This window comes from Fischerella thermalis PCC 7521, from assembly GCF_000317225.1.
Taxonomy (GTDB): domain Bacteria; phylum Cyanobacteriota; class Cyanobacteriia; order Cyanobacteriales; family Nostocaceae; genus Fischerella; species Fischerella thermalis.
This window is the reverse complement of sequence record NZ_AJLL01000077.1, coordinates 1-57671: the sequence shown is the minus strand read 5'-3', so window position 1 is coordinate 57671 and position 57671 is coordinate 1. Positions and strand designations below refer to the sequence as shown.

Annotated in this window: 49 protein-coding genes and 1 tRNA gene (1 of these 50 running past the window's edge); 30 read left to right on the top strand and 20 right to left on the bottom strand. The window is 41.3% G+C overall.

Annotated elements, in window-relative coordinates:
• The 5 genes from UYK_RS0116335 to UYK_RS0116315 all read right to left on the bottom strand — a co-directional run.
• On the bottom strand, positions 1-811 hold the 5' portion of the coding sequence (locus UYK_RS0116335; protein WP_016871777.1) for a metallophosphoesterase. Its footprint begins 26 nt before the window's first position; the window shows 811 of its 837 coding nt (coding positions 1-811); it begins with the start codon at positions 809-811; the stop codon falls past the left edge of the window.
• 120 nt (positions 812-931) lie between these two features.
• Positions 932-1069 carry a hypothetical protein gene (locus UYK_RS26830; protein ID WP_016871776.1) on the bottom strand — a complete coding sequence of 46 codons (138 nt, stop codon included), beginning with the start codon at positions 1067-1069 and terminating at the stop codon, positions 932-934.
• Positions 1070-1157: 88 nt separating this feature from the next.
• The gene (locus UYK_RS0116325; RefSeq protein WP_009455032.1) at positions 1158-2849 is read right to left on the bottom strand and encodes a potassium channel family protein; all 1692 of its coding nucleotides are present in this window, start codon (positions 2847-2849) and stop codon (positions 1158-1160) included.
• Between the two features lie 232 nt (positions 2850-3081).
• Positions 3082-5658 carry a sigma 54-interacting transcriptional regulator gene (locus tag UYK_RS0116320; RefSeq protein ID WP_009455027.1) on the bottom strand — a complete coding sequence of 859 codons (2577 nt, stop codon included), beginning with the start codon at positions 5656-5658 and terminating at the stop codon, positions 3082-3084.
• 158 nt (positions 5659-5816) lie between these two features.
• Complete coding sequence (locus UYK_RS0116315; protein ID WP_009455025.1) at positions 5817-6908, bottom strand: glycosyltransferase family 4 protein; 1092 nt, start codon at positions 6906-6908, stop codon at positions 5817-5819.
• Between the two features lie 692 nt (positions 6909-7600).
• Between UYK_RS0116315 and mnmA the strand changes: the two genes are divergently transcribed.
• Positions 7601-8662: a tRNA 2-thiouridine(34) synthase MnmA gene (gene mnmA / locus UYK_RS0116310; protein ID WP_009455024.1), complete on the top strand. Its 1062-nt coding sequence runs from the start codon at positions 7601-7603 to the stop codon at positions 8660-8662.
• 180 nt (positions 8663-8842) lie between these two features.
• Here mnmA and UYK_RS0116305 read toward each other — a convergent pair whose 3' ends face one another.
• The 8 genes from UYK_RS0116305 to folK form a co-directional block, all read right to left on the bottom strand.
• Positions 8843-9544 (bottom strand): J domain-containing protein, encoded by a 702-nt coding sequence (locus UYK_RS0116305; RefSeq protein ID WP_009455023.1) that lies wholly within the window; start codon positions 9542-9544, stop codon positions 8843-8845.
• Between the two features lie 110 nt (positions 9545-9654).
• Positions 9655-10614 (bottom strand): cysteine synthase A, encoded by a 960-nt coding sequence (gene cysK, locus UYK_RS0116300; RefSeq protein ID WP_009455022.1) that lies wholly within the window; start codon positions 10612-10614, stop codon positions 9655-9657.
• Between the two features lie 117 nt (positions 10615-10731).
• Positions 10732-11169, bottom strand: coding sequence for an RrF2 family transcriptional regulator (locus UYK_RS0116295; RefSeq protein ID WP_009455021.1), 438 nt, complete (start codon positions 11167-11169; stop codon positions 10732-10734).
• A gap of 196 nt (positions 11170-11365) precedes the next feature.
• Positions 11366-13177 (bottom strand): iron uptake porin, encoded by a 1812-nt coding sequence (locus UYK_RS0116290; protein ID WP_016871773.1) that lies wholly within the window; start codon positions 13175-13177, stop codon positions 11366-11368.
• A gap of 418 nt (positions 13178-13595) precedes the next feature.
• Complete coding sequence (locus UYK_RS0116285) at positions 13596-13877, bottom strand: 4a-hydroxytetrahydrobiopterin dehydratase (protein WP_009455019.1); 282 nt, start codon at positions 13875-13877, stop codon at positions 13596-13598.
• A gap of 950 nt (positions 13878-14827) precedes the next feature.
• Positions 14828-15004 carry a hypothetical protein gene (locus UYK_RS26825; protein WP_009455017.1) on the bottom strand — a complete coding sequence of 59 codons (177 nt, stop codon included), beginning with the start codon at positions 15002-15004 and terminating at the stop codon, positions 14828-14830.
• A gap of 2 nt (positions 15005-15006) precedes the next feature.
• A complete protein-coding gene (locus tag UYK_RS0116275; RefSeq protein ID WP_009455015.1) occupies positions 15007-15573 on the bottom strand; it encodes an NUDIX hydrolase in 567 nt (188 codons plus the stop codon).
• Positions 15574-15635: 62 nt separating this feature from the next.
• The gene (folK, locus tag UYK_RS0116270) at positions 15636-16184 is read right to left on the bottom strand and encodes a 2-amino-4-hydroxy-6-hydroxymethyldihydropteridine diphosphokinase (protein ID WP_009455013.1); all 549 of its coding nucleotides are present in this window, start codon (positions 16182-16184) and stop codon (positions 15636-15638) included.
• 200 nt (positions 16185-16384) lie between these two features.
• On the opposite strand from folK, the gene UYK_RS0116265 reads away from it, so the two are divergent.
• Together UYK_RS0116265 and psb35 are read left to right on the top strand one after the other, a co-directional pair.
• A complete protein-coding gene (locus UYK_RS0116265) occupies positions 16385-18856 on the top strand; it encodes a transglycosylase domain-containing protein (protein WP_009455012.1) in 2472 nt (823 codons plus the stop codon).
• A gap of 162 nt (positions 18857-19018) precedes the next feature.
• Positions 19019-19240, top strand: coding sequence for a photosystem II assembly protein Psb35 (gene psb35, locus UYK_RS0116260; RefSeq protein ID WP_009455011.1), 222 nt, complete (start codon positions 19019-19021; stop codon positions 19238-19240).
• A gap of 83 nt (positions 19241-19323) precedes the next feature.
• Here the strand turns inward: psb35 and UYK_RS0116255 are convergent, their stop codons facing one another.
• Together UYK_RS0116255 and UYK_RS0116250 are read right to left on the bottom strand one after the other, a co-directional pair.
• Positions 19324-19749 carry a tellurite resistance TerB family protein gene (locus tag UYK_RS0116255; RefSeq protein ID WP_009455010.1) on the bottom strand — a complete coding sequence of 142 codons (426 nt, stop codon included), beginning with the start codon at positions 19747-19749 and terminating at the stop codon, positions 19324-19326.
• Between the two features lie 57 nt (positions 19750-19806).
• Positions 19807-21282 (bottom strand): 16S rRNA (cytosine(967)-C(5))-methyltransferase, encoded by a 1476-nt coding sequence (locus UYK_RS0116250; protein ID WP_016871772.1) that lies wholly within the window; start codon positions 21280-21282, stop codon positions 19807-19809.
• A gap of 620 nt (positions 21283-21902) precedes the next feature.
• On the opposite strand from UYK_RS0116250, the gene UYK_RS0116245 reads away from it, so the two are divergent.
• Positions 21903-24497: a M1 family metallopeptidase gene (locus UYK_RS0116245; protein WP_009455005.1), complete on the top strand. Its 2595-nt coding sequence runs from the start codon at positions 21903-21905 to the stop codon at positions 24495-24497.
• Between the two features lie 64 nt (positions 24498-24561).
• Here UYK_RS0116245 and UYK_RS0116240 read toward each other — a convergent pair whose 3' ends face one another.
• A complete protein-coding gene (locus UYK_RS0116240) occupies positions 24562-25626 on the bottom strand; it encodes a mannose-1-phosphate guanylyltransferase (RefSeq protein WP_009455002.1) in 1065 nt (354 codons plus the stop codon).
• Positions 25627-25744: 118 nt separating this feature from the next.
• Here UYK_RS0116240 and UYK_RS0116235 point away from each other — a divergent pair, with 118 nt between their 5' ends.
• The 5 genes from UYK_RS0116235 to UYK_RS0116210 all read left to right on the top strand — a co-directional run bounded on the left by UYK_RS0116235 (position 25745) and on the right by UYK_RS0116210 (position 31068).
• Entirely contained in the window at positions 25745-27184 is a 1440-nt protein-coding gene (locus UYK_RS0116235) for an LCP family protein (protein ID WP_009455001.1), read from the top strand.
• A gap of 523 nt (positions 27185-27707) precedes the next feature.
• Positions 27708-29324 carry a murein biosynthesis integral membrane protein MurJ gene (gene murJ / locus UYK_RS0116225; protein ID WP_009455000.1) on the top strand — a complete coding sequence of 539 codons (1617 nt, stop codon included), beginning with the start codon at positions 27708-27710 and terminating at the stop codon, positions 29322-29324.
• A 407-nt stretch (positions 29325-29731) separates the two neighbouring features.
• Positions 29732-30094: a Lin0512 family protein gene (locus tag UYK_RS0116220; protein ID WP_009454999.1), complete on the top strand. Its 363-nt coding sequence runs from the start codon at positions 29732-29734 to the stop codon at positions 30092-30094.
• Between the two features lie 136 nt (positions 30095-30230).
• Entirely contained in the window at positions 30231-30620 is a 390-nt protein-coding gene (locus UYK_RS0116215; RefSeq protein WP_172451435.1) for a nuclear transport factor 2 family protein, read from the top strand.
• Between the two features lie 109 nt (positions 30621-30729).
• Complete coding sequence (locus UYK_RS0116210) at positions 30730-31068, top strand: hypothetical protein (RefSeq protein WP_009454996.1); 339 nt, start codon at positions 30730-30732, stop codon at positions 31066-31068.
• A 310-nt stretch (positions 31069-31378) separates the two neighbouring features.
• Here the strand turns inward: UYK_RS0116210 and UYK_RS0116200 are convergent.
• Positions 31379-31451: transfer RNA gene (locus UYK_RS0116200), tRNA-His, on the bottom strand.
• Between the two features lie 111 nt (positions 31452-31562).
• On the opposite strand from UYK_RS0116200, the gene UYK_RS0116195 reads away from it, so the two are divergent.
• The 4 genes from UYK_RS0116195 (at position 31563) to cobA (ending at position 34902) form a co-directional block, all read left to right on the top strand.
• Positions 31563-31979 (top strand): DUF4359 domain-containing protein, encoded by a 417-nt coding sequence (locus UYK_RS0116195; RefSeq protein ID WP_009454994.1) that lies wholly within the window; start codon positions 31563-31565, stop codon positions 31977-31979.
• A 525-nt stretch (positions 31980-32504) separates the two neighbouring features.
• The gene (locus tag UYK_RS0116190; protein ID WP_009454989.1) at positions 32505-33194 is read left to right on the top strand and encodes a manganese catalase family protein; all 690 of its coding nucleotides are present in this window, start codon (positions 32505-32507) and stop codon (positions 33192-33194) included.
• 200 nt (positions 33195-33394) lie between these two features.
• Positions 33395-34114: a sirohydrochlorin chelatase gene (locus UYK_RS0116185; RefSeq protein WP_009454988.1), complete on the top strand. Its 720-nt coding sequence runs from the start codon at positions 33395-33397 to the stop codon at positions 34112-34114.
• Positions 34111-34902, top strand: coding sequence for a uroporphyrinogen-III C-methyltransferase (cobA, locus tag UYK_RS0116180; protein ID WP_009454987.1), 792 nt, complete (start codon positions 34111-34113; stop codon positions 34900-34902). Before UYK_RS0116185 ends, cobA begins: the two co-directional genes overlap by 4 nt.
• 80 nt (positions 34903-34982) lie before the next feature.
• Here the strand turns inward: cobA and UYK_RS0116175 are convergent, their stop codons facing one another.
• From UYK_RS0116175 to UYK_RS0116165, 3 genes are all read right to left on the bottom strand, one after another.
• Positions 34983-36242: a chemotaxis protein CheW gene (locus UYK_RS0116175; RefSeq protein ID WP_009454986.1), complete on the bottom strand. Its 1260-nt coding sequence runs from the start codon at positions 36240-36242 to the stop codon at positions 34983-34985.
• Positions 36243-36637: 395 nt separating this feature from the next.
• On the bottom strand, positions 36638-39901 hold the full coding sequence (locus UYK_RS0116170; RefSeq protein WP_009454984.1) for a GAF domain-containing protein: 3264 nt from the start codon (positions 39899-39901) through the stop codon (positions 36638-36640).
• Positions 39902-40225: 324 nt separating this feature from the next.
• On the bottom strand, positions 40226-41431 hold the full coding sequence (locus UYK_RS0116165) for a response regulator (protein ID WP_009454983.1): 1206 nt from the start codon (positions 41429-41431) through the stop codon (positions 40226-40228).
• Between the two features lie 1729 nt (positions 41432-43160).
• Between UYK_RS0116165 and UYK_RS26820 the strand changes: the two genes are divergently transcribed.
• From UYK_RS26820 to UYK_RS0116080, 17 genes are all read left to right on the top strand, one after another.
• Entirely contained in the window at positions 43161-43331 is a 171-nt protein-coding gene (locus UYK_RS26820) for a hypothetical protein (RefSeq protein ID WP_009454981.1), read from the top strand.
• Positions 43332-43338: 7 nt separating this feature from the next.
• Entirely contained in the window at positions 43339-44286 is a 948-nt protein-coding gene (locus UYK_RS0116155) for an RluA family pseudouridine synthase (RefSeq protein WP_009454980.1), read from the top strand.
• Between the two features lie 657 nt (positions 44287-44943).
• Positions 44944-45462 (top strand): phycocyanin/phycoerythrocyanin subunit beta, encoded by a 519-nt coding sequence (locus UYK_RS0116150; protein ID WP_009454979.1) that lies wholly within the window; start codon positions 44944-44946, stop codon positions 45460-45462.
• A 170-nt stretch (positions 45463-45632) separates the two neighbouring features.
• Entirely contained in the window at positions 45633-46124 is a 492-nt protein-coding gene (locus UYK_RS0116145) for a phycocyanin alpha subunit (protein WP_197672419.1), read from the top strand.
• Positions 46125-46356: 232 nt separating this feature from the next.
• Positions 46357-47196, top strand: coding sequence for a phycobilisome linker polypeptide (locus tag UYK_RS0116140; RefSeq protein WP_009454970.1), 840 nt, complete (start codon positions 46357-46359; stop codon positions 47194-47196).
• Between the two features lie 151 nt (positions 47197-47347).
• Positions 47348-48121, top strand: a complete 774-nt coding sequence (locus tag UYK_RS0116135; protein ID WP_009454968.1) for a HEAT repeat domain-containing protein — start codon at positions 47348-47350, stop codon at positions 48119-48121.
• An 89-nt stretch (positions 48122-48210) separates the two neighbouring features.
• Entirely contained in the window at positions 48211-48840 is a 630-nt protein-coding gene (locus tag UYK_RS0116130) for a HEAT repeat domain-containing protein (protein WP_009454966.1), read from the top strand.
• 679 nt (positions 48841-49519) lie between these two features.
• Complete coding sequence (locus UYK_RS0116125; protein ID WP_009454964.1) at positions 49520-50038, top strand: phycocyanin subunit beta; 519 nt, start codon at positions 49520-49522, stop codon at positions 50036-50038.
• A gap of 75 nt (positions 50039-50113) precedes the next feature.
• Positions 50114-50605: a phycocyanin subunit alpha gene (gene cpcA / locus UYK_RS0116120; RefSeq protein WP_172451495.1), complete on the top strand. Its 492-nt coding sequence runs from the start codon at positions 50114-50116 to the stop codon at positions 50603-50605.
• Positions 50606-50755: 150 nt separating this feature from the next.
• The gene (locus tag UYK_RS0116115; RefSeq protein ID WP_009454961.1) at positions 50756-51622 is read left to right on the top strand and encodes a phycobilisome linker polypeptide; all 867 of its coding nucleotides are present in this window, start codon (positions 50756-50758) and stop codon (positions 51620-51622) included.
• 263 nt (positions 51623-51885) lie between these two features.
• The gene (locus UYK_RS0116110; RefSeq protein ID WP_009454960.1) at positions 51886-52125 is read left to right on the top strand and encodes a phycobilisome linker polypeptide; all 240 of its coding nucleotides are present in this window, start codon (positions 51886-51888) and stop codon (positions 52123-52125) included.
• A gap of 16 nt (positions 52126-52141) precedes the next feature.
• Entirely contained in the window at positions 52142-52972 is an 831-nt protein-coding gene (locus UYK_RS0116105) for a HEAT repeat domain-containing protein (RefSeq protein ID WP_016871768.1), read from the top strand.
• 146 nt (positions 52973-53118) lie between these two features.
• Positions 53119-53736, top strand: a complete 618-nt coding sequence (locus UYK_RS0116100; RefSeq protein ID WP_009454958.1) for a HEAT repeat domain-containing protein — start codon at positions 53119-53121, stop codon at positions 53734-53736.
• 104 nt (positions 53737-53840) lie between these two features.
• Positions 53841-54680, top strand: coding sequence for a phycobilisome rod-core linker polypeptide (locus UYK_RS0116095; protein ID WP_009454957.1), 840 nt, complete (start codon positions 53841-53843; stop codon positions 54678-54680).
• A 101-nt stretch (positions 54681-54781) separates the two neighbouring features.
• On the top strand, positions 54782-55525 hold the full coding sequence (locus UYK_RS0116090; RefSeq protein WP_016871767.1) for a phycobilisome rod-core linker polypeptide: 744 nt from the start codon (positions 54782-54784) through the stop codon (positions 55523-55525).
• Positions 55526-55734: 209 nt separating this feature from the next.
• Positions 55735-56469, top strand: a complete 735-nt coding sequence (locus UYK_RS0116085; protein ID WP_009454955.1) for a phycobilisome rod-core linker polypeptide — start codon at positions 55735-55737, stop codon at positions 56467-56469.
• A gap of 117 nt (positions 56470-56586) precedes the next feature.
• Positions 56587-57348 carry a phycobilisome rod-core linker polypeptide gene (locus tag UYK_RS0116080; protein WP_009454953.1) on the top strand — a complete coding sequence of 254 codons (762 nt, stop codon included), beginning with the start codon at positions 56587-56589 and terminating at the stop codon, positions 57346-57348.
• The last annotated feature ends 323 nt before the right edge of the window (positions 57349-57671 follow it).

Below are 57671 nucleotides of genomic sequence, written 5' to 3'. Positions count from 1 at the left end.
CTTCTGGTGGGCAAAATAAACGTCCTGGAGGGTAAGTTCCTAAGCCACGGTTGACGTATAACTGATTTTTTCCCACTCTATGAAATCCTTGCGCCCATTCCCAATGTCGCATGACTTTCGCTGGATTACCTCGTAAAAATGGTATCCATCGCCTTATTTTTCTGGGTATTTTGCAAATAAGTTTTTTATAGTAAATTACTACTGGCCCAATACCTGGTAATATGATCTGACCACCGTGACTATGACCAGATAGTTGTAAATCTACTCGCCATTTTTGTAGAATTTCGGCAGTGTCTGGATTATGAGACAAAACAATGCAAGGTTTTGTGGAATCTAATTGGTTCATCACGGATGTAGGATCAAATTCCCGTGACCAAAACTCAGCAAGTCCTACTAAAGGTAGTTCTTCCCCCAAAGGATAAGCAATTTCATTCCAAAGGACTTTGATTCCAATACCCGTTAATACTTTTGTTACTTCTGTTTTTGAATCATGGGTACGATAGCGTAGATCATGATTGCCGAGTACAGCATAAATCCCAAGGCGACTTTGTAAGTTTTTAAATCGCAATGCTAGCTGGTGAATAGGAGTTGGTTCGTCTGTGATATAGTCACCAGTTAGTACAACTAAATCTGGTTCTGCTTCATTACTAATGGCGATCGCTTTTTCTAACATCTGTTCTGACAGTCGTAGACCATCATAATGTAAATCTGACATTTGCACCAGCTTCGTACCCTTTAATGATGCTGGTAAATCTGCTATATTGACCGTTAATTGTTCTACACTCAAAGGGCCAGATAATAACCAGTGCATCTTGCTGAAACTACTCCTAAGGTGAGCGACTTCAGCTTAACAAACATTCATATTTTTGGTCTGACCCAGCGGATTAACTTCTTAAAAAATTTATATAAATCAATTTCTCTATATTTTTTGCTAAGGAAATACTAAATAAGGAATTAAGTAGCCCAACATAAATATTTTTCGTTGGTTTAAGCCATTGCGGATTTCTTCGATATACTGTCTTCCTAAATCACTGTGTAAAATTGCCACTTTTTCTATAACCAGAATCATCTATTATTACCTCTTATCCTCTACTAATTCTGGTCTAAATACACTTGTTTATGATCTTCAAAAGACGTTCCTTAATCTTTGAATCAGATCAACTCGCCATCACCTGTGAGGGTGTATAACGCCACAACTGATGCAAACGATTTGCTGGCATGGTCAGGTATAAAATATCTCCTGCACAGAGGTTGATTTCCAGTAAATCCCAGCCGTGAATTTCCTGGTTATTTGTCTCCACATACAACGGCACAAAATCCGCGTCCATGGCTGCATTTTTCACCCGTTGTCCACAAAAAGGATGGGAAGGTGTAATTAATGTTGCAAAAGCTACCCAAAGGCTATCGGCGGTGATCCCATTGCCAAGGATGCGTCCACCTAAAGCGGCGGCGGCGAAGGCTGGCGCAGCAAGTTCGGCGGGACTTAAAACAGCCTCAAAATCAAAGACCTGTTGTGCCATGCGGGCAAAATCTGGATCGGCGTAATGGACAATCACTGGTACTTTGGGTGTGATGGCTTTGGCTTTGAGAGCAATTTCCATGTTTGTAGCATCATCGTTAGTGACAGCAATCAGTGCAGATGCATTCTCTAAATTACTGACTTTGAGAATTTCGGCAAAGCTACCATCACCGTGAATGACGGGAATACCCAATCCCCGGGCTGTGTTGACAAATCTATTATTGGTATCACGTTCAATGACGATGACTTCATGGCCACTGCTGTGGAGTTGCTGAACAATTTTAATCCCAATTCCTCCCAAGCCACAGACAATATAATGATGACGATGGGGAATCCGTGCTGCATCTAAAAATTGTTTGAAGCGACTACCTAAAACAAAATCGTTCAGTAAGGCATAGAAAAGACCTATGACCGCAGCTCCTACCAGCATCATCAATACGGTAAATAATCTCACACTCGTAGGAGCTTTTTCAACAACTTGATCATTACCACCTGCCCCCGTAATCATACCCACAGCAAAGTAAAGAGCATCAATAATAGAAACACTTCTTTCAGTGGAAGTGTAGATAAGTGTAGCGATCGCAATAATCACCAGCAACACTATAGACATGACTACCACTGCTTGAGCATGTTGCTGAAATTGGCGTAGACTGGTAAACACTTTCAGCAGTTTGGCAATCATTGATCTGCGAATACAACGCATCCGGGGCTGAGTTCCCACAATTAAGCGATCGCCTACTTTTAATTTATGCCCCGTGACTACAGCAGAGACTAAATCCACCTCGCCTTCTGCCGGCATGTAGTAAATCAGCATCCGTGTCTGATCGTTCCACAACTCACTGAGTTTGCGATCGCGCCACGGGTGATGTTCATCTATATACTCTTCGTGAATCGGCCAAGTTTGCTGAAACAGCTTGATTTGTCCAATTGCTTGGCTACCCAATGCAGCAAAAGTAAATACGGGTGCTGCCAATCCCGCAACACTCATAGTCAAATGTTCTGGAACCGCGTGATCCAGCCTTTCTCCCAAACTGGTGTTAAAAAAGCGGTTGATAATCCGAATTCGCGGATTAAGTACCCGCGCTTGCATCATAATTCGCAAATTGAGTGCATCGTCACCTCCAGCGATAACTAAGGTGTGCGCCTGCTGAATGCCAGCTGCTTTCAGAGTGCTAGCTGCGTGCAGATCGCCGACAATGACATCTCCTGCTCGTTCGCCTGGAACTGGTTTATGATGAATGCCAACGACTAACGCCCCTTGTTGTCTCAGCAAACGAAAAACTTTATATCCAGTGCGTCCTAAACCACAGACAATGATTCGAGGTTTCATGAATCAGCAGCATGATGTACAGAAAAGCTGCATTAGTAAAATGAAATATTATTTAAATTTTTGCCTGATTATCAAGAATCGAACTGTAGCTGACAACACGATCACACAAAAACGCTAATTCCCAAGCACCAACAAATAACCTATCTGTGTTCATCTGTGTACATCGGTGTTCGATAAAAAAACGATATTTCTCACAACTCCAATCCCCATGACACATAATTAATTCTTACCATTACCGAGACACAATAATCTGCCACATACTTACTCCCAACGCGATCGCTGCTAAGTGTTGCCATAACATTACACGCAATGGTTGCCGAGCAATTTTTTGTGTAAGTACTATCGATAACAGTACTGAAAAAATCAGAGTTGTTCCCTGTAAAAAGGCTATTACAGCCGGATGTGCAACCACAAATGGCAACTGTCCACCATCCAAACCAAAAGTTGCAAAAAAGACTGGTAAAATTCGTCCTCCTTCACCCAAGCCTAAGGGCAGATAATGAGCTAAGTTACCTCCTAATACCAACGGTAAATAGCCATAGGCAAGTTCTGTAAATGAGCGCACCTTAATTCGGTTGGGGATTTTAACCGCAGAGGACGCAGAGGAGATATAGTTATTCAACCAGCAATAGATTTTAATCAACCCGTAGGCTAGGAAGGTGACGGCTGCTGGAATCAGCAAAGCTAGTAGGGAAAAGCCTAAGTGCGGGAAAAACTGATTTAAATCTATTTGCAATCCTAGCCAGGATTGCAACTCACTCAGGTGATGCAAATATACTCCACCCAAAAGTAAACACAACAAAGCGACTTCATATTTGCGAGGTACATGAGTTGTCCACAATTCAATCCCAGGGGGACGCAAATTAAACTCAACTGAGCGATGGGGACAGGCTTTGAGACAAGTCATGCATAGTACACAATCTCTGTTTTCTTCTAGTTGGGCGGGGTGAGAGTATAAAGGACAACCGTTGGTTTCCATGCCTTCGCCTTTTTGTGGCCCGCCTTTGTAACATTGGTAGGTGGTGCAAGTAGCAGAACAAATACCCTGTTGGGCGCGGAGTTCTGTCATTGAGAGTTTGGCGAATAAACCATTCATCCCGCCGATGGGACAAAGATAGCGACACCAAAACCGCCTCTCAAAAATGGCAGAAAAAATCATCGCGCCAGCAGTAATTAGCAGAAGTAAACAGCCGGAGAGATAAGCAGTATTTTCCAACTGCCAAAGTTCTTCCCACAAGAAAATTAGGGTAAATAAGCCAAACAAAAACCAGCCGCCCCATTTTTCGGCTTCTTCTCGTGGCCAGCGCTTGAGTTGCTTAGGAAACAAGTGTGTTGAAATTTTCTGCGTAATTTCACCGTAAATCATGAACGGACAAACAGCACACCAAATCCGCCCCAGAAAGGGAAATAAGAAGAGAAAAACAGGCCACCACCAAGCCCAGAATAAATTTAAAGCAAAATTGCGATCGCGTGTTTGCGGCCCGACAAATAATACTGCAACGATGAACGCAAAAGCAGCAACGGTAAAGCCATAATTAATCCGATCTGGCCACCACGGACTGCGAAGAAACTTTCGCAAACGGGGATAAGCGTTCAAAAGATTTAGCCGAAATCGCTTTTTCTTAGTTTCTGCTGACCAGAAAATCTCTTCTGTTAGCTCCCTTGCTTCTCCTGCTTGCATAATTGCTCGTTCTACCAAGCTTTGTAACTCTTTTAAATTGCCAGGGAAGTCATAGGACTGCAAGCGACGTAGAGCTTCTGGTGTAACATGTGGTTTGGGAATACCTCTAGCACGAGTGTAGAGACTGATATAGTATTCGAGCTGGGCATTAATATCAGCTTTGCGTATCCGTAGGGGCGGGACTTTGATAATTCGGTCAACGCAACGTTCGATTTGCGGCTGAGCTTTTTCCGCAACTATCATAATGCGAGCGCGACTGGTGCGGGGTTCAGCGTCTGGTTCGCCGGAGCGAGTTACGGGAATATACGTATTATCTTGTAATAATTGTTTAATTTTTGGGAGTAATTCTGGAGGAGTTTCTTGGATATTGTTGAGGATGAGAGTACCTTCTCCCAACCATTCTAAAAGTCCGCTTTTGCCACCAGCACGCCCAAATAACTCTGCGCCACTAGTTTGTAGGATGCCACAGTTAACTTTGATAATTGGTTCGCGGCGATACTTGGAACCAAAATGAATTAAGGCTGCAACATTATCTTTTTCTAGCCCTGGTTCGCCGAAAATCAATACAGATGTGCGATCGCTTGCAGCTTCGCGAATTTGTTCTCGTAGACGCACAGCATAGCGATTTGTCCCTACAATACCACGCCGGGCTTTGGTAACTAAATATGGGCGTAATGCTAAAGAGCGTTCCTGTTCGTAGTTAAAAGCAGAGGCTAACTGTGCTACTTCTTGAGCGAGCATCCGGGAGACAAACTGAGCAATCTCCGGATATTTGCCAATTATTTCTTTAAATACTATCGCAGGCACAACCCAAAAATGACATTCTGTCACAGTATTAATTGTGCGTTGGGCTAACTCATCTAAAAGTATTTCTTGTAAATGAATGATCGATCCAGGCAGAAAACCAACAGTTAAACTCGGGTTATTTTTGTTACTGCTCTCACTTTCGAGCTTACCTTCCAAGAGAATATAAAGCGCCTCTGGAGCAGTCGCTTCAGTAGCTATTTTATGGTTCGCTGGGAAAACTTTTTCTTCGAGGGCTTGCGCGATCGCACTCAAGGATTCAGGCGATAGAATTCCTAAAGCTGTGCGTTCTCGTAGCCAGATCACTGTTTCTGGTGATGTCATGGTGGCTGTTCCCCTCTCAGCACCGCTGTATTACAAGCATTATCGCTTTAAAAGGGGATCGGGGATTAGGGATCAGGAAATAAGATTGTCTAGTTGTCTCCCCTGTGTCCCTTGTCCTCCTTGTCCCTTTTACCTAAGAAGGGGTAAGCTAAGAAATACTAGCGAGCCCTAGATGTAATTGATTCTAAAGAGTTTCTCAGGATAGTATTGAACCAATTTCTGAAATTCCGTTCTCCAACGATTTTTTCGTAGACAGCTTCATAACCATCAACCATTTGAGCGACGCTAAATTTATTTTCTACGTGTTCTCGGCATTTTTGACGATTTAGTTCCAAAGCTTTGGGTATCATCGCCGCCATTTCTTCATAGCTTTGGCAGACATAACCAGTCTCGCCATGCGCGATTACCTCTGATACAGAACCCATATTCATGGCAATTACTGGTGTACCAGTCGCCATAGATTCAGCCATCACCAAACCAAAAGGTTCACACCAAGTAATTGGGAACAGAGTAATCGCTGCATTTCCTAATAATTCAGCTTTTTGATCGTGATTGACTTCACCCAAAAATTCGATTTGCTTACCATCAATCTGGGGAGCAATTTCTTGTTCAAAGAATTTCTGATCGACAACATCCACCTTACCAGCCATCTTTAAGTGCCAACCTGTTTGTTTGGCGATCGCAATGGCGTGTTGCGGTCCCTTTTCTGGCGATAACCGTCCTAAAAATGCCAGATAGGGTGGATCTTGGGGTTGAGCAAAAAACGGAAACTTTTCAATGCTGATACCATTATAAACTGTGGCAACGTAGTTGATATTTAACAGTCGTTGTGCATCACTAATGCTGATGTATGGTTGCGTATGGTGTTGCCTAAATACTTTATTGTTGTCGCGGGTAAAGATACCATGCAGAGTATGCACCGTTGGTGTTGACACCATACTAGCCAAAGGCAGCGCCCAAGCCCCAACGTGGGAGTGGATAATATCAAACTCCGCAGCATGTTGATAAACTTTGCTAACATGCATGAGTTCGTACATTACGGGTTCTTTAATGCTTTTATCCAGGCGCAATGCACGTGGACTACCCGCTTCTAAACGAGCTAGAGTTTGGGAATCACCGGAAGCGAATAAAGTGACTTCGTGACCTCTGCGTACCAATTCATCGGTCAAACGACTCACGACTAATTCAGTTCCACCGTAGGTAATAGGCGGAACTTGTTCCCATAATGGAGCTATTTGTGCGATTTTCATAATATTTAGAGTTCAGTTGTCAGAAGCCTTGTTACTGAGACTTCATCTTGAGATATCGAATGTAGATAATTTCTCCTGATATCTGCAATTGACTTCACGTCGTTGGCTGCGAATTATGCAACTTTGGCGAACTGAACTGAAAACTCATCTCCAGTGAGTGTGTAGATGGATTTACATTTTTTACGGTAAAAGTAAAATCACATGGCTGACATCTATCTAAAGATAGGTATTTATATCTATAGATAGGCATATTCATATATTGAAATTGAGCTATCTGTAGAAATTACGCCAATAAATCAACTTTTGACTTGATGTTGAAGTGCCGCAACAAAAAGACTTTCGTCAGAATCAAAAAGTTCCTCGCTTGAAGTGATAAAATTTCGCAAAAATCTTGATACAAATCCTCCTGCTTGTTTGGTAGCCAAATTTCTCAGACTCACCTATGCCTTTGGTGGTGTAATATATCTTTCTTGGTGTCTTAGTGTCTTTGTGGTAAAAATTTTCACTTTTGAACCACCAAGGCTCTAAGACACAAAGGTAAAAAAACCAAAATTCAGAAAATTTTTTGAGGATTGTTACGCAGCGACAAACTATCTCGCATAGTAAACTCTGGCATTTCTAAAGATTCTAAAGAAAATCGCTATAATTTTTGAAGGGTTTAGAAAGAACAACCTAGCAATATATTTACGGATATGAAAAAAGTCGTAGTAGGACTTTCTGGCGGTGTTGATAGTTCTACCGCAGCCGCCATTTTGCACAATCAGGGCTATGAAGTGATTGGTTTGACCCTTTGGCTGATGAAAGGAAAGGGTCAATGTTGCTCTGAGGGTATGATTGATGCGGCTTCTATCTGTGAACAGCTGGGTGTTCCCCATCACGTTGTTGATATGCGGGACGTTTTTCAGACAAACATTGTCGATTACCTTGTAGCTGGTTACAGTAGTGGTATTACGCCTCTGCCTTGTTCCCAGTGCAATAAAACAGTGAAATTCGGCCCGATGTTGCAGTATGCCCGCGAAACTTTGGGATGCGATCGCATTGCTACAGGTCATTATGCCCGGATTCGCTATAACGAAGCAACTGGACGTTACGAACTCCTACGGGCGATTGATCGCAACAAAGATCAGAGTTATTTTCTTTATGATTTGTCTCAGGATTTACTGGCAGGTACGGTATTTCCTCTAGGTGAAATGCAAAAGAGCGATACTCGTCGGATTGCGAGTGAATACAATCTCAAAACAGCTGACAAACCGGAAAGCCAAGACTTATGTTTAGTGGAAGCCAATGGTTCTATGCGGGCATTCTTGGATAAGTATCTTGCTCCCAAGCAAGGTGATATTGTTGACATGGATGGCAAGGTGCTAGGTCAGCACGATGGTGTCCATCATTACACGATTGGGCAGCGCAAAGGTTTGGGAATCGCTGCTGCTGAACCACTATATGTGATTGCTTTAGATGCAGTTAACAATAAAGTGATTGTAGGCGATCGCACTAAGGCTACTCAACCAGAATGTAATGTAAATCGGGTGAATTGGCTTGCGATCGCCGAACCTGCAAGTCCGATTCGTGCAGAAGTGCAAATCCGCTATCGTTCTCACCCCGTACCAGTTACGGTCATTCCCTTGGAAAACTCCCGTGTACGGCTCGTTTTCGATGAACCTCAATTCAGCATTACGCCTGGACAAGCGGCGGTTTGGTACGAAGGAGAAAAGGTTTTGGGTGGGGGAATTATTGAGCAGTTTAGTGACTCTTGAGTTGGGTGTCTACTAAAAGTAGACTAAATTTCTTGTAAAAATTAGGATATTTCTGAATTGCGAACACAGATGCATACAGATGAACACAGATTTTATCGGTGTTTGTCGGTGTTTATCTGTGTTTGTTTTTTTTGCAAGAAGTTTGCTGAATGCAACACATGAATATACGGGATTTTCAACCTACCCCTTATAAACTGCTACCGACTCTTGCGCCTCGCGGTACAATCCCTTGGCAATACGAAACATTTCTTGACCTGTGTGCAAATAACTTTCGTCGTAGTTCAAGGGAAAATATTCCAATTCATCTAGTCCATCACTAATTTGATTGAGGCAGTAATAAAGATGAGCCGCCACTCTTGCTAAACTAGGGGGATTGGGTAAGGAACTAAAAGAGGTTTGTGCCTGTTTCAGGTCTTCTCGGCAATTTTTTAAGTATTTCTGAAAATCTTCTAAAAGATCATTATCAAAGGGATCTGCTGCTAGTTTTTCAATTTGTGTTTTCAAAGAATAAAGAATCACATATGCTAAGCGACTAACTGGTTGATAAACTTGACGTAGCCATTCTTCAATCTGTTCATCAATGTCTCGTCCTGTTTGTCTTTTTGTTTGGTATTGCTGCCCAGCAGCAGTGCTGCGCTGTTGTCTGCTGCTGGATTTTTGCTTTAGTTTGTGATAAATTCGTCGGTCATAACTTTTGCGATTCTCAGCATCACCTAAAACTTCATAGGCTGCATTGATACGGATAATTTGCTCACTATCCGCCGTTTTTTGATTACTATCAGGATGATATTGTTTGACCAAACGGCGATAGGCTTGCTTAATCTCTGCTTGGCTGGCGTCTGGATTTACTTTAAGAGTTTCGTAGTGGTTATTACTTACCATTGTAGAGAACATCCTGAAAGCCCCGTCACTAGAGAGCGCGGGGATGAAAGGTAGGTGAAAACTTGAGTTTACCTGCCTTCAAAATTTTAACAGTTTGGACAAGTTCTCATTTAAATGTTGCCTACTCTGGCTTCTATTAAGTCTTGAAACAAAGGTGTACTGAGATACCTTTCCCCGAAACTGGGCTGAACCATCACAATTAAGCGTCCCTCATTCTCCGGACGCTGGGCAACACGAATTGCTGCACACAAAGCAGCTCCACTGGAAATGCCAGAAAGTAATCCTTCCTCTCTTGCCAAACGCCGACCATAGGCGATCGCTTCATCATCGCTAACAGTGATGATTTCGTCAATTAATTGGACTTTCAGTACCTGAGGAATAAACCCTGCCCCAATTCCCTGAATTTTGTGTGGGCCGGGTTTTCCTCCCGATAAAACTGGACTGTTGGCTGGTTCGACTGCGATCGCCTTCATACTTGGTTTGCGTGCTTTGATTACTTCCGCAACACCCGTAATTGTGCCACCAGTCCCAACGCCTGCTACAAGTATATCTACTTTACCTTCAGTATCTTCCCAGATTTCTTCTGCTGTTGTTTCCCGGTGAATTTGCGGGTTAGCAGGATTACGAAATTGCTGCAACATATAAGCATTGGGTAGTTTGTCAACAATCTCTTGTGCTTGCCGAATCGCGCCACTCATACCTTCAATTCCTGGGGTGAGTTCGAGTTCTGCACCGTAAGCCCGCAACATCGCCCGTCGTTCAGCACTCATTGTCTCTGGCATTGTTAAAATCAACCGATAACCTTTAGCTGCTGCTACCATTGCTAAGGCTATCCCTGTATTGCCAGAAGTGGGTTCTACTAATACTGTTTTGCCAGGAGTAATCAATCCCTCCTCTTCGGCAGCATTAATCATGCTGATCCCAATACGATCTTTGACTGATGCTGCTGGATTCATACTTTCCAACTTCACGACAATCTCGGCTACACAGCCTTCTGCTTGGGGAATACGGTTGAGCTGTACTAAGGGTGTACGCCCAATCAGTTCTGTAATGTTACGAGCAATTCGCATTATTTTGTCCTTGGTCAATTCTACTGTGTTGGTGGTTAGTGGTTGATAGTTGATCGGAACAACCAACAAACAACAACCAACAATCAACAATCAACAATCAACAAATCATTAAAATCATTAAATGTAGTACATAATATCTAACTGCCGTCGGGAATCTCGTTTTTCACAAAGGTCGGCAAGTGTGTATTTTTGCAAAACTGAGTTTGCTGCTTGACGTGCTTCTTGCCAAATTTCTTCTACAACAGCACCATCTACAGTTTTAGGCTGATCTTCTTCAGACGTATGCACCCTATCTAAGCCTTCCACACATCCCAAAACTTCAAAAAGCGTGATTTTCCAAGGTTCTCGTGCCAACAAATAACCACCTTTTGATCCTCGTTGGCTCTTGATTAGACCCCCACGCCTCAAGATTGCTAACAGTTGTTCTAGATAGCGATCAGGTATATTCTGTTGTGCTGCAATTTGACGAATTTGCAGCGGTTCTCCACTTTGGTAGTGGACTGCCAATTCTAACATGGCTAAAATTGCGTATTCTGATTTACACGATAGTTCCACGGTCGAGAATGGGAAAGAAATGATCCTTTTACTTTTTTAGTATACTCCGGTTCTCCACTGGGGTTTGTTATTTTTACGATTAAAAACACAAAAAACCCCGCCCTGAGGCGGGGAAAATATTTTTGTTGTTGTTGGTTGTTTCTTCAGCATTGGAAAAAACTACCAATCAACAACCAACTACCAACAACTCACTAAATTAGAAGCTAAAGGTTGTTCTGAGTGTACCGATGATGGCATCGTCGTTATCGCTACTTTGACCAGGAGCGGTTAACCAGATGACGCCAGGAGTGATGGAAATATTATCGCTGACTTGGTATTTGTAGAAGCCTTCAATGTGGTACGGTACATCACCATCTCTAACGCCTGCAACTCTGTTGAGAGAATAGGGTTCAGCACCAGCGAAAATACCCAGTACGTTGCCTTCTTTTCCGAAGTTAGGCAAAGCAACTCCTACACCATAGCTCCAAGCTTCAAAGTCATCGTTAGATCCAAAGCCAGTGACATCATGGTAAGAAACGAAGCCACTTACAGACAATCTATCACTGGGTCTAAAAGCAGCTGATATGCCGTAGGAATTACTAGAAGATCCGTCTGTAACACTCAAGTTATTAGCTTGAGCAGTACCGACTACAGAGTTATTTACAGAACCCGCATCGAATAGAGAACTACCTGCACCATGATAGCCATGAACGTAAGTTGCTGCTATTGCTAAGCGATCGCTTAAATTAAAGTTCAGCTGTCCGAGAGCAGCATAGTTACCGTTGAATATACCTGAACCTACACCAGGATTATTCGGCTGAGATCCTAAGTAACCGACTGTGACTGAAGTTGGTAGAAGGAAACTGCGTCTTTCGCCAAAACCGAAGTTAACTGCTGCACCAGCACCACCACCAATACGGAAGATGGGGTTTTCGGAAGCAAAGGTAGACAACGCACCATTACCACCGTCGTAATCTTCAAAGTAAGGGTTAACGGTAGCAGCAACGTCGCTCCAAATACCACCAGTAGCAGCAACATAAACTCTGGCATGATCACCCAACGGGAAGTAGTATGACAACCAGTCTATAAAGACGTCGTTGCTGTTATTGGGGTCACCAGTGAGGTTAAAAGTTTGCAGACCTTCAGCACTACCGTTAGCACCAATGTCTAATCTCTGGGCATTCCCAGTTGCAAGACGGGTGTGTAAAACATCTCTACCTGTGAAGCTGGTTTGCAAATCTAGACGAACCCTGTTTTGGAAAACAGTGTTGTTGTCAGCATTATCATCATTACCAAAAGTATCAGTGAGAGCAAAGATCGCCTCACCAACTAGTTTGGTTGTAGTTGAGAACTGGTTAGCTTCCAACTCCGCTGTCCGTGCTTCTAATGCATCTACACGACCACGTAAGGTTGCTAGTTCTGCGGAAAATTCTTCTTGTAACCGCTGCAAGGTCGCCAAATCTTCTTTGGTGACTAACTCAGCTGTCGCTGTGGCAATTAATTCATTGACCCGATCCAAACAAGCATTTAAACCTGCGGCAAATTCATAACGGGTCAAAGGACGATTACCACGATAAGTACCGTTAGGATAACCTGCTATACAGCCATAGCGCTCAACTAAGGACTGAAGTGCTTGGAATGCCCAATCAGTTGGTTGTACGTCGGAGAACTGAGAAACCGATGTCACTTGCGCTTGGGAATTAGTGGTTTTCCCTTCGCTGCCATATTGGTTAACTTGATCTAGGACGTTAACTTCTGTTTGCTGCTGTAGTTGAGCTAGCTGTTGTACCTGTGTTTGTTGTTGTACCTGAGCCAGGATATCTGACTGTTGTGGTGTTTCTGTTGTACCAACAGAAGCTGTAAATCCTGTTTGTGTGGAATTACTTTGTTGTTGGTTTGTTGATAAATCTGCTTTGATGACTTCAGGGGTGGCGCTATTAGGAGCTGCGATCGCAGTTGCTGAAACCAACAGTGTGGCTCCTAGAACTGCTGGACTGACCACCAATGATTTCCACAAGATATTAGACATCGTTCCTGTTCTCCTCACACCTCGTTCTATACATTATGGTTTGCTGCAACTATTGCCGAATCGCGACTTCTTGGTGAAACCTGTGGATGAGGCATATTGCCCTATTTAAAGACAATTTTTGTTTTTGCCAAGCTAAGCAGTAAATTAAATTCTAGAAAGTTAAGTTTTATGTGATTAACTTACGCAAAAACATATCCTTATAGCTTGTCATTGTAAAACATCTGAGTCAGATGGCAACACGTGAGAGTTCGCATATACAACTGTCACATTTCCCTTGGTTAATCTTGAAATTTCAAGCATAGTTTAGTGATCTAAATCATGAGGGTGATCCCTCTTAAGAAACCATATTCACAATTTACTTGTTAAAACTTAGACAAGTATGTTGTAATTTCTGATTTCACCTACTAAGAGATATTACTTAACTTATCTGAGAAATTTCCTTGGCTAACTCAAAATCTTTCTGCGTTAAACCACCTGCATCATGGGTTGTCAGTGTAATTCTAACTTTGTTATAAGAAATCTCTATATCTGGATGATGTCCTGCTGACTCGGCGGGTTCAACAAGTTTATTTACAAACTCCATTGCCTGTAAAAAATCTTTAAAATTACGCTGACAGCACAATTTTGAACCCTCTACAGTCCAGCCTGAGAGGTTATTTGCTAAATCCTGAATTTCTGCTTCTGTAAGTAACTGCGCCATATCATCAACTCCTAATTTGATGAGTTAGTAATATTTTGTGTCTGAGGAGGTTGATCACGGGAATCACTACTCTAAATTTTACACTTTTATCTAACCAGAAAGACTCAAACATGTCCGCTTAAATACTTAAATACTATCCGTCCGTATCGCTAATGGGTAATTAGTAATTGGGCTATTACCTAATAACTGTGATTGCAGCGAGAATATAAAGTGATGATCCGGACTCCTATTTTATTTATAATGAACTAGCAAGATGAAAAATAGTAGATTTTACCTAAAGGAATTTTTGACTTTTTTGTGACCTGTGCTCAAAGTACGATATTTTGGCTTTTCCGTTAAAATATAGAGCTTTATTTACCCTATGCTAAGACGCAGTTAATTGCGTAGGGTTCCCATGATTTGATACACAATTATGGTTTTTTATAATTTTTTAAACTTAAACCAAGCAGTAGCTATGCCAATTATGGTGATGGTTTGACCATTAAAAAAGCAGCTAGCAGCAGGCAGATAAACACCAGGCACGCATACAATTTAGACGTAGTGACGCATTTATAAAGATAAAGATACGCAAGGGGAGAGTATTTTACCTTGATTCATTGTATCCCCGTGTCCAAACTGTTCCCCTTTCCTAACGTGTCCCCTTATAAAATATCTGTATAAAAAACTATCCGCTCTTACTTTAGATCAGGTGATCTAGGTAAGAGCGGTCTAGTTGGGTCTTCAGGTTACAACCTAACTGCCGGAAGGAACTCCCAATCAGCTTAGCTGCTTGAGGTAACTTAGTCTCTCAATAAGACTAAAGCTGACTTTTAGAGAACAGCCCCGGCACACAGCCGGCTTACTGCAACCTGACGACCCATGCATTTACTACTATCTGTCATGGGCATCACCTCCTTGTTGCCTAAGCGGTCGTAGTCTCAAAAAGGCAGAGTTAATTAACTCTGGGTTGTTTACAACAATAAATACAATATAGCACAAGGTTTAATGATTGCTGCAACTAAATCTAGGTTGAATTTCCACTCTGAATAACTTGGTGATGCCAGGGGTGAGCGTAGCGAAACTTGCTCAATTTGGGGAGTATCAACAAATCGGATTACTATATAGCGATCGCATCTAACATTTTGCATCACTACTTATCTTTTTTGTCACCCAAAAGGAAATTACGAGCTAGAAAAAAGCTAGAAATCGATTTAGCATCTATAGGTTCACCTTGTAGAATCGCTTTCTCCAACTCTTGTGGAGTCAGTAGAACTGTTTCTATATCCTCGTCTTCTTCTTGTGCTGGTGGTGTTTCAAGCTTTTCTAAATCTTGAGCCAAAAAAGCATAAATAACTTCATCAGAATATCCAGGAGCAATAAAAAATTCTCCCAAGGTTTGCCACTTATGAGCGCGATAACCAGTTTCTTCTTCTATTTCGCGCTTCACTGTATCCAAGGGATCTTCGTTCGCTTCCACAGTTCCTGCTGGAAACTCTAACAATCTTCCCCCAACTGCAAAACGATACTGACGTACGAGAACCAGTTTTCCCTCTGGCGTTATAGGTACAGCTAAAGCACCTCCAGGGTGACGAATGCACTCCCACTCTCCTTCTGATTTGTTAGGCAAACGCAAGCGGTTGACCTCAAAATCAAACTTACGTCCTCTGTAGAACAGACGTTGTTTTAGTAGTTGGGGTAATTCTCTACCTAATGGCATAGTTAAGTTTTTTAGTTTAATTAAAGTCGCAAGAAAAAGGTTGATGGGTTAAGGGTGTAAAATCATATATTCGTTAACAAATGCACTTCAGAACAGTCTACATCTTTCGCTAGTTCTTGAATTGAGCGTCTGGTGACTGGCTCTACCCAATTTGGAGCTATTTCTGCTAACGGTACTAAGACAAAAGCACGTTCCCGCATTCTCGGATGGGGAATTTGCAAGTTTGATGTATGCAAAATTAAGTCATCATATAACAACAAATCTAAATCTAATGTTCGAGGGGCCCAACGCTCTTTCCGGATACGTCCAAACTTGTTTTCTATTTCTAGCAAGCTTGCCAATAATAAATCTGGTGTCATATTGACTTGCATGATCACACAACCATTCAAATAATCTGGTTGTGGTGGGCCTATAGCTTTAGTTTTGTACCAATTGGATCTCGCTTCTAAGATAATACCTGGTATTTGAGCCAAATTTTTGATAGCCGTCTCTAAAATTGTATAAGAATCTCCAATGTTACTACCTAAAGCTACTGCAACAGGCTTCCACTCATCTTGGCTGGCATCGTTTGTTGTCTGTGGCTGTAGTTTGCTGTTGGCAAAAATTTTCAACTATTTTCCGACTCCAAATATTACTGAACAGCAAGTATAAATCTCGCAAATATCTTTAATCTTAGTCTTAAGAAATCTTATTTGTTATATAGTGAATTAAGTGAATAATTTATTAGGATACTGTACAAACACAAACGTTGTGTACCAATCTGAAAATTTCGTGGTGGTTAGGTTGGAACTACTGAAAGTGAGGAACTGACGTGGGGAAGTTTACCTCCTGGTTTAAAGAAAGAACTACAAAATTGAGTGATTCTCAAACAGCAAAATCGGGGTCGGCAGTAGGTGATACCCAAGCACAAGAGGAATCCACAAGTGAACAAAACCATGATGACAACCGACCACCAACAAAACTGGAGCAAGCCAAGCAGATATTCACTCAGGTAGTTGCCAAGTTCCCTGGTAGTCACAAACCGCTATACCGTCGTTATTGGTTTTGGGCTGGCTTGGGCGTCAGCGGCGGTGTCGCTGCTGTTTGTTATGGAGTTTGGTCAATAGACCAGACATTACCAAATAAAACTGAACTTACTGCTGTTGTCAGAGAGCAAACATTAACCATCAAAGCTGCCGATGGGACGATTTTGCAACAGCAGGGAGAAGCAACCAGAGAACAGTTGAAACTAGAGGAAATACCAGATAAATTCAAAAAAGCTTTTATTGCCTCAGAAGATAGAAGATTTTACAAACACGATGGTGTTGATGCCCAAGGAATTGTGAGAGCAGTTTTAAATAATTTGCGATCGCAAAACGTCGTCGAAGGTGGTAGCACCATCACCCAACAGCTAGCACGAATTCTCTTTCTCAAACAAGAGCGGACAATTTGGCGTAAGCTCAAAGAAGCTCGTCTAGCACAGAAAATCGAAGACCAATTGTCTAAAGAGCAGATTTTAGAGCGTTATCTCAATCTAGTGTATTTAGGTTCTGGAGCCTACGGAATTGCAGATGCAGCATGGGTGTATTTCAGTAAACCAGTACATGAACTCACTTTGGGGGAAATGGCAACGATAGCTGCTTTACCTCCAGCCCCAAACCGTTTTTCACCCCAAGTAAATTTAGCATCTGCCCAACAGCGGCGGAATCTGGTTTTGCAAAGGATGTATGAAGACGGGTATATCACCAAAATTGAGAAAGATATAGCAGTTAGCGAAAAATTAGTCGTGAAGCCAAGTCAACCCAAACGCTGGCAAGTTGAAGCTCCCTACTTTATTAGTTATATCCAGAAAGAATTGCCTAAATATGTTTCCCCAGAGGTTTTGAATGCAGGCGGTTTAACGGTGGAAACCTCCCTAAACTTGTCTTGGCAGAAGATGGCAGAAGAAGCGGTAGATAAAACTTTACGTAATCAAGGTCGCTGGGAAAACTTTAAGGAAGGAGCTTTGGTGGCGATCGATCCCCGTACTGGTGAAATCAAAGCAATGGTTGGGGGAAAAGATTTTAGCAAAAACCAATTTAATCGTGTTACTCAGGCACAACGGCAGCCAGGATCGACTTTTAAAGGATTTGTGTATGCAACAGCGATCGCTACTGGCAAAAATCCCTATGATGGTTATGAAGATGCACCCCTAATTGTAGATGATTACGAGCCGAAAAACTTCAGTGAGAATTTCTACGGCTGGATGAATATGAGAGATGCTCTCACCAAGTCAATAAATATTATTGCGGTGAAAGTATTGATGGATATAGGATTTGAGCCAACAATTAAGCTTGCTCATGATATGGGAATTAAATCGGAACTCAAGCCGATGTATTCTCTAGCTCTTGGCTCAAACGAAGTAAATTTACTGGAACTAACAAGTGCTTATGGTTCCTTTGCTACTCAGGGATTACACGTAGAACCCCACGGCATCACCCGTATTCTTAATCGCCAAGGGCAGGTAATTTGGAGAGATAATTTTCAGCCAAAGCGCGCTTTAGATGCAGAAAGTGCCGCAATTATGACCTGGATGTTACGTAATGTGGTCAGTGCAGGTACAGGCGCTGCTGCTCAATTAAATGATAGACCTGTTGCAGGTAAAACTGGTACTACCGATGAAGCTCGAGATTTGTGGTTTATTGGCTTCATACCCCAGTTAGTAACAGGCGTATGGTTAGGTAACGACGACAACAAACCAACTGCGGGTAGTAGCAGTACAGCTGCTTATACCTGGCGGGAATTCATGGAAAAAGCAACAGAAGGAATACCAGTCGAAAAATTTCCTGAACGACCGAAATTAGAAGGTCGCAAAGGTACCATTAAAGCACAACGCGTCAAACCTAAAAAAATTGTTAATCCTCCTGCTCCTTCTAACAAAGAGAATTCTGATGGGCAAACTCAACAGGTAGATTCCAATAATAACCAAGGGCGATCGTCCCGCAGAAGAAGATACAGAAGAACTAATTATCAACAACAAGAACAACAGCAAGAACAAACCCCAAGACAACGCAGACGCCGCTATCAACAACAGCAAGCAGTTGACGACTCCAGTTCCCAAAGAAGCTATCAGCGTCGCTATCGTAGTCACGAATCAGCTTCTGATAGTGCTTCGCCATCTCAATCACGGCGACGTAGACAATATTCAAATTCCTCTACCCCTGTAATCCCTCGAATTAGGTATACGCCATCTACTAACACTTCTTCTAGTTCCACACCCACATCTTCTTGGCGAGAAAGACTCAAGCCAAGTTCCTCACAGTGAAATGGGGTGATGGGGTGATGGGGAGTGTGAGGAGTAAGTATTAAACAACCACTGACTACTGTACCAATTTCCTCCCCTCCCCTCTGACTTGTGGGGGATGTGGGTGGTATGCTCTTTTTATAAGTTTTTAAGTAGTGTTACTTATTCTAGGAGATTATACTCATGAATTTATTAATGCAAGCAGCAGCACAAGCAGCTAATGAACCTCATTTCCCTTTGGCTTTTACTGCGGTCTATGTAATTGGCTTTATTGCTGCTGTCACAATTGGTTCAATTGCTTGGTATAATTCCAAGCGCCCCGTAGGCTGGGAAGATAAAGAACGCCCTGACTTTGTCCCCAAAGTTGACAAAGACGAAACACCTGGTTTAGGTAAACCGAAATAGTCATTTGGTCAATGGTCAATGGTCAATGGTCAATAGTGAAAAATCTTGACTATAGACACTTGACAATGGACTTTTGAAAATGATTAATTTTGAATTTCAACCCAACGACGGTAAAGCTTTTGAATTTGTTTGAGAAGGGCATTTAATCCGGCTTGGGTTGATTGCTCTTGGGTGGGTAATTGTTGTAATTTCATCAGCAGTTTTGCTTCTTCTATTGCCACTTCATCATCACTATAAATTAAACCACTGATGGCTTGAATCAGATTTTGGCAATCTTCCATACTCGGGTGTTCACCTAAATATTCCTTTACCCAGTCGTAGCATTCGATTGGCTTCACGGGAACTAATTCGTACAATAAGGGCTTAATATCTGGATCGCTGGCTACCCCCTTCTCTTGAGCTATTTGATGCAGATATTGCCTTTCTTCAGCTTGGATTCTGCCATCTATCCAAGCTGCTCCAATCAGAATTTTAACTAAGTTTTTGACGTTACTGGAGTTCACTGACATCACAGCCTCCTATAGTTGACTCTGCCCTCCTTGAAATCTTACAACTGCTAACAGTATTCACCCTGAATCATTGGTTTTTCTTAAACGGACTATAAAAAAGCCATCCATGTCATATTGATGAGGTACAATTTTCAGCCAGCCTTGTGATGTGGAATACCTATGAAAAGATACATTTCCAGAAGGAGTCTCTATTTTCCAATCAGGGTTTTCTGTGAGAAATGATTCTATGACGGTTTCATTTTCCGCTGGATGCAATGTACAGGTAGCATAAACTAGTACCCCTCCTTCCTTGACAAAAGTGCTTGTATGTGATAACAATTCTTTTTGCAGGACGGAAAGTTCTTTGACTGAGTCTGGTGTTTGTCGCCAGCGCGCATCAGCATGACGATGTAGAGTCCCCAAACCAGAACAAGGAGCATCAAGTAAAACACGGTCAGCAGAGTTACGAAATTGAGATAAATTGCGGCTGTCACCAATGCAAATTTCTATAGATTTGAGATGAAGCCGTTGCATATTTTCTTGAAGTTTCCGCATCCGGGAAGCAGTGCGATCGCACGCCCAAATTTTCCCCATATCCTGCATTAACTCGGCAATATGAGTGGTTTTACCACCGGGTGCAGCACAACTATCAATCACTACTTCTTTTATTTGGGGATCAAGGAAATGACCGACCAGTTGGGCGCTACTATCTTGGATACTCCACCAACCTTGATTAAAGCCAGGCAGATTTTGAATTTGACCAGGGTGACTCAACAACCGTAAAGCTTGTGGGAGGTGGGAAAGACGTTGACAAGAAATACCAGCCGCCTGCAATGCTGCTTCTACTGTTTCTAAATCAGCGCGAAGGGGATTCACCCGCAAATCAATTGCTGGGGTTTGGTTCATCCAGATACACAGTTTTTCTGTCTCCATCACCCCAAATTGGTCTATCCAAACTTGAATTATCCAGTCAGGAAAACTGTGTAGAATACCCAAACGTTCCACTGGGTTTTCTGGTAGCTGCAAGAAAGATGTAAGGAAAGAAAGACTTGGTGACGCAGAGAATATTTCATCTGTATTTCCAGTCACCCCACCTCCGGTTCTCCCCACCTCCTCTTCCATGACGCGAAGAAACTGCCGCAATAAACCATTCACAAAACCAGCCAGTCCTGCAAAACCATTTTCCTTAGCTAATTGCACAGTGGTATTCACAGCCGCACTAGGAGGAATTCGTTCTTGATACAGCAACTGATATAAGCCTAAATGTAGGATTGTGCGGAGGTCTTTGGGTTGCTGATGGGATTTCTTTTTGGCAAGTTGATCGACAATAGCATCGAGAGTGCGCTGTCTTCTGGTGCAGCCGTAGACTAATTCTGTGACTAAACGGCGATCGCTAACCATCTTTGCACCAACTTCACTATCTGCTATGTCTGCTTTTGCTAACACTCGGTCTAGTGCCACATCAGCATAAGCTCCCTTGTGGACTTCTCGCAAGGCAATAAAAGCTAGTTGCCGGGGTGAAATATTTTGATTTCCAGATTTTTGATGTTGCAATGTAATTCTGAGTTCTCTTATACCAATTCTAAGATTTTTAAATGATTAAATAAATTTTAAATTAATTTTCACCGATACTCTAACACCCCTATACCCATATACCCATGACTTTTTACTACAACTGCGGCTGTTAATTTATCACGAATTCAAAACATCAAGTTTTTATTTTAGGTATTTTTATTCTATTATTGTATTTTTATGAATTTGTCATCAAGACAAAGAATTTGTTTTGGGTGCTTAGTCTTATTGCTTTTATCTACCCTCTTAGTTGAATTTACTGATTGAGCAGTAAATAAAAAAACTTAAATTGTCAATGAATCTAAATCTCCCACACAATTATGAAGATAAAATTTAAGAAATTTTCTGTTCTTCATCGAAAAAAATTAATATTAACAACAGCAACAAGCTATCCTAAAGCTATATAAATGCTTTGGAGTATTTTTACTCAATGAAAACCGAATAGAGCGTAGGACACTCTCGACTAAATGACAACAGGGAGCATCAAGGGTCGATTTGGGAAAAGTGTACTATGTAGCAATTTTTCATTTTTTTTACTTCTTTTCTTTTTTGTTAACTAAATCCATTTAGAGTTATCAGGATTAAAAGGTCAGTAGGCATCAATGTCTTATTATTTTTTTGATACAGAAAATCACCGTTACAAATCTTTTGAACTGCCAGGGGCAAAACCACACTATAACCCTGATCGCTCCGGACAGGTTGAACATATTTTTCTGGATCTCGATTTAGATATTCCCAACCAAAGCCTTCAAGGTAAGTGCCGTATTACTTTATTGCCCATCCGTAACGGAATTGACCGTTTAATCTTGGATGCTGTTAACTTGAACATTGAATCTGTTTTTGTGGATGAGGTACAGCAGAAGTTTGACTACGACGGTGAAAAACTGTCGATTAAACTACATTCACCCACCGTTACTCATCAACGACTGGCGATCGCGATCGCCTACTCTGTGCAACAGCCCCAACGGGGGATCTACTTCATCCAACCAAATAAACATTATCCCCACAAACCCACTCAAGTTTGGACACAGGGTGAAGATGAAGACTCACGCTTCTGGTTTCCTTGCTTTGATTACCCAGGACAGTTGTCTACTTCCGAGATTCGTGTCCGTGTTCCCAAACCACTGATTGCCATTTCCAATGGTGAACTCATTGCTACAGAAGTAGACGGTGATTACAAAATATATCACTGGTCGCAGCAGCAAATTCATCCTACCTATTTGATGACATTGGCGGTAGGTGACTTTGCGGAAATTCGCGATGAATGGAACGGAATACCTGTTACATACTACGTAGAAAAGGGACGGGAAGCAGATGCCAAACGCAGTATGGGCAAAACTCCCCGAATGATGGAGTTTCTCAGTGAAAAATATGGCTATGTCTACGCCTACCCCAAGTATGCCCAAGTCTGCGTTGATGATTTCATCTTTGGTGGCATGGAAAACACTTCCACCACACTGTTAACAGATAGATGTTTGCTGGATGCCAGAGCAGCATTAGATAACCGCAACACAGAAAGTTTAGTAGTCCACGAACTAGCACACCAATGGTTTGGTGATTTAGTTGTCATCAAGCACTGGTCACATGCTTGGGTAAAAGAAGGCATGGCCTCTTATTCTGAGGTAATGTGGACAGAGCATGAGTATGGTGCAGATGAAGCAGCTTACTACCGCTTAGGAGAAGCCCGCAGCTATCTAGCAGAAGATAGTGGGCGCTATCGCCGCCCGATGGTGACACACGTCTACCGAGAAGCGATCGAACTTTATGACCGCCACATCTATGAAAAAGGGTCTTGTGTATATCACATGATCCGTACGGAGTTGGGCGACGAAATGTTTTGGCAAGCTATGCAGACATTTGTCCAGGATAATGCCCATAAAACCGTAGAAACAATAGATTTACTCCGGGCGATCGAAAAGGCGACAGGGCGTAATCTATTATTCCTGTTTGATCAGTATGTTTACCGAGGTGGGCACCCTGATTTCAAAGTGGCATACTCTTGGGATGGGGATGCTAACCTGGCTAAGGTGACGGTGACTCAAACCCAAGCATCATCTGATAAGAATGGTAGTAGCAGTGATTTATTTGACCTGCGAATTCCCATTGGTTTTGGTTATGCCAAAAATGGTGCTACTGCAGAATTAAAAATTTTCAAGGTACGGGTTCACGAACGTGAACAAGCTTTCTATTTTCCACTAGAAGAGAAACCGCTGTTTGTCAGCTTTGATGTGGGGAATAATTTCTTGAAAACTGTTGCTTTGGAGTACCCAGTACCAGAGTTAAAAGCACAGTTAGAATTTGATCCCAATCCAATTTCGCGCATTTATGCAGCGGAAGCCTTGGCGAAAAAAGGAGGATTAGAAGTCCTCAAAGCACTAGAAACAGCACTACAAAAAGATCCTTTTTGGGGTGTGCGCGCAGAAGTAGCTGCTCAAATCGCAGAAATCAAATTAGACCAAACCTTTGATGCTTTAGTGCTAGGGTTAAAAGATGACAACCCTAATGTACGTCGAGCTGTAATAGAAGCACTGGCAAAAATCAAAACCTACGCCAGTTATAAGGCTATCAAAGAAGTCGTTGAGAATGGAGATGCCAGCTACTATGTAGAAGCAGCCGCAGCCCGCGCAGTTGGTACAATTGCAGCCGCCAGTTTGGAGGAAAAACCCAAAGAAGAAAAAGTTTTGAAACTGCTAAAAACAGTTTTAGAAGCAAAAGCTGGTTGGAATGAAGTCGTACGCAGTGGGGCGATTGCTGGTTTAGCAAAACTCAAAACTTCCGAAGCAGCCTTAAATCTGATTTTAGAATACACCAAAATAGGCGTTCCCCAGCCTTTGCGTTTGACAGCAATTCGGGCATTAGGTACAGTCTCTGTTGGTCAAACTCCTGCCAATATAGAGCGAATCTTAGACCATTTAGCAGAACTGGCTAAAGAAAGATTCTTCTTAACTCAAGTAGCGGTAGTAACAGCCTTGGGAAATATGGAAACTCCCAAAGCCATCAGTATCTTGCAATCCCTTGGCGATCAAACAGCAGATGGGCGCGTACGTCGCTATGCGGCAGAAGAAATTGCCAAAGTGCAAAAGAATATTGGCACAGACAGTGCAGTCAAACAACTGCGCGAGGAACTTGATCAACTCAAACAACAAAATCAAGAACTGAGAAGTCGTTTGGAAAATTTAGAAGCGAAGGCGAAGTAGTCGTTTGTTGGTGGTTGATGGTTGGTAGTTCCAAACAACAACCAACTGCCAACCATCAACCCTATTACAACAATTCCGTAAATCGGGGATCACTTTGTAAAGTTTTCAGGATTTGCTTGATTTCTTGAGTACGGTCTTTTTTGACAACAAGAGTAACATTGCGATCGCGCACAATTACTACATCTTCTAGACCAATAGTGACAACTACCTCATCAGCATTGTTAGTATAAACAATAGCACCCTTAGTATCTAACCCCACATGAGTTCCTAGTTCTACATTTGGGGAATCTTCTTTTTTTAATAAACGTTCGATCGCATTCCAATCACCCAAGTCATCCCAGCCAAAATCTACTGGTAAGACATGTGTCAAATTCGTTTTTTCCATGAGCGCATAGTCTATACTCTTCTTAGGTAACTGGGGATAGATATCAGGACCGTGCTGTATCAACGGTTCAATAATTTCTGGGGCGTGGATATGCAGTTCCTTAAGAACAACACCCGCCCGGAAAATAAACATCCCGCTATTCCAGCTAAAACGTTCCGTTGCGAGAAAATTTTCTGCCGTTTGACGGTCAGGCTTTTCAGTAAAGCGGTTGACATGATAAGCTGGCAAGTCATTAAAGCAACCAATCTTTTCACCTTGTTCTATGTAACCGTAGCCAGTTGATGGAAAGGTGGGCTTGATCCCCAGTGTAACAATTGCTGCTGTGTTTGCTGCGAGTTCAATTGCTGCATTTATTGTGTGTGCAAAAACATCTTGGTCAGCAATCCAGTGGTCAGCAGGGAAAAAGCCGATAATAGCGTCATCCCCGTGACGCTTGTTGATTTCCAAGCTTGTCCAAGCAACTGCGGCGGCTGTGTCCCTTCCTTGAGACTCGACTAGCAAGTTATTTGGTGGTAGTTCGGGCAGTTGTTCCTTAACTCCTTGGGCTATCTGACTAGAAGTAATCACCAACAAGCGATCCCAACCGCCTGCTAGTGGTAGCAGCCGATCAGCCGTTGCTTGTAGAAGACTTCTAGAGCTACCATCTAGGTTTAAAAATTGTTTGGGTCGATTTTGACGACTTAGGGGCCAAAAGCGTTCACCTTTACCACCAGCAAGAATTACAGGGAACAATGCTCTAGTCATGTTGTCATAGAAACTTACTTAAGAACACTACTAAGTGTACTGTGGTCTTCTTCACTGGCAAGATTGGTTGCTTGGATTAACATTAGGTTTAGGGAGTGGATGAGTGGGGAGATAGTTTGTGGTTAAACAAGTAGCACAGATCAAAAATCAGGGTAAATCTCAACAAGCACAAAAATCTACTGATGAGGCAAACCCACAACAACAAGCGAATGTATCATCTCAGTTTGTAGAATCTGTAGGTTCCATACCCAGCCAACTTTATCAAAGGTTGGGTTTGGCAATGCCTCGGTGGCTATTTTGGCTGTTGACAATAGTTGTAGGGATCACACTTTCAGGGTTATTAGTATCGACTTTAGCGCTTTGGACTCCGCTCTGGAGCGATATAGATCGAACAGATGAAGAATTAGGCATGGGCGGACCAGACGCAGAAAAAACGCCATTACCAGGGGAGATTTGGAGCAATATTTCTCAATATAAGCTCACACGCCCAATGAATATTCTGATTATGGGTATCGAACCAGTCCGTGGTAAGGTTGATGGTTCTCCAGAAAGTTATGCTGGTAGCAGCGATACGATGTTGTTGGTAAGGCTAAACCCAGAAAACAACACCATACGGGTGCTTTCGATTCCCAGGGATACCATGATTGCGATCCCAGAATCAAAGGAATTAACTAAAGTATCCCAAGCCAACGCCCAAGGGGGGCCAGTTTTGGCGGCGCGGGTTGTCAGTCGGACTCTGAGTAATGCACCCATTGATCGCTACATCCGTATTTCTACTAGTGGGTTACGGCAGTTAGTAGATCAGTTGGGTGGCGTAGAAGTGTTCGTCCCCAAACCAATGGAATACAAAGACTCTGCTGGCAAGTTTTCAATTAATTTAGTCAGTGGTTGGCAAACTCTCAACGGTGAACAAGCTGAACAGTTTGTGCGTTACCGTGAAGCGAACACCGGAGATCTCCCAAGAGTACAGCGACAACAAGCATTGCTGATGGGGTTACGCGAACGTTTGTTTAGTCCCACGGTTTTACCCAGGTTGCCACAGTTAGTCCACATTATGGGCAAGTACTTTGACACAAACCTGAAAGTCGAAGAGATGATGGCACTGGTCAACTTCTCTTTGAACATGGAGCGGGATAATTTCCAAATGACCATGCTACCAGGTATTTTTAGTCGTTTAAGTGCAGACCCGGATAGTTATTGGTTGAATTTAACTGGAAAAGTTGACCTGCTAAATAACTATACTGGAGTAAGTATAGGTGGTTTGAAACCAGATACGCGATCGCTACCTAGTCTAAAAATTGCTATTCAAAATGCCTCCAATCAACCCCAGCTAACTGACAAGGTAATCAACTCTCTTAAAAGCAAAGGCTTCAAAAACGTTTATGCTATTTCAGATTGGCCTGACGGGCGTAGTGAAACTAAAATTATTGCCCAGAAAGGCAACCGCCAAGCCGCAGAACAACTGCAAAAAATCTTGGGTTTGGGAACTATTGAAGTCTCAGCAACGGGTGACTTAGAATCTGATCTCACTATTAGAATTGGAAAAGATTGGAAGTAGTCATTTGTTAGTTGTTAGTAGTTGATGGTTGTTTGGAATCACCACCAACTACCAACAAACAACACTGCTGTTATGTCAAAAATTTTGCTGCGCTTGTTAGGCTTAATTTTGATTTTGGCTCTTGCATTTTTATGGATAATGCTAAATGCCAAACCAGCTATTCTTGCCAAGAAGAATTGTTCTCATGTGTAAACAATAAATCGCCTGCAAGCAAAAAAGAGGTTGTTTCTAAAGTGTAAATAAAATCACTGTAGCGGCGCAATTGGCTTCAATTAGTGTATTAATCAACAGCACCAGACACAGAGAACACACCAGATAGAAGAAGATTATGCTATTTTTGCCTAGACACGCCACTAATTAAGATTTATATAACAATGTCATTCTTGTTGTAGATATTATGAGTGATGCTGGAAGAGCATAAGGTCAATTTTAGTCCCTTTGATCAAAAATACCCTGACAAAGTAGCGAATTTTCGGTTAAATGTTTTCAAGTATGGGCCATTTTTGGTTATTGGGTACTGTTTGTGACAGAAGAACAAAAAGTTTCTCGTTCCCTTGCTGGAATCGCTGGCATTGTTGCTATTGCTACAATCATCAGTAAAGTTGTTGGTTTATTGCGACAGGTGGCAATTGGTGCAGCTTTTGGTACTGGTGCTGTTGCTGATGCCTATAGCTTCGCTTACATTATTCCTGGGTTTCTGCTTATTTTGCTTGGTGGAATTAATGGGCCTTTTTACAGTGCGATCGTCAGTGTTTTAGCCAAGCGCAAGAAAGAAGAAGCCGCACCTTTGGTAGAAACGATGACTACCCTTGTTGGTTGTGTGCTGTTGATTGTGACGATTTTTTTGATCATCTTTGCCGGAAATATTATTGAGTTGACAACACCAGGGTTAGATCAACGCGCAGATGGACAGTTGGTAAAAGCGATCGCAACTCTACAACTCCAGATCATGTCACCAATGGCTATTTTAGCTGGGCTGATTGGTATTGGGTTTGGCACACTCAATGTTGCAAACCAGTACTGGCTACCCTCGATTAGTCCTCTGTTATCAAGCATTACAGTTGTAATTGCGATGGCTTTTCTGGGGTTACAACTAGGTAATAAAATCTATTCCCCAGAATATCTTATGTATGGTGGCGCAGTATTAGCGATTGGAACCCTAGCAGGTGCGTTACTGCAATGGCTGGTGCAACTGGTAGCACAAGCACGTATTGGTATGGGTTCATTCCACCTACGATTTGATTTTAATCAGCCGGGAGTCAGAGAAGTCATGAAAATCATGCTCCCAGCTACCTTTTCTTCTGGGATGCTCTACATTAACTGGCAGATAAATTCTATTTTTGCTTCTTTTATTCCTGCTGCTGCCTCTGGCTTGAATTATGCCAATTTACTAGTACAAACTCCCTTGGGAGTCATTTCTAATGTCATTTTGGTTCCGCTGCTACCAATATTTTCTCGACTTACCGATCCCAATGATTGGCCTGAGTTAAAATTACGTATTCGCCAAGGACTCATCCTTTCCGCTTTTACAATGTTGCCCTTGGGTGCTTTGATGATAGCTCTATCCGACCCAATTGTACGCGTAGTCTATGAGCGCGGAGCTTTCAATCAAGCTGCCTCGGATATGGTATCTTCCTTGTTGGTTGCTTACGGTATAGGAATGTTTGTTTACTTGGGACGTGATGTCCTAGTACGAGTATTTTATGCCTTGGGCGATGGAGATACACCTTTTCGCATCAGCCTGTTTAACATCTTTGTGAATATTTTCTTAGATTGGATTTTGATCAAATCTTTTGGTGCGCCTGGTTTGGTTTTAGCAACCGTAGGGGTGAATTTGAGTTCCACATTGATGCTTTTATGGTTACTCGATCGCAGGTTGAAAGGTTTACCTTGGGGAGAATGGAGTGTAGCAATTTTGGGTTTGACTGGTGCTAGCGTGGTCGGAGGTTTTGCTAGTTACGGTAGTCTTGTAATTTGTCAACGTTTTCTTGGTGTAAATGGTTTACTAATTCAACTGTTGCAATTAGCTGTATGTGGCTTAGTTGGTTTGGGTGTTTTTGGTGCGATCGTTGCAGCCATGAAGTTACAAGAGGTAAATCTTTTTGTTTTTCGTCTACGTCAACGGTTTTTGAAGAGATAGTATCATGTGCGCTTGAATACTTATACTATCCGTTGGGGTCGGTAATGGGTAATGGGTAATTGGTAATTGGTAATTAATATACTGACTCATCACTTTCCCACGCTCAATGCCCAACTAACTTATTTTGTTCCTTCTACCCCTTACCTTTGTATAAACAAAAAGCCTCGGTACAAAACACCGAGGCGACCATGAGGAATCCAAATGTCGATGGGAGATATTGATATTTAAAAAAGTTAATTTATGTAAATAAATATAAACTTAATTGTTACAAAAGGTCAATTAGACTTGACAAAGAATATTCAATAGCTTGTATAAGCTTTTCTTATGTTTTATCGAGTTGTGGGCTAGCATCTTTCCCGCCCAGTTGTATGAGCTTCTACAATCCAAAAACAGTATCAGAGGTAACTATGGCACGTAAACGGTTAATTATCGAAATGGGGATGGGGATAGATCAGCATGGACAAGATCCAACAGTAGCAGCAGCCAGGGCTGTGAGAAATGCGATCGCCAACAATGCTTTACCTGGTGTTTGGGAGGTAGCGGGCTTGAGTCACCCCAATGAAATGATTGTAGAAGTGCAAGTTGCAGTACCTTACCCAGAAAAAGTCCGTCAACAAGAGGTACTAGCTGTACTACCTTTTGGTCGTAAATCCTTGACAGTTGAACAAGGGGGAATGGTTGTGCAAGGTAGAGCCATCCCCGAACTCAATGATAAAAATGACGAAATGTTGATAGCTGTGGCTGCGGTTACAGTCCTAGTTAGAAATTAGTAACTAAAGCACTCAAACTAGTCGTAATTATGACAGCTATGATTTTACTAATTTTACACTAAAAACATTTATTGCCGAGAGATAAAAAGCATTAGTAATATTTAGTAAATCTTTGAACGGAAAATCTAGAAAAAACATTATAACAAAAGAAGAAATCACCAATTTAATTGCTAACTACTTTAGCAATATTGCTGCCATAAATACTGAAGATTGGATTGAAAATTTTGCAGAAGATGCTGTCAGCTATGACCCAGTTGGAGAACCAACAACAAAAATTCATGAAAATTTTCGTGCATTTATCAGTCAGTTAAAAACAGTCTTTAATCAATTAGAAGCGACAACTGAGCATATTTTTATTGCAGGTAATGAAGTAGCTGTTAAGTGGACTATGCAGGGAATTAGCAAAACTGACAAATCAGCGACATTTGAAGGAATAACAGTGTTTGAAATTAACAATTTTAGCAAGATTCAAACAACACGTGCTTATGGTAATCCGGCGCTAATGCTTGCACAGCTGCGTTCTTAGAGGTGAGCGACGCTCACATTTGTTGCTATGCGCTAAACTAGAGGCATCGGTGTAGGAGTTTCGTTAAAGTAAATCCAACAAATAGTTAATTTTCACCACTCCAGTCACGATGTCTCCCGAAAACAACGAATCAATTGAAATTCAGGAAATCAACAAATTCAAGCCAGTACACTTTGCGGACTTAATTAGAGCTGCACAATTAATTTTTGATCCTGCTAGAGGTGTGTCTGGAATATATAGAAAAGTTGATTGGCAAGAATTTGGTATCCCTGATGATGTTACAGAAAATCTCCAAGCTCTTGGTCAGGAATATCAATATGCATCTCCTCATATCTCCCCTGAAATTATTTGGAGTAAGTTAACTCCAGCAACTCGGATTTGGTTTTTTGAAAATAGAAATGAATTGTGGCAATTTGAGGAATATTTTCCTGCTCTTGATGAAGATTAAAAAGCAAGCGAGTCGTCACAAATAAAGCTAACTCGTTAGAGTCCTCATTTGTCCTTAGATTCAGCAATTATCTTTTGAGGTGAATGATCACTAATGCTAGAACGTGGATCAGGTAGAATCAATTCGGCTAAGAGTAAAAAATTAGATAATTCCAGTTCCTATTATGCCTTACAGTCAGAAAACTTTGATTTGGAAACAATTACACCAAACGCCTAGACACCAACCATAAAATCTGATAGCTTAACTAATCTCGGCTGGTAAACCATTGAGATTTACCATTACCGGGCATATACATTGGCTGAAAATTAAGGGCGAACGATGGGACTCGAACCCACGAATGGAGGAACCACAATCCTCTGCCTTAACCACTTGGCTACGCTCGCCATTGCGTTTCCTATTATAGCACTTCCCTGGGAAATTGATCCAATTTTTTTCCAAGGAACGGACTCAACTAATCTAGAGTCTAGAAACTACAGCAAATCACTGTTTAGCAAATGAAAGCCTTAACTATTATGGCATATGTGGGAGTTTTTGGTCTAGCTGCTTTGGGAGTAGCTATGGCTAAGACGAATCCCAGTCAGGTTGAATATGAAGAGTACGCAGCACGAAGGTTGACAGAATATCTGAACACGAATGTCTGCAAAAAAACCCCAAAATTTATAGAAAACGTTATACAGTTTAATTGCAGGCAAGTTGTAGATTCTGCCCAGCCGCGACTACGAGAGATTATAGCTGATAGTACCGTACGCCAAGATTTTATCGTTTTTAGTATTTACCGTACGGATTTAAATGTAAATTCGTTGATACCTGCACTCAGACTTGATTCTATTTTGCCTTCTACACCTGGTTATCAATTTGAGACACTAGGAGCTTTTAACCAGTTTTACACTTATAAAGCTGAACAGCAATAGATATCTTTCCTTGTCTGTTGTGGCTTTTTCACAAAAGTAGCTGTGAGCGATCGCGTTTTACTATCTGCTTTAAATGGAGGATAAGACTCTAATTTTAGTTAAATTTTTCTGATAAGCAAATAAAGCTTTGGTTAGAAATAATAAAACAGCAAGTCTTTCTTTAGGTGAAGGTAAAAATTTGCTGTTATGTTTAGCATTTTTAAAAAGAGTAGCGTCAATTTACATCTTGCAACATCTGCAACAGCAAGGAAGCTGAGCCTCCCAATCCTGATTACCAGGTTTAACCTGATCAAAATAACTAAAGCCTCTGGCTCTTGTTGACTTTGGTGCAAGTTATCAGATCAAAAAAACATCATTTTTCTGATGAACACTAGTAGTTAGTTGTGAATCTTTAGCAGCTAGCTATTATCTAATGTTTAGAGAAAAGTATTGTCAAAAAATGCCATAAATATTAAGTTTTTGCACAATACTTAATCCCTAATAGTTTGTGATCAAAGTAGATATCTTAAGAGAGGAAACTAACAGATGTTCTTCCACAAAAAAGAAACAATTCATGTCGTTGATGTTAAAGAAGCCAATCCACGTTTTGCTCAATTGCTTTTAGAGCAGTTTGGTGGTGCAACAGGTGAATTAACAGCAGCTTTGCAATACTGGACTCAGTCATTCCACTGTGAGCATTCTGGAATTAGGGATATGCTGCAAGATATTGCCATTGAAGAGTTTGGTCATTTAGAAATGGTGGGTAAACTAATTGAAGCGCATACCAAAAACGTCGACCAAACTGAAGCTTATAAAAGCACTTTATTCGCTGTACGGGGTATGGGACCACACTTACTAGATAGCCAAGGTGTTGCTTGGAATGCTAATTACGTCAATGAAGGTGGTGATGTCGTACGCGATTTAAGAGCAGATATTGCTGCTGAAGCTGGCGCACGTCAAACTTACGAAGAATTGATTAAATTAGCACCAGATGAAGGTACTAAAAATACTCTTGTTCATCTTCTGACAAGAGAAATATCTCACACCCAAATGTTTATGAAAGCATTAGATTCTTTGGGGAAATTAACAGATCCATTTTTTGGTAATATTCAACCTGATAGTACTGTTGATATTTACTATAACTTGTCCACAAATGGCAAAGATGAACGTGGACCTTGGAATTCAGAGCCAACTTTCCGTTACATTGCTGATCCTTTAGCAGAAAAGCAATCTTAATTTGTTAGTTACTTGTTGGTTGGAAAAACAATTTTTCTACCAACAATCAACTGTTAGTAATCTGTGTCAATTATTTCTGAGGGGTTGCGAGAGGTCAGACCCCCGATTTTTTAAAAAAGTCGGGGGTCTCACAGTCGATAAAAATAATTTTTAAAATTTGCTAAGATATTTGACTATATATTTTAAATTTTTCCTTGCTAATGGTGTCTGCATGTTTACTAGTATCCCACGGTAGCCGAGATCCACGTCCAGAAGTTGCCATGCAGGAGTTGGCAAAGCTTGTAATTGATCAAGCGCGAAGTCTTGAAGTTGAAATTAGAGTTGGTACAGCGTGTTTAGAACTTAAGCCAGAACCTCTACATGAGCAAATAATCAAGTTCGTTAACAATTGTGCTGCTTGGGAGAAGGTTGATCTCAAAGTTGTACCACTGTTTTTGCTACCAGGGGTACATGTCATGGATGATATTCCTAATGAAGTAAGGCTGGCAAGAGCGGCTCTCGGTGAAGATATTTTGATAGAGTTACAACCACATTTAGGTAGTCACTGTGGTTTGGAGAATTTTTTAGCCAAGCAATTCGCTGCGACGATGGCGACGGCGAGGATTCTTGTAGCGCATGGTAGTCGCCGCCAGGGTTCACAATTACGAGTGGAAGCTATAGCGAAAAATTTAGATGCAGTGACTGCTTACTGGTCTGTACCTCCCAGTTTAGAAGTGCAAGTCAAAGAGTTGATTAATATTGGACATAGGCAAATTGCAATTCTGCCATACTTTTTATTTGCAGGTGGAATAACTGATGCGATCGCTCAGGTAATAGAAAAGTTACAATTACAGTTTCCTGGGGTGGATTTGCAGCTGGCAGAACCTTTAGGAGCAAGTGCAGAGTTAGCTGATTTAGTTTGGGATTTGATTAAAGAATGAACCGCGAAGACACTAAGGACGCGAAGGAAGAGGGGAAGAATTGTTTGGGAAAGGTTTATTTGGTGGGTGCTGGTCCAGGAGATCCGGGGTTGATGACACTCAAGGGTAAAGGGTTGTTGGAGTGTGCAGACGTTGTGATTTATGATGCATTGGTGAGTCCAGCAATTCTAGAAATGATTAATCCCCAAGCGGAAAAAATTAATGCTGGTAAGCGGCGGGGACGTCATTCACTAGTTCAGGAAGAAACAACGCAGTTAATGATTGAAAAAGCACAGGAACACGCGGTTGTCGTTCGGTTGAAGGGGGGTGATCCGTTTGTTTTTGGTCGCGGTGGCGAAGAGATGGAAGAATTATTACAAGCGGGAGTAGATGTGGAAGTTGTGCCGGGTATTACATCGGGGATAGCGGCTCCAGCCTATGCAGGTATTCCTTTGACGCACCGATTATATAGTTCTTCAGTGACATTTGTTACAGGTCATGAGGCGGCTGGTAAGTATCGACCGACTGTGAATTGGAGTGCGATCGCTCACGGTTCGGAGACGATTGTGATATACATGGGGATTCACAATTTGCCTTATATTGTCCAGGAGTTAGTGAAGGCGGGGTTGAGTCTGGAAACTCCTATTGCTTTGGTACGTTGGGGTACAAGATCAGACCAACAAGAGTTGATTGGTGAGTTAGGGACAATTATAGAGCAGGTTGAGCAAACTGGATTTGAAGCACCTGCAATTGTGGTGATTGGGGCGGTGGTGCATATGCACAAAATTTTATCTGGTCTTCGTTTGTGATGAGCAACTTTATAAGTTGCGAGGGGTCAGATCCCCGACTTTTTTAAAGAGTCGAGGATCTAATAAATTCTATATGTAGATCAAGTAGCCTTTGATAATTGATTAGTAGTAATCCAGTTCAGCAAATCGCTAGTACTTAGCACAGGTACTATTTGCTCATTATCCAAAATTGTATAGTTACTAATGCCAGTAGGTAGAGTTGTGTTAGCTTCAACTTGATAAAGAGAAACTTCTATTTCACCCCAAAAATGATCTATTTGTACTGCAACTTGTTGATTGTTATCTCTAATGATTAATACGTTCGCAGTATCGATTTGTGGCAGAGTGTCTGAAGATGATATTGCGGGATGTAAGTTATAAGATTGTAAGTATTGCTCAAGCTTAATTAAGCGAATTGTTGAACCTTGCCAGTGCAAAAATTCACTATCAAGTTGCTCCAACAAACATGTTTCTACAATTATATTTGTTGGTAATGCCACGAGCATACTATTACATTCTACTAGCATGACTCGCTTGCTCGAGAGATGAAATGGTGCTTTGACAAAAGATTCGCTGAGATTTTGGGCAGCAATTTCCGTTGGCAAATTTGCAAGTTGCTTTGTCAGTATCAATGTTTGCGATCGCTGCCATGTCAATAATGCTAATTTAGCAATTTCTGTCACATCCACATTAGATACAGCTGCTTCTAAATTTTGCATGACTGACTGACAAAGCTGGGTAAAAGCTTTTAAATGAAGTAACTCACCCAAATCACCTAATTGAGTAGCTATCATGATAACTTCTGCTTTTAAAGTAGACTTATCTGTTTTAGCTAATAAATATTTTAGGTGTTGTAAGTATTCTTCTACTTCAGTTTGGAAAATTAATAGGATAATGTCTTCCAGTTCTTGAGTTGGTGAGTACTGTGTTGGGTTATTTGTCCCAATTTGCTGAGACAAACGCTTTTTCAGCCCGTCAAACACTGGAAAACAAAAACTTGCTAACCATTGCTCATCTATAACATAGCCAACAGAAAGTAATTTTACTATCTGGCGTAACCATTCAACGCTAGATAGAAGTAAACTGTGTAATTCGGTGTCAATTTCTAAAAAGTTTGTCTGTTTTTTAAAATCTTGTAGCGCATCTGCTAAACGGTGAGCAAAATCACTCAGTAAAGGAAAACCTATAATATCTGCACCAGCTTTGATGGAATGAATAACTTTGAGAGCTATATCAATATTTTGCAAATAGCTGTGATGGTTAGATTTGAGTTCCAAGAATATAGATTCTAGGGTATTCAAATTACCATTAGCTTCTTCCAGAAAGTTTATCTGGTTCTCTAGTTCCCTATCTTTTAACATAGTTGGAATTATTTTTGATACCAAATGAAAGGGAATAAGTAGCCCAACATAAATTTTGTCGTTGGGTTAAGGTAGAAAGCAGAAGGCAGAAGTAAGAGATTTTTGAGTGTTAATATAAGTTCAGGTACTTCTGTTTGCTTAATCAGAAATCATTCAATTATAAATTAGTAATCAATAATGAAACTGTCAAATATTGTTCAATTCTAATTATTTCTAAAATTTATTTTTCTTAATGAAGAGTTTATCTAGTTTATTTAAGTAGGAAAATAAAATTAAATACCAAAAAAATATTCAGATTCAGAAGGCAGAGAGTCCTTCTACAACGGTGATCCCTGTTCGCCCATCGGTAGCGAACCCGCGCCTCCTCTACCTCCCTCCGTACTCTGCTTTCTGAATTAAACTTTGAAACTACGAACACTTGCTTGTAACTGCTGGTAAGTCTCTAATGTTCTTTGAAGAGATGCGGATACTTTGCGATAGGAACCGCCAGTCATTTCAGACACTTTCGCAATTTCTTTCATTAAATTAATTACTTCTTTAGAAGTTTGCACTTGAGATACTGAAGCGAGAGAGATTGATTGTACTAATTCGTCAATTTGGCAACAAACATTGAGCATTTGATTTAAGCTGTGTTTGCTATCTTCAACCAGACGAGTTACTTCTATTACCTGGGCGTTTCCTAATTCTATTGTCTTGACTACTTCGCTAACTTCCAGGTTAATATTGGCGGCGATTCCTTCGATTTCACCTGTAACTGTAGCACTTTCGGTAGCCAGTGCAGCTACTTCTTCAGAAAAAGAAATTAAACTGTCACTGTCTCCACCCACACGCGCTGTTTCGATACCAGCGTTGATCGCTAATAAGTTGATTTGTAGGGAGATTTGTTTAATTAAGGAAGCTAGACGAGTAATATGTTGCGAGTAATCCCCTAGACGCTTAATTTTTATAGCTGTTTCTCCCATCGACTCCCGCAGGCTAAAGATATTTTCGACAGTGAGATCCATCGCAGCGTCACCAATTTCAGCAGTAGGGGAGGCTGTGCGCGCAACTGCTGTAGCTAATCTGGCATTTTTGGCTACGCCTTTGATGGAAAGCCGAATTTGATCAACAACATCCAGGGAACGATCTATTTCCTGTGTTTGCTTGAATGTGTCAATAGCTAGTTGGCTGATGATTCCGGAATTTTCCGCGATCGCTGTATTCAATTGGGTAGCGGCTGCTTTAACTTGTACGACAATCTCCCGCAACCTTCCAACAATGAAGTTGCAAAAGTCTGCGATCGCTCCAATTTCACCTTTGTTAACTTCGATGTGTACTGTTAAATCGCCTCTTCTAACTCCCACTACATCATCTAAGAGTCTGTTTAACTGTTGTTGCAGTTGTTCTGCTTGTTGACGTTGCTGCTGGGAAGCTCTTTCACTTTGTTCTAGGAGATTAGCTCTTTCTAAAGCCAGTCCCACCAATCTCGCAAATTGCTCAAATAACTCAATTTCTGCTTGTTGCCAGACACGAGTTCTGGTACATTGATGAGCAATCAACAAGCCTAGTAAATTACCCCCCAATAAAATTGGTGCTTGTAAGTGGGCTTTGACTGCAAAGGATTCTAGCTGTTTGACATAAACTTCTGAAAAACCTGCTTGGTAGATATTGTTAGCAGCCAGTACACCACCTTGGCGATACTTTTCTATGTAATCTTGCACAACAGCTTGATGAAATCTTGTTTCTACACCAGGTAAACCCTCAACTACCGACTCAGCTAAAATACTACCTTGGGATTTCTCATCAAATTTACAGATGACTACACGCTCCACCTTTAAGGCTTTACGGATGTCTTGAACTGCCAAGTTGTAGATTTCTTGGGAATTAAGAGTTGCAGATAAATGAATCGCAAAGTCCTTGAGTACCTGGCTGACTTCCAGTAAATGGACTCGTTCTAAAGCCAATCCAACTTGAACTGCTAACTGTCGCAAGAAATTGATTTCAAAAGGTTGCCAAACATGGGGAGCCCAGCAGTAATGGGCAATCAAAAATCCAAAAATTTGATTATCTTTGAGAATGGGTGTTGCTAATATCGCCTTGACTTGCAGCCTTTCCATCAATTTTAGATGTTCGGGAACCAAGTCTGTCTCAAAAACGTTATTGGCGATGAGAATGCCATTAGTCGTGTAGGTTTCCACTAATTGCCTAGCAATGGAAGTGTCTTCAATTGTGTCACCCAAAGTTACCGGTAATCCAGGCGCGACAGATTCGGCGATGACTTGTCCCCTACCGTGAGCATTAAAGTGATAGACAACCACTCGATGGGCTCCTAGTGCTTGTCTGGCTTCTGTAACCGTAGTATTAAATAAATCCTCACAATTGAGTGACTGACGAATCGCCGTTAAAATGTTTGTAAACATCTTGAGGCGTTCAGCCTCGATTTTTTGTTTGTTCAGCAAGTCTTGCAGTTGGTCAGCCATACGGTTAATACTGGCTCCCAAAGTAGCAAATTCATCTTCTCCCTTGACAGTAATACGTGTGTCAAAATTACCTCTCGCCAGTTTCTTCACTACCATCGTGGCAGTTTGAATCGGTAGGGTGAGACGATTGGCTAAAATAGCAGCGATCGCACCCACTAAAAACGCCGTCACAATCGTTCCAATCGCCAATGTCAACAATAATTGTCTTTGTGTACCCAAGGCGATCGCTTTGTCTGTACTCAAGACTAATTGCCAATTTAAATCCGGTAAACCTGCTGTTTTTTGCCAAGGAACAAAGGTTGTTAAATCTTCAGCTTTACCTTTTCGATCTCGCAGTATACGTGTGACTACTTTCTTTGATGTTTGTAATTCCTGCCATTTGGGAATAACTTTTTGAGCATCTCTACCCAAATGATTCTCATCTGTTGCCAAAAAAATCTTGCCCGCAGAATCTATTAACTGGTACTCATCCTTAATTCCGGAAAGCTTATTGAGTGTTTGCGCCAATGATTGTATAGGTATAACCGCTTGGATAATATAAATAGTTTTATTAGTCACACTATCTTTCACTGGTGCAGCCAAATGAATTTTCGATTGTTTTACACTTGTACCTACCAATGGCTGACCAATATATGGTTCATTTGTTCTCAGAACTGCTTGAAAAGACTCCTGATTTTTTTGGTTAGGAATTGCTTCACCTTGAGTTTGTAAAACTACATTACCACTGAGATCCACAACAGCAATACTTTCATAGACTTGATAAATATCTTGCCAGCTATTAACCCGTGCAGCTTTATCTTCAGTAACTAAAATGTCTCGAAGTTTAGCATCAGTAAGAAATTTTTGTTTAGCGAATAGCTGAACTTCTTGATACCGTTTCAGCATAAATCGCTCAACATGGTCTGCTAAATTGCGAGCGCTGCCTTGTTTAATATTACTAATCTCTTTAGTGAGAGATTGATTTACTAAGTAATATGTCATAGCTCCCACTCCCAACGTTGGTAATGTGGAAATAGCAACAGCAAAAGCGATCGCTTTGGTACGGAAACTAACTTGTTTCGCCCATGCTATAACACTATTAATCGGAGAATAGAGAGAATAATTTCTACGCTGAAGTACAGTTTCGGTTTCGGAAGTAAGTCTAAATGTGCGCCGATGATAACTACTGTTTTTTGGTTCTGAATTAATTCTATTAACCATTAAGTTATCTCTATACTCAGAGGGTGAAGCGATTTTGGATTTTGGATTTTGGATGACTTTTACAGATAAACTTGAGGGCTTAAAAAGCAATTGTGAAAGTTACTAGTCGTAGCGAATTATATGTAGAAAAACTCTGCGTTTCTCCGCGTTTACATTACCATTTCACGCAAAGCCCTATCAGTCAAGTATGACAAAAAGCAATAATATAGGCATAATTTATTTTTTATGCCTCCTATCTCCTTGTAATCATTATTGGATGTTACAGAAAATAGAAGATGACACAATAGCCTGTGCATCTACAATTCATACTTAAATTTTTTACACCTACTTAATGTGTTGAAATACTTCTTTAAGTAAGTCTGCCTGTGTAAAAGGTTTACTCAAATAGCCTGATGCCCTCACAAGTTTGGCTCTAGCTTTATCGATAAAACCTGTTCTACCTGTAATCATGATTATAGGTGTATCTTTAAAATGAGAATGTTTCCGTACCAATGAACACAATTCATAACCATCTAAGTTTGGCATTTCAATATCTAGTAAAATCAAATCTGGTTTGAGACGAATAATTTGCATTAAAGCCTTGAGTGGATCGTTAATACCCACAACAGAAAACATTTGATCATCCAAAAATTTACTGATGGCATTTACGACAGCAGGACTGTCATCAATACAAAAAACTGTGTAGAGTTTTTTATCAACATTTGGTCGAGAAATTTGTGGACGATTACTGTTATTAGTATTAACAGGATGAGGTAAGACATTATTCAACCTTGGTTTAGGCAAAGGTTGCTGGCTTGGGGGGACAACATGGAGATGCTGTTGCTGTCCAGAATTGGGTGTACTTTCCCCCTTGGATGTCCTTTGGGGAGTTTGTTGTGGGCAGTTAGCTGCAAATTCCGAAGCTGATTGATGATTGAGATGGCGTCTTTCCAAAGAAGCTGGCTGCGGTGGCGCTGCATCAGCACTGGATCTTTCTGATTTACCACTGGGGATGGATGCATAGCTAGGCGATCGCCTTTGGCAACGTTCCACCAGCAAACGCACATCTAAATGGCAGAACTTGGGCATTTCATCCAAAAAGCTTTCAGGAGCAAATTCATAACTCCCCTCTTTTAACAATAAAAACGACTCTAAAACTTCTAGCGCCAATTGTTCCACCAAGATTCCGGCTTGAGCTGGGGTGATATATTTCTGATTAACTAACCAGCAAATAGCTAGATAGTCAGGATTGGGTATTGCTTGATTCTCAATCCCGGTTTCAAAAATTGCCCGCAATTGCTCTTTGATGCCATTGTGGAGAGTAGGTATTTTTTGGCTTAAACGCTGCAAGTGCTTGTAAAGCAACTCAAACATTTTTTCTGTACAGCACGCATAAATTAATTTACCCTCCTCCACATAGATTGACCAAGAACCAGAAGCGGTAAAAACTTGTAAACAACCAGCAGTGGATTTACTAGTTATTTTCTTCAGTAGAAATAACGGCTGTAACGATTGATAAAACCTGTATCTATTAATAGGGAGTATCTTCATGGCTACGGCTCTCAAATAAACTCAAAATTGACAAATGCAAATGGCTCTACTTGTTGCCATGAAACAGCGCCTGCATATTGCACTTACTTAACATTAGCTTATGGCGTGGGTGCATATACCCACATAAAAAGATAAAAAATGCCTAAAGTAGATAATTCGTCTCAAAAAACAATAGCAAAAATTGCTAACACAGCCATATTAAGGTGATTTAGTGCTTTGTACAGACTCTGTTGTTGGTTTTTGAAGCAAAATGGAATCGCAGGTAGCATACAAGCAGGCTGTTAAAGATTTAATCCATAAATTTGATAAGTAATGTGACTTAGTAATTAACTAGCCCAAAATCGATCATTTTTGAGCAGAGTGTAGGGCATTTTGTCAATACTGAGATTTCATCGTCACTAATTTTGCGATCGCATTCACCAAAAATGGCTGAAGGCTATAGATGACACGGATAATGTAAAAAATTATGCCTTTCACCCTATCCTTTAAACGTCAGGTGTACTTAATGAGGAAACCTTTAAGGGTAAACTTGCTTACCTTTCACCCACATTTTGCATGAATTTTAATGGTGGAGTAAAAGATGGAGTAGTGATTGGCTCCCAAGAAGGCAATTTCTTCATATGTTTGAAAACACCCTCTAAAGTATTGTCTTAATGAAAAGAAAGTTTGCCCTGATGAACTGGATGAGTAGCTACCGTAGTGAATTACAACTATTAAATTTGATGATTGTGGTGTAACTCAAGTAATTTACTCCATATTTAAAAATAAAATTATCTTCCTTACTTTTAGATTACTCTAATTTCAACAAAAAAAATAAAAGAAGCATGAAAAATCCTATGAAGAAGTAAAGATATTGTGAAATAGAAGTTATTGTCATGAGTAACAAAAGATTTATCTATAAAGTTTCTCGTTGCAAGTATCGATACTTAAGTTTACAAAAATGTACAACTTAATTTAATGTTTGAGTTTGTTGTATTTATTGCATTCATGATTTTATTAGTTTCTTACCAATTAATTCTTTCTCATTTTGTTTTTGCTGATACATTTATATATTTTGGAACTTTGTTCTGCTCAGCAATTATAACCAAATAAATACTCTTGATAGTTCATGTTGAGAAACAGAGAAATACTAAGGTAATTGTAATGATGTATGCATTATAAGCCTATTGATAGGATTTTATTTAGCCAAAATGGCATTATCTTAACTGTGTTAATTTTAATTTTTTGCACAGCTATTGGTGGTTACAAAGCTACAACTGAAGTTAGTGCGTTCACAAGCATCAGTAGTAACTAAAGAAAAAGTCACAAACTCAAGCTTCCTATCCAAGCCATCAAATCAACCGAGTAAAGCTGGATAGTTGATTTAGGTATCTTTGATACAAATAGAAGGTTTGTTTTCAATCAATAAAGATAAAACTAAGAACTATCACTTAGATTTAAAAATTAAAGTTTATCCGGATAGCATCATATAAATAGTGTATTTTAATAGTATTTTTTGACTGCCCATATAGTAATAGTGCAGCGCAGTCAAAATAACGACGCAGCAAATTAAGAGCTAAATTAGCTCAAATATGGGCATGAAATATTCGCCTTTTGAAAAGCAGTTTCTTATACAAAATCTAGTCAAGAAACATGTAAGATGCGAAACTCAGTTATTCAACATTATCCACATCTAAAATAACTGCATATATTTTCTCTTGTCCAACAACAATAAACTTGAAATTAGATTATGACAATGGGTGCAATACCAGCATTGCTCTCACCCCCCACTATGAAAATTGAGCAAAGTGTCAAGCGTAAGGGAGACAAGAAGAATGATAAAGTTATCAGTCAACCACCTCACAAAACTTTCTGCTATTCTCCAGAAAAGCTAAACTACAAAAACTGGAGATTAGACTAATACAACTGTGACCGAAATTAGTTTACAAGTAGAAGAACAGGGAGAACGCCTTGACCGCTACCTGACCGAAAGATTGACAGACTTATCTCGTTCCCGCGTCCAACAATTAATTGAACAGGGTCAGGTTCAACTCAACGGCAAAATTTGCACATCGAAAAAGACTAGTGTGAAACAGGGCGATCGCATTTGCTTAGAAATTCCCCCAGCAGAACCTCTCGAACTGACAGCACAAGACATTCCCCTAGACATTCTCTACGAAGACGACCAACTATTAATTCTCAATAAACCTGCGGGCTTAGTTGTCCATCCTGCACCCGGTCATCCCGATGGCACATTGGTTAACGCCATTTTAGCTCATTGTCCCAATTTACCCGGCATAGGGGGTGTGCAGCGTCCAGGAATTGTGCATCGATTAGATAAAGATACAACAGGGGCGATCGCAATTGCTAAAACTGAATTTGCCCATCAGCATCTCCAAGCACAACTCAAAGCTAAAACTGCACAACGAGAATATCTAGGTGTTGTCTACGGTGTCCCAAAAACTGAAAACGGTACAATTGACTTACCCATCGGTCGCCATCCAGTAGATCGAAAAAAAATGGCTGTTGTCTCACCAGAAAAAGGTGGAAGACCTGCAACTACCCATTGGCGAATACTTGAACGTCTGGGCAACTATACATTAATGCACTTTCAATTGGAAACCGGACGTACCCATCAAATTCGTGTCCACAGCGCCCACATAGGTCATCCCATCGTCGGCGATCCTGTTTATAGTTCTGGCCGTTCGGTGGGTGTGAATTTACCGGGACAAGCACTCCATGCATGGCGACTCAGGTTACAGCATCCGGTCTCTGAAGAATGGATCGAAGTCACTGCACCTATTCCTCAAACCTTCAAGACTCTCTTAGAAGTTTTGAAAAGACGGGTGACCACTGCCGATAAAAATTACAAATGAGAAATCTTTACGAATCTTCTTTACTCATCTTTACATAACTTTACATATTTATCATTCATCAAAGCTTCAGTAAACTTGTGAGATGTTTACTTTTAACCACTATTTTTGAGAAAATTCCAGATTTAGATTTTAAGTATTTTGGCTGAAATAAAAAATCAATAAAATCGTTACATACAATGCAGATTTTTTAATTGCATCTTCTTCAAGAAAGATAGAAAAACTTTATTTTTTTTCAGACCAAAATAACATTCAATGTAACTTTTACTACTATTAATCCTATGGAACAAAAACATGAAGTTAGATTAACAAAAATTTCATAATGTAAAGCAAGGATTTAAGTCATAAGTATATAAGCCTGCCGATTCATAGGTTTCACTAAATAATCTAGATTTTTACACTTATTAAATAAAGTTCATAAAAAAAGGCTGCAAGCCAAATATAAAATACGAACTAGGTCAGAAAGCAATTTAAAAATATCAAGACAATAAAGATTTCTCGTGCTAAATATTTGCGCGTATAAATCATATTAATTTGATTTTTATGTGCAATATTTGCTAGAAATTTTCATGCCTATTTGTCTGGAATATCTGATTGCTTCTACCAAAACAAGCTGATTTAATGGCTTTAATTTGCTGCTGTGAACACTAGGAGAAAAAAATGCTTGATGCTTTTTCCAGAGTAGTTGAACAAGCTGATAAAAAAGGTGCTTATTTAAGCGGTGACGAAATCAACGCTCTGCAAGGAATGGTTGCTGATAGCAACAAGCGCTTAGACGTTGTTAATAGACTCACCAGCAATGCTTCCTCCATTGTTGCTAATGCTTATCGTGCTTTAGTAGCAGAACGCCCCCAAGTCTTCAATCCTGGTGGTGCTTGCTTTCATCATCGTAATCAGGCTGCATGTATCCGCGATTTAGGATTTATTCTGCGCTACGTTACCTACTCTGTACTAGCAGGTGATTCCAGTGTGATGGATGATCGCTGCTTGAATGGTTTACGTGAAACCTATCAAGCTCTTGGTACTCCAGGTGATGCTGTAGCTTCTGGAATTCAAAAAATGAAAGAAGCTGCCCTCAAAATTGCTAACGATCCTAATGGCATTACCAGAGGTGATTGCAGTCAGTTAATGTCTGAAGTTGCCAGCTATTTTGACCGCGCTGCTTCGGCGGTTGCTTAAAAATTTTTTTGGTTGTAGATTGCACTTTTTGTAAGTATCCTTTGTCTGCCTGGGTCATTTGTAATTGCAAAGGATATGAATATAAAAGTTGCATGTACAACTTGTTTTCATAAATTTTTGGCAAGACTTTTTTGAGTTCTTTTAGTTAGCAATTTTTGGAGATTAATTAAATCATGAAAACCCCATTAACTGAAGCGATCGCCGCTGCTGATGTTCGCGGTTCTTATCTGAGCAACACTGAACTCCAAGCAGTATTTGGTCGTTTTAACCGCGCTCGTGCTGGCTTAGAAGCAGCTAAAGCATTTGCTAACAACGGCCAAAAATGGGCAGAAGCAGCAGCCAATCACGTTTATCAAAAATTCCCCTACACCACCCAAATGCAAGGGCCTCAGTACGCTTCTACCCCAGAAGGTAAATCTAAGTGCGTACGTGATATTGACCATTACTTACGTACTATCAGCTATTGCTGCGTAGTTGGTGGCACTGGCCCCTTGGATGAGTACGTAGTTGCAGGCTTAAAAGAATTCAACAGCGCTCTTGGCTTGTCTCCCAGCTGGTACGTAGCGGCTCTAGAATTTGTCCGTGACAATCATGGTTTGACAGGTGATGTTGCTGGTGAAGCCAACACCTATATCAACTATGCAATTAATGCATTGAGCTAAATCCACACAGCAAGTGTCCTTTGTCCTTCTTTGATGGCTAATGGCTAATCGAGACTGGTTAGTAGTTAGTAATTGTTGATCGTTAATAGTTGTTTGTTGTCTGGAACAACTAACAACCAACAACTAACAACCAACAACTAACAACTAGCAAGAGTGCAATTAGCAATTAGCCATTCGTTGTATTTGAGAAAAGAAACAATAAAAAATTCGCAAATATGGAGCGATTGTCAAGATGACTACTTCAGTCGCAGAACGTCTAGCAATTAGAGATGAGATCGGCAAAAAAATAGAACTGCGCCAAAATTGGACTGAAGATGAATTGCAGCTAGTATTTCGAGCTGCCTATGAGCAAATTTTTGGTCGCCAAGGTGTGTATGCTAGCCAGAGATTTACTAGCGCTGAAGCAATGCTACGTAACGGCAAAATCAGCGTTAAACAATTTGTGGAAATTTTGGCAAAATCTGAGTTTTACAGAGAATGTTTCTTTTACAAAAACTCCCAAGTGCGGTTCATTGAATTGAACTATAAGCATTTGTTGGGACGCGCACCCTACGATCAATCAGAAATTGCATACCACACAGACCTTTACGCTTCTAGCGGTTACTATGCCGAAATAGAATCGTACATTTACAGTTCTGAATATGACAATGCCTTCGGTAATTATGTTGTTCCTTATTACCGGGGATTTCAGTCAATTCCTGGTATGAAAACGGTAGGATTTAACCGTATATTCGAGCTTTATCGTGGCAGAGGTAACAGCGACAACGCTCAATTTGGTGGTAAAAGTTCGCGCTTACGCTCGAAAATCGCGATGAACATGTCCAACATGATTTCGCCACCATCATCCCCAGGACTTGGATTTACATCAATTGCACCAACTTTGATTAGTTCTCCTGTATTGGGAGATAATCGCATGTTCCTCATCGAAGCGATCGCTGGTGGATTGAACACAAAAGTTGCAGTGCGTCGTAGCAGACAAGTTTACACCGTACCCTATGAGCGACTCTCAGCTACCTACCAAGAAATTCACAAGCGTGGCGGTAAGATAGTCAAGATTACGCCAGCCTCTTAGAAGATGGGGGGATAGGGTGATGGGGAGATGGGGGGATAAATAAATATATTCTTCCTACCTCCCCACTGCCCCTAATCCCCAACGCCAGGTGCTTTATGCCGGTGAGTTCCCCGCCTCCCCATATCTCTCACTTTTAACTTTTGACTTGCTTATGACTGCTGCATATTCTGCCGAACCCATTCTTTCAAAAGAAGCAGCGATCGCAGCACTAAAGAGCGAAGATAACCAAATTCGTTATTACGCTGCTTGGTGGTTAGGAAAACATCAAGTGCAAGCAAGTTGTACAGCGTTGTGTGAAGCCCTGTTTGATGAACGCTATCGCATTCCATCAGGAGGCTATCCCCTACGTCGTCAAGCTGCACGTGCTTTAGGGCAATTAAAGAATCCACAAGCAGTACCAGCGTTAATTGCTGCACTTGCATGTGATGATGATCTGCACCTGCGGGAAGCAGTTATTCAAGCTTTAGCAGCGATTGGCGACCAGCGGGCTGTTGAGCCATTGCTGAAACTGCTACAATCTCATCAACAGCAACCGCTAGAAGCCTTGATAGAAGCGCTAGCGACTTTACAAGTATGGTCTGCTCGTCCTCAAATAGAACCCTTTCTCAATCACACTTCCGAGCGAGTACAATGTGCTGCGGCACGCTATTTGTTTGTTTTAACCCAAGAACCCCAGTACATAGAACGTATTATTAATAATTTGAATCATGACAATATGTATTTGCGCTGGGCAGCCATATTTGATTTAGGAGCCGTTGGTCATCGTCAAGCAATAACTGCGATTTTAGCTGCTCGGGTTCCTAACAGTTTAAAGTTATTAAATTTGAAACGCATTTTGGAAGCCCTATTAGATAACGAACGAGCTGACAAGGAAACAACTGAGTTCATTTTTCGGGCAATTGATGATTTGTTAATTCAACTTTGAGGTAGGGAATCGGTAATAGGTAATAGGTAATTGATGGTTTTTCCCTATTACCTATTACACCTTTTTTATGTCTGCAATCTTTAACAATCATGAATACACAGAATGTAAATACCGAGCAACTAATTTCGCAATTAAATAATGCTTCGCTACCAACTGATGCGATATCTGCAATTGCTGCTCTATCAGCTAGGGAAATTACGGAAAATAAGGCGATTTCAGCTTTAATTCAAGCTTTTAGCCATCATCACCCTTCTGTGGGTAAAGCGGCAGTTGAAGCATTAGTAAAGCTAGCACCTGCAAGCGTAGAACCACTGATTTTTGCTTTCCGTAATTCTCCTGATCAGGGCGTGCAGGCTTATATTATTCAGGCTCTAGCACTAATTGGTGACGAGCGAGCAGTTGATTTGTTAGCAGAAGTTGTTGGCACAGAAGTAGCTAACCACTGCCAAGGAAATGTCCGTCGGATTGCCGCACGCGGATTAGGAAAGATAGGGAGGACTGCTAAGCAACCGGAAGTCATCCGCTATGCTGTCGAAAAACTCACTTGGGCTTTACTGACTCCAGAAGATTGGGGACTACGTTATGCTGCTGCAGTTTCTCTACAGGAAATTGGCACACCAGCAGCTCATACTGCCTTACAGACGTCACTAAATCAAGAAACAGACAAAGTAGTGCGATCGCGCATTACAATGGCTGCGACAAAAAATCTGCCAGATTAACTACGGACTGGAAATATATAAATTAGCAGGATGAGAGGAATTAATTTTTTTGCTACCCCAACTCTCCTCCTGCTTGTTCTGCTTTCAAAACTCAATTACTTCCAACTCCTTATCTTCATCTGTGGCGACAAATTTCTGCAACTAATAGCAATATTTAGAATTTTTTTGTTAAAAATTCTTAACATATAAGGATGTATCTATCAAAGTCATGTAGAACTTGAATAGGTTGTTTCGTATAGATAATGAGCAAAAATTAAGAAAATCTAAGCAAAGAAAAGTTGCGTCTTATCTTGCTGTTTTGTGAAGTAGCGTTAAGAAAAAAAGCACTATTTCTCAGTTAAAGTCCTTGCATGTAAAGGTTTTGAGGCTTTTCTTATTGGTATATCTCATTTATTCATAATTTGTAACAAATAATGCCCCTGTAGCGTTGTATAAACATAAGCTGGAGGGGTTAATTAACAGGCAAAAGTTAAAGGTGGCAATCAATTCGTAAAGTTTGCCAGTTTCTCATAAAATCACCCCAGTTTCTCATTTTTCTGATTCTGTTTGCAGAGCAGAAAAGTGAAGAGCAAAAGAGAAACGCCCTTGTTTAACGTCTGTTACAGACCAATCCAAATTGATAAAACAATTCCAGTTTTAATCAAGACAGCACTCAACTAAGGAATTAGGAGAATCTTCCATGTTAGACGCATTTGCCAAGGTGGTTTCTCAAGCTGACTCCAGAGGCGAATTTCTGAACAACGAGCAACTCGATGCTCTGACCAACCTAGTTAAGGACGGCAACAAGCGCCTGGATGTAGTCAACCGCATCACCAGCAATGCTTCCACCATCGTTACCAACGCTGCTCGTTCTTTGTTTGAAGAGCAACCTCAATTGATTTCTCCTGGTGGAAACGCTTACACCAACCGTCGCATGGCTGCTTGCCTCCGCGATATGGAAATCATCTTGCGCTATGTTACCTACGCTATCCTCGCAGGTGACGCAAGCGTTCTTGACGATCGTTGCTTAAATGGCTTGCGCGAAACCTACCAAGCTCTGGGAACTCCCGGTTCTTCTGTAGCAGTTGGTGTTCAGAAAATGAAAGAAGCTGCGATCAACATTGCTAACGACCCCAATGGTATCACCAAGGGTGATTGCAGTCAGTTAATGTCTGAAGTAGCTAGCTACTTTGATCGCGCTGCTGCTGCTGTTGCGTAATAAACATAAAAAAAGCCCAGAACCAAAAAGCTAGGTATCCAGGCAAAAAATTACGAAACGTTAAGGAGATTTAACATCATGAAAACACCCATTACCGAAGCAATCGCAGCTGCTGATACCCAAGGACGTTTTCTCAGCAACACCGAACTTCAGGCTGTTCGTGGTCGTTTAGAGCGTGCTACCGCTAGCATGGAAGCTGCTCGTGCTTTGACCTCCAACGCTCAGCGCTTGATTGATGGTGCAGCTCAAGCTGTATACCAAAAATTCCCCTACACTACCCAAATGAGTGGCCCTCAGTACGCTGCTGATTCTCGTGGTAAATCAAAGTGCGCTCGTGACATCGGCCACTACCTGCGGATGGTAACCTACTGCCTAGTTGCTGGTGGTACTGGTCCAATGGATGAATACCTAATTGCTGGTTTGGATGAAATCAACAGTGCTTTTGAATTGTCTCCCAGCTGGTATGTAGAAGCTCTGAAGTACATCAAAGCTAACCACGGTTTGAGTGGTCAAGCTGCTAACGAAGCCAACACCTACATTGATTACGCGATCAACGCTCTTAGCTAGATAGCGATCCGGCCCGGAGAGGGATGCAGCTGTGTGGGATCACCAAGCAGTTGGATCTAGCTCCGGGCATAGTTTTATCTGGGGATTGATAAAAAAATATTTATTTCAGACACGCAGAAGTTAAGCGTGTGAATAAATAGGGGGAAAATAATGCCGATTACAGCAGCAGCATCCAGGCTAGGAACAGAAGCCTTTAGCAGCACAAGCGCAGCTAAAGTTGAGTTACGCCCCAATGCAAGCAGAGATGATGTAGAAGCAGTAATTCGAGCCGTATATCGGCAAGTATTGGGTAATGACTACATCATGGCATCAGAACGCTTGAAGAGTGCAGAATCACTCCTGCGGGACGGGAACCTGACAGTGCGGGAGTTCGTGCGTAGCGTTGCTAAGTCAGAACTCTACAAGAAGAAATTTTTCTACAACAGCTTCCAAACCCGGTTTATTGAACTCAACTACAAGCATTTATTGGGTCGCGCTCCCTACGATGAGTCTGAGGTGATTTTCCACTTAGACTTGTACCAAAACCAAGGGTACGATACTGAAATTGACTCCTACATAGATTCAATTGAATATCTGAATAACTTCGGCGACAACATTGTCCCCTACTATCGCGGTTTTGAGATTCAAACCGGACAAAAAACAGCTGGCTTTACTCGGATGTTCCGTTTGTATCGGGGTTATGCCAACAGCGATCGCGCCCAAGTAGAAGGCACTAAAACTCGTCTTGCCCGTGAACTAGCAACCAATAGCACTTCCTCAGTTGTTGGACCATCTGGTAGCAATGCTAACTGGAGTTACCGTGCAAGCGCGGATGTGACTCCCAGAAAAAACATGGGAAATGCTGTAGGAGAGAGCGATCGCGTTTATCGCATCGAAGTTACCGGACAGCGCAATCCTGGCTTCCCCAGCGTACGCCGTAGTAGCTACGCCGTGGTTGTACCTTACGAGCGTCTTTCGGACAAGATTCAGCAAATTGTCCGTCAAGGCGGCAAAATCGTTAGTGTCACCCCAGCATAAGATTGGTGGTAATTCATCGATTTGATACCAAATACTTCTCTCTCAACGTCATTTCCCTAAAGGGAGAGGCTGCGCGAACACCCGTATAAAAGTTAGTAGTGAGGAGCTATGGGTTAAGAATTATGAGTCATGAGTTATGAGTTATGGGTTGAAGAAAATATAAACTTCAAAACTCCTAATTCTTAACTCCTAATTCTTAACTCCTAGCTCCTAACTCCTTAACAATTGCCCAAAAGCTAATCTTACAGGAGAGGTTAACAAAAATGTTCGGTCAAACCACAGTTGGTGCTAATGGCATTTCTAGTGCAAACAGCCGGATGTTTCGTTATGAAGTCGTAGGCTTGCGGCAAAACGAAGAAAACGACAAAAATAACTACAACATCCGCAACAGTGGCAGTGTATTCATGACTGTGCCATACAACCGCATGAATGAAGAAATGCAGCGGATCACTCGTATGGGCGGCAGAATCGTTAAAATCGAGCCTTTAACGACAGCGGAATAAAACTAACGCTTTGGCAATGATTGAACCAAGTGCAGAAGCATATTCTGCCGAAAATGCTCCGCCCTTAACAAAAGAGCAAGCGATCGCTAACCTGCAATCTCCAGATTTAAGTCTCCGCTATTATGCCGCTTGGTGGCTAGGTAAAAACCGCGTCCGGGATCAAGCTGTTGTAGATGCTCTGATTGTGGCATTAGAAGATGAAGCCGACAGAACAGAAATGGGCGGCTATCCTCTACGCCGTAATGCTGCAAGAGCATTAGGAAAATTGGGCGACATGCGAGCCGTACCAAGTTTAATTAAGTCCTTGGAATGCTCTGATTTTTATGTGCGCGAAGCCGCTGCCCAATCCTTAGCAACACTAAAAGACATAGCTGCTGCCCCAGCACTGATGCAATTGCTCAATGGTGGAGTAGCAGCAGCCGTGCCAGTACCAGGACGGCCACACTTGACCCAGCCCTACGAAGCAGTATTAGAAGCCTTGGGAGCTATTGGTGCAACTGAGGCTATTTCCCTAATAGAACCTTTCCTTGACCATCCAGTACCACGAGTGCAGTGTGCAGCAGCAAGAGCAATGTACCAGCTGACACAAGACGCCAAATATGGACAGCGTTTAGTGCAAGTTTTGGACAGCAACGACTTAAAATTGCGCCGCGTTGCCTTAGGAGATTTGGGTGCCATAGGTTATTTACCAGCAGCAGATGCGATCGCGAACGCCAAAGTCGAAAATAGCTTCAAACTGATAGCCCTCAAAGGTTTACTGGAACATCAACTTCAACAGGAGTTAGATGTTTCCTCTCTTTCTGAGGATGCTATTCGGGTAATGAACTTGATGGATTCACTTTTGTAGTGATTGGTTAGTGGTTAGTGGTGAGTCAGCGACGGGAACGCAGGGGGTCTCCCCCATGAGCGACTGACGAACCCGAAGGGTTAGTGGTTATTGGTCAAAGAACCACTACTACTAACTACTAACTACTAACTACTAACTCTTGACCAATGACTAACACCCAACAATTAATTCGTGCCGTAGTAGAGGCAGACTCGCCAGCACGAATGATAGCGGCAGTACAAAAATTAGCAGCAGCGCAAGACGAAGCGGCAATTCCCACATTAATTGCCGTGTTTGGTTATAACAATCCAGCCGCAGCAATAGCAGCAGTAACTGGATTAACTCAGTTAGGAGAAGTAGCAGTACCACAGTTGCTAGAACAAATTGACGACTACAACTATGGCGCACGGGCTTATTCAATTCGTGCTTTAGCAGCGATCGCAGATCCCCGTGCCCTAGATGTATTATTAGCATCAGCTGCTAGCGATTTTGCTCCTAGCGTTCGTCGCGCCGCCGCCAAAGGTTTGGGAAATTTGCGTTTTCACAAACTGGAAAACCCACAACGCCAACAAGCGCAAGCAAAAGCATTGCAAACCCTAATGTTTATTTCTCAAGACCCTGATTGGTCAATTCGTTATGCCGCCGTTGTTGGTTTGCAAAGTCTAGCAAAAATACCCGAATTGCAACAGCAAATTTTAGCAAAATTTGCAGAAATCTTAGCTAATGATACCGAAGACTCACTTCGAGCCCGCGTGCAGTTAGCTCAAAAACAAGTATTGGGTTAGTTGTTAGTTCGTGGTTGATTGTTAATTGTTAATAACAAACAACAAACAACAAACAACTATTAACCAGTCTCTGCGAAACCCTAAAACAAGGTAACAATTTCAAGATGCCTATACCATTACTTGAATTTACTCCAACTACCCAAAATCAGCGTGTCGATGGCTACGAAGTAGCTGGCGAAGACACACCTACTATCTATCGGTTAGCAAACGCTACCTCCGATGCTGATATTGATGCCATCATCTGGGCAGCTTATCGGCAAATATTTAGCGAACACCTAATTTTAGAAAAATATCGTCAACCCTTCCTAGAATCGCAGTTAAGAAATCGGGCTATTAACGTCCGAGATTTTATTCGGGGATTGGGTAAATCCGATGTTTATCGTGATGAAGTAGCAGAAACCAATTCTAATTATCGTTTAGTAGACATCAGCTTCAAGCGGTTTTTGGGACGGGCTACCTACGGTAAAGATGAGCAAATTTCTTGGTCAATTGTCATTGCGACCAAAGGATTGCATGGTTTTATCGACGCCATTGTAGATTCTGAAGAGTATCGTCAAAACTTTGGTGACGACATCGTACCCTTCCAACGCCGACGCTTTAAAGACAGACCCTTTAACTTAGTCAACCCCCGCTACAGCGATTACTGGCGCGGTCGCTTAATTGAACAGTATCTCGGCGGGCGTTCCTTCTATCAAGTCGTTCGCTCCGGACAAGCTGTGCAACGAGGAGTTCGTCAAGCCATTCCAGCCAACTTCTTGTCAATGGCTGCCAGTGTCACACCAGGTGGAGCAGAATATCAACGCTCAAGCGATCGCGCGAGAAATATTGCCTCTAGTATCAAGATTCCTGACACCAGCCGCGAATCTACTACCCCGCCTCCAACCGTAAAACCCGCACAAGTTGCTTTACCTTATCGTTACATTCCTGGTAACAAAACAACCTAGAAAATGGGTAATAGGTAATGGGTAATGGGTAATAAGAAATCACCAATTACCAATCACCAATTACCAATCACCAATTACCAATCACCAATTACCAATTAACAATGTCAATACCACTACTCCAATACAAACCCAGTTCTCAAAACCAGCGTGTTCCTGGTTACGAAGTACCAAACGAAGATACTCCCAGAATTTATCGTCTAGAAGATTCTCCCACCGAAAGCGAAATCAAAGAATTAATTTGGGCTGGGTATCGGCAAATATTTAGCGAACACGAAAATCTCCAGTTTCATCGCCAAAAAAATTTAGAATCCCAGTTGAAGAATCGGGCAATTACTGTGCGTGACTTCATCCGGGGTTTGGCAAAATCAGAAGCTTATCGTCGTCTAGTAGTAGAGACAAACTCTAACTACCGCATTGTAGAAATTACTCTCAAACGCATTTTAGGTCGTGCGCCCTACAACAAAGACGAAGAAATAGCTTGGTCAATTACAATTGCCACCAAAGGTTTTAGCGGTTTTGTTGATGCTCTAGTAGATTCTGAAGAGTATCAAATCAATTTTGGTGATAACACTGTTCCCTACCAACGCCGTCGTTTTAAAGACAGACCATTTAATTTGGTAACACCTCGTTACGGTGATTACTGGCGTGATAAACAAGAAACTGAGCGCTATAAATGGGGTGATATTAATAACTTCTTGGATATGGCGAAGTCTATTGATATCAAAACAGTTTCTTACACACCAGTTAGCACTGCCAACATTCAAATCCCGGACACAACACGGCAGGAAAAACCGCGAGGTATCCCTGTTTCTATCAGTCCTAGTGCAAGTTTTCCTGTGCGTTAAGCTAAAGTAGTTAGTAGTTAGTAGTTAGTGGTTAACAACCAACAACTAACAACAAACAACTAACAACAAAAAATTAAGAGTGGGTCTGCTAAATCCAGTCATTGTTTCACACAGTTTAGAAGGTTGCAAGGTTTGCTTTTGAGAATTTTCTAAAGTGTAAATCTCACAACCTTCTAATGTGGCAAGTTATGTAAAAGGTGAATGGAAATATGGCACTACCTATACATACATACAAACCCACCACTCAAAATCAACGAGTTTGTAGTTTTGGAACGGCAGATTTAAATGAAGATAGTCCTTATATCTACCGTCTCGAAGATACAAATTCCAGTGGTGAAATTGCAGAACTGATTTGGGCAGCCTATCGTCAAGTATTTAACGAACAGGAAATCTTACAATTTAATCGTCAGATTGCTTTAGAAACACAACTGAAAAATCGCTCCATCACGGTACGTGATTTTATTCGTGGTTTGGCAAAATCTGGACGATTTTATCAGCTAGTAGTTGCAGCTAATAATAATTATCGGCTGGTAGAAATTTGTTTAAAGCGATTGTTGGGTCGCGCTCCCTACAATCAAGAAGAAGAAATTGCTTGGTCTATTCAAATCGCTACTCGCGGTTGGTCAGGATTCGTAGATGCGTTAATTGATAGTGAAGAGTACGAACAAGCTTTTGGTGATAATACCGTACCTTATCAACGCAAACGAATGTCAACAGATAGACCATTCAGCTTTACCCCGCGTTACGGTGAAGATTATCGCGATCGCGCGGGTATTGTTCAGACCAGTTGGATACATCATACTGAATGGTATGGGTTTTTGGCTCCATCGCCATACCCCAAGCAAGTGGATTGGAGGACAATATCAGCCGTAATTATCGGCCTGTCTGGAATAATCGCTTTCTTGCTCATACTAAACTGGTTTGTAAACAGTTCTGCTTTTTAACAAAATGCAGAAACTTAACTAAAAAATGAAAGAGGATTGATTTATAAATCAGACCTCATTCAGTTTTCAAGAGCAAGCTCTGTTTAATCTGTTGATAATTAAAGGGGAAAATTGCAAATGGCACTGCCATTACTTGAATACAAACCCAGCAGCCAAAATCATCGAGTCAAAAGCTTTGGGAAGGCTGACCTCAACGAAGATACACCGTATATTTACCGCCTAGAAGATGTCAGTTCTTTTTCTGACATGCAAGACATCATTTGGGCAGCTTATCGCCAAGTTTTCAGCGAACACGAGATTCTCAAGTTCAACCGCCAAAAGCACATCGAATCTCAACTGAAAAACGGCTCATTGACTGTACGCGACTTCATTCGTGGTTTGGCCAAGTCTGAAGCCTTCTACCGCTTGGTTGTTTCAGTTAACAATAATTACCGTCTTGTAGACATTTGCCTCAAGCGCTTTTTAGGTCGTTCTGCTTACAACAAAGAAGAAGAAATTGCTTGGTCTATTGTCATCGCCACTAAAGGTTTTGATGGTTTCGTTGATGCCTTATTAGATAGTGATGAATATACCGAAGCATTTGGTGATAACACCGTACCCTACCAGCGTAAGCGTTTGGTAGATCGTCCCCACAACTTGGTAACACCTCGCTACGGCGAAGATTTCCAAGAAAGTGCTGGTACTGTTACCACAGATTGGCGCTTCACCTTAGAGAAATTCTACAGCCGCAAGTTCCAAGAACGGCGACTGGCAGAAGGTGATCCACGTAAGTATGCCGATATGGCAGCCTCAATTAATGCTAAGGGCAACTACGCGCAAAACATTCGTGCGGCTGAGCTTGATTACATGAGCTTAGTACCAAATCGTAGTAGACGCTAAAATTCCTACTGCGATCGCTTGGAGTAAATACATCAAATTTATACTGGGTCTTGTTTCCCTGCTAATTTAGTGCCTGAGCATTGCGTTAGATGGAAATAAGACCCAGTAATTTTATATTTGGGTTGAAATCGTAGACGCGGAGCGGCTTCCCGCAGGGTACACAGATGCACACAGTTGATAGAGTGTTTCATCAATTCATCGCAAATTCTCTGTAAAAAAAACTCCGTGTTCCTTTGCGTTTACTCTGCGTCACTCTGCGTTTAAAACAAAAGCCCCTCCAGTTGGGAGGGGGCCTTTTTATGTATCTGACAAACTAGAGAAGA

Bases quoted from the DNA above. Each gene is read 5' to 3' on its own strand.
- UYK_RS26830 (WP_016871776.1), bottom strand. From the start codon at position 1,069: ATGATTCTGGTTATAGAAAAAGTGGCAATTTTACACAGTGATTTAGGA.
- UYK_RS0116325 (WP_009455032.1), bottom strand. From the start codon at position 2,849: ATGAAACCTCGAATCATTGTCTGTGGTTTAGGACGCACTGGATATAAA.
- UYK_RS0116320 (WP_009455027.1), bottom strand. From the start codon at position 5,658: ATGACATCACCAGAAACAGTGATCTGGCTACGAGAACGCACAGCTTTA.
- UYK_RS0116315 (WP_009455025.1), bottom strand. From the start codon at position 6,908: ATGAAAATCGCACAAATAGCTCCATTATGGGAACAAGTTCCGCCTATT.
- mnmA (WP_009455024.1), top strand. From the start codon at position 7,601: ATGAAAAAAGTCGTAGTAGGACTTTCTGGCGGTGTTGATAGTTCTACC.
- UYK_RS0116305 (WP_009455023.1), bottom strand. From the start codon at position 9,544: ATGGTAAGTAATAACCACTACGAAACTCTTAAAGTAAATCCAGACGCC.
- cysK (WP_009455022.1), bottom strand. From the start codon at position 10,614: ATGCGAATTGCTCGTAACATTACAGAACTGATTGGGCGTACACCCTTA.
- UYK_RS0116290 (WP_016871773.1), bottom strand. From the start codon at position 13,177: ATGTCTAATATCTTGTGGAAATCATTGGTGGTCAGTCCAGCAGTTCTA.
- UYK_RS0116285 (WP_009455019.1), bottom strand. From the start codon at position 13,877: ATGGCGCAGTTACTTACAGAAGCAGAAATTCAGGATTTAGCAAATAAC.
- UYK_RS26825 (WP_009455017.1), bottom strand. From the start codon at position 15,004: ATGCAAAATGTTAGATGCGATCGCTATATAGTAATCCGATTTGTTGAT.
- UYK_RS0116275 (WP_009455015.1), bottom strand. From the start codon at position 15,573: ATGCCATTAGGTAGAGAATTACCCCAACTACTAAAACAACGTCTGTTC.
- psb35 (WP_009455011.1), top strand. From the start codon at position 19,019: ATGAATTTATTAATGCAAGCAGCAGCACAAGCAGCTAATGAACCTCAT.
- UYK_RS0116255 (WP_009455010.1), bottom strand. From the start codon at position 19,749: ATGTCAGTGAACTCCAGTAACGTCAAAAACTTAGTTAAAATTCTGATT.
- UYK_RS0116245 (WP_009455005.1), top strand. From the start codon at position 21,903: ATGTCTTATTATTTTTTTGATACAGAAAATCACCGTTACAAATCTTTT.
- UYK_RS0116240 (WP_009455002.1), bottom strand. From the start codon at position 25,626: ATGACTAGAGCATTGTTCCCTGTAATTCTTGCTGGTGGTAAAGGTGAA.
- UYK_RS0116220 (WP_009454999.1), top strand. From the start codon at position 29,732: ATGGCACGTAAACGGTTAATTATCGAAATGGGGATGGGGATAGATCAG.
- UYK_RS0116210 (WP_009454996.1), top strand. From the start codon at position 30,730: ATGTCTCCCGAAAACAACGAATCAATTGAAATTCAGGAAATCAACAAA.
- UYK_RS0116195 (WP_009454994.1), top strand. From the start codon at position 31,563: ATGAAAGCCTTAACTATTATGGCATATGTGGGAGTTTTTGGTCTAGCT.
- UYK_RS0116190 (WP_009454989.1), top strand. From the start codon at position 32,505: ATGTTCTTCCACAAAAAAGAAACAATTCATGTCGTTGATGTTAAAGAA.
- UYK_RS0116185 (WP_009454988.1), top strand. From the start codon at position 33,395: ATGGTGTCTGCATGTTTACTAGTATCCCACGGTAGCCGAGATCCACGT.
- cobA (WP_009454987.1), top strand. From the start codon at position 34,111: ATGAACCGCGAAGACACTAAGGACGCGAAGGAAGAGGGGAAGAATTGT.
- UYK_RS0116175 (WP_009454986.1), bottom strand. From the start codon at position 36,242: ATGTTAAAAGATAGGGAACTAGAGAACCAGATAAACTTTCTGGAAGAA.
- UYK_RS0116170 (WP_009454984.1), bottom strand. From the start codon at position 39,901: ATGGTTAATAGAATTAATTCAGAACCAAAAAACAGTAGTTATCATCGG.
- UYK_RS0116165 (WP_009454983.1), bottom strand. From the start codon at position 41,431: ATGAAGATACTCCCTATTAATAGATACAGGTTTTATCAATCGTTACAG.
- UYK_RS26820 (WP_009454981.1), top strand. From the start codon at position 43,161: ATGACAATGGGTGCAATACCAGCATTGCTCTCACCCCCCACTATGAAA.
- UYK_RS0116150 (WP_009454979.1), top strand. From the start codon at position 44,944: ATGCTTGATGCTTTTTCCAGAGTAGTTGAACAAGCTGATAAAAAAGGT.
- UYK_RS0116140 (WP_009454970.1), top strand. From the start codon at position 46,357: ATGACTACTTCAGTCGCAGAACGTCTAGCAATTAGAGATGAGATCGGC.
- UYK_RS0116135 (WP_009454968.1), top strand. From the start codon at position 47,348: ATGACTGCTGCATATTCTGCCGAACCCATTCTTTCAAAAGAAGCAGCG.
- UYK_RS0116130 (WP_009454966.1), top strand. From the start codon at position 48,211: ATGAATACACAGAATGTAAATACCGAGCAACTAATTTCGCAATTAAAT.
- UYK_RS0116125 (WP_009454964.1), top strand. From the start codon at position 49,520: ATGTTAGACGCATTTGCCAAGGTGGTTTCTCAAGCTGACTCCAGAGGC.
- UYK_RS0116115 (WP_009454961.1), top strand. From the start codon at position 50,756: ATGCCGATTACAGCAGCAGCATCCAGGCTAGGAACAGAAGCCTTTAGC.
- UYK_RS0116110 (WP_009454960.1), top strand. From the start codon at position 51,886: ATGTTCGGTCAAACCACAGTTGGTGCTAATGGCATTTCTAGTGCAAAC.
- UYK_RS0116105 (WP_016871768.1), top strand. From the start codon at position 52,142: ATGATTGAACCAAGTGCAGAAGCATATTCTGCCGAAAATGCTCCGCCC.
- UYK_RS0116100 (WP_009454958.1), top strand. From the start codon at position 53,119: ATGACTAACACCCAACAATTAATTCGTGCCGTAGTAGAGGCAGACTCG.
- UYK_RS0116095 (WP_009454957.1), top strand. From the start codon at position 53,841: ATGCCTATACCATTACTTGAATTTACTCCAACTACCCAAAATCAGCGT.
- UYK_RS0116090 (WP_016871767.1), top strand. From the start codon at position 54,782: ATGTCAATACCACTACTCCAATACAAACCCAGTTCTCAAAACCAGCGT.
- UYK_RS0116085 (WP_009454955.1), top strand. From the start codon at position 55,735: ATGGCACTACCTATACATACATACAAACCCACCACTCAAAATCAACGA.
- UYK_RS0116080 (WP_009454953.1), top strand. From the start codon at position 56,587: ATGGCACTGCCATTACTTGAATACAAACCCAGCAGCCAAAATCATCGA.